The organism is Mesorhizobium sp. M0968 (assembly GCF_040319065.1).
Classification (GTDB): Bacteria; Pseudomonadota; Alphaproteobacteria; order Rhizobiales; family Rhizobiaceae; genus Mesorhizobium.
In genome coordinates this window covers 393,348-450,529 of record NZ_JAMYNL010000004.1, presented here as the reverse complement: position 1 = coordinate 450,529, position 57,182 = coordinate 393,348, and the positions used below count along the sequence as shown (strand labels likewise).

54 protein-coding genes (2 of these 54 cut by a window edge) are annotated in these 57,182 nt (G+C 62.2%); 14 read left to right on the top strand and 40 right to left on the bottom strand.

Annotated elements, in window-relative coordinates; genetic code table 11:
- From NKH67_RS10095 to NKH67_RS10050, 10 genes are all read right to left on the bottom strand, one after another.
- Positions 1-812: the 5' portion of an aromatic ring-hydroxylating dioxygenase subunit alpha gene (locus NKH67_RS10095; RefSeq protein WP_352470585.1), read on the bottom strand. It extends 55 nt beyond the left edge of the window; only the first 812 of its 867 coding nucleotides appear in the window; it begins with the start codon at positions 810-812; the stop codon falls past the left edge of the window.
- A gap of 14 nt (positions 813-826) precedes the next feature.
- Positions 827-2,200, bottom strand: a complete 1,374-nt coding sequence (locus tag NKH67_RS10090) for an amidohydrolase family protein (protein WP_352540083.1) — start codon at positions 2,198-2,200, stop codon at positions 827-829.
- A gap of 39 nt (positions 2,201-2,239) precedes the next feature.
- Positions 2,240-3,808, bottom strand: coding sequence for a GMC family oxidoreductase (locus NKH67_RS10085; protein ID WP_352470587.1), 1,569 nt, complete (start codon positions 3,806-3,808; stop codon positions 2,240-2,242).
- Positions 3,809-3,815: 7 nt separating this feature from the next.
- Positions 3,816-4,424 carry a thiamine pyrophosphate-dependent enzyme gene (locus NKH67_RS10080; protein WP_352470588.1) on the bottom strand — a complete coding sequence of 203 codons (609 nt, stop codon included), beginning with the start codon at positions 4,422-4,424 and terminating at the stop codon, positions 3,816-3,818.
- On the bottom strand, positions 4,421-4,921 hold the full coding sequence (locus NKH67_RS10075; protein ID WP_352470589.1) for a thiamine pyrophosphate-binding protein: 501 nt from the start codon (positions 4,919-4,921) through the stop codon (positions 4,421-4,423). The genes NKH67_RS10080 and NKH67_RS10075 overlap by 4 nt, the downstream gene beginning before the upstream one ends.
- Before the next feature lie 90 nt (positions 4,922-5,011).
- Positions 5,012-5,932 (bottom strand): LysR family transcriptional regulator, encoded by a 921-nt coding sequence (locus NKH67_RS10070; protein WP_353030703.1) that lies wholly within the window; start codon positions 5,930-5,932, stop codon positions 5,012-5,014.
- Positions 5,933-7,735 carry an adenine deaminase gene (locus NKH67_RS10065; protein WP_352470591.1) on the bottom strand — a complete coding sequence of 601 codons (1,803 nt, stop codon included), beginning with the start codon at positions 7,733-7,735 and terminating at the stop codon, positions 5,933-5,935.
- A 36-nt stretch (positions 7,736-7,771) separates the two neighbouring features.
- On the bottom strand, positions 7,772-8,476 hold the full coding sequence (locus NKH67_RS10060) for a glutathione S-transferase family protein (protein WP_353030701.1): 705 nt from the start codon (positions 8,474-8,476) through the stop codon (positions 7,772-7,774).
- Positions 8,404-9,126: a Rieske 2Fe-2S domain-containing protein gene (locus NKH67_RS10055; protein WP_352470593.1), complete on the bottom strand. Its 723-nt coding sequence runs from the start codon at positions 9,124-9,126 to the stop codon at positions 8,404-8,406. Before NKH67_RS10055 ends, NKH67_RS10060 begins: the two co-directional genes overlap by 73 nt.
- Positions 9,123-9,350, bottom strand: coding sequence for a hypothetical protein (locus tag NKH67_RS10050; RefSeq protein ID WP_352502545.1), 228 nt, complete (start codon positions 9,348-9,350; stop codon positions 9,123-9,125). Before NKH67_RS10050 ends, NKH67_RS10055 begins: the two co-directional genes overlap by 4 nt.
- A 299-nt stretch (positions 9,351-9,649) precedes the next feature.
- On the opposite strand from NKH67_RS10050, the gene add reads away from it, so the two are divergent.
- From add to guaD, 8 genes are all read left to right on the top strand, one after another.
- Positions 9,650-10,690 carry an adenosine deaminase gene (gene add / locus NKH67_RS10045; protein WP_352470595.1) on the top strand — a complete coding sequence of 347 codons (1,041 nt, stop codon included), beginning with the start codon at positions 9,650-9,652 and terminating at the stop codon, positions 10,688-10,690.
- 27 nt (positions 10,691-10,717) lie between these two features.
- On the top strand, positions 10,718-11,839 hold the full coding sequence (locus tag NKH67_RS10040; RefSeq protein ID WP_353030699.1) for a BMP family ABC transporter substrate-binding protein: 1,122 nt from the start codon (positions 10,718-10,720) through the stop codon (positions 11,837-11,839).
- 115 nt (positions 11,840-11,954) lie between these two features.
- A complete protein-coding gene (locus NKH67_RS10035) occupies positions 11,955-13,559 on the top strand; it encodes an ABC transporter ATP-binding protein (RefSeq protein ID WP_352470700.1) in 1,605 nt (534 codons plus the stop codon).
- Positions 13,560-13,561: 2 nt separating this feature from the next.
- Positions 13,562-14,614, top strand: a complete 1,053-nt coding sequence (locus NKH67_RS10030) for an ABC transporter permease (RefSeq protein ID WP_502893731.1) — start codon at positions 13,562-13,564, stop codon at positions 14,612-14,614.
- Positions 14,615-14,624: 10 nt separating this feature from the next.
- Positions 14,625-15,560 (top strand): ABC transporter permease, encoded by a 936-nt coding sequence (locus NKH67_RS10025; RefSeq protein ID WP_352470597.1) that lies wholly within the window; start codon positions 14,625-14,627, stop codon positions 15,558-15,560.
- Between the two features lie 7 nt (positions 15,561-15,567).
- The gene (locus tag NKH67_RS10020; protein ID WP_352470598.1) at positions 15,568-16,968 is read left to right on the top strand and encodes an 8-oxoguanine deaminase; all 1,401 of its coding nucleotides are present in this window, start codon (positions 15,568-15,570) and stop codon (positions 16,966-16,968) included.
- Between the two features lie 23 nt (positions 16,969-16,991).
- Positions 16,992-17,855, top strand: coding sequence for an aromatic ring-hydroxylating dioxygenase subunit alpha (locus NKH67_RS10015; RefSeq protein ID WP_352540085.1), 864 nt, complete (start codon positions 16,992-16,994; stop codon positions 17,853-17,855).
- A gap of 100 nt (positions 17,856-17,955) precedes the next feature.
- The gene (gene guaD / locus NKH67_RS10010) at positions 17,956-19,323 is read left to right on the top strand and encodes a guanine deaminase (protein ID WP_352470600.1); all 1,368 of its coding nucleotides are present in this window, start codon (positions 17,956-17,958) and stop codon (positions 19,321-19,323) included.
- 78 nt (positions 19,324-19,401) lie between these two features.
- On the opposite strand, the gene NKH67_RS10005 is transcribed toward guaD, so the two are convergent.
- On the bottom strand, positions 19,402-20,457 hold the full coding sequence (locus NKH67_RS10005) for an alpha/beta fold hydrolase (protein ID WP_352449826.1): 1,056 nt from the start codon (positions 20,455-20,457) through the stop codon (positions 19,402-19,404).
- A gap of 345 nt (positions 20,458-20,802) precedes the next feature.
- Positions 20,803-21,387 (bottom strand): glutathione binding-like protein, encoded by a 585-nt coding sequence (locus NKH67_RS10000; RefSeq protein WP_352470601.1) that lies wholly within the window; start codon positions 21,385-21,387, stop codon positions 20,803-20,805.
- Between the two features lie 360 nt (positions 21,388-21,747).
- Here NKH67_RS10000 and petA point away from each other — a divergent pair, with 360 nt between their 5' ends.
- The 4 genes from petA to NKH67_RS09980 are packed head-to-tail and all read left to right on the top strand — an operon-like array spanning position 21,748 to position 26,120.
- Entirely contained in the window at positions 21,748-22,329 is a 582-nt protein-coding gene (petA, locus tag NKH67_RS09995; RefSeq protein ID WP_502893738.1) for a ubiquinol-cytochrome c reductase iron-sulfur subunit, read from the top strand.
- 16 nt (positions 22,330-22,345) lie between these two features.
- The gene (locus NKH67_RS09990) at positions 22,346-23,641 is read left to right on the top strand and encodes a cytochrome b (protein WP_352470602.1); all 1,296 of its coding nucleotides are present in this window, start codon (positions 22,346-22,348) and stop codon (positions 23,639-23,641) included.
- Between the two features lie 23 nt (positions 23,642-23,664).
- Complete coding sequence (locus NKH67_RS09985; RefSeq protein ID WP_352470603.1) at positions 23,665-25,182, top strand: mechanosensitive ion channel family protein; 1,518 nt, start codon at positions 23,665-23,667, stop codon at positions 25,180-25,182.
- 26 nt (positions 25,183-25,208) lie between these two features.
- Positions 25,209-26,120, top strand: a complete 912-nt coding sequence (locus tag NKH67_RS09980; RefSeq protein ID WP_352470604.1) for a pirin family protein — start codon at positions 25,209-25,211, stop codon at positions 26,118-26,120.
- A 67-nt stretch (positions 26,121-26,187) separates the two neighbouring features.
- On the opposite strand, the gene NKH67_RS09975 is transcribed toward NKH67_RS09980, so the two are convergent.
- From NKH67_RS09975 to NKH67_RS09935, 9 genes are all read right to left on the bottom strand, one after another.
- Positions 26,188-26,619, bottom strand: coding sequence for a DUF1810 domain-containing protein (locus tag NKH67_RS09975; protein ID WP_352470605.1), 432 nt, complete (start codon positions 26,617-26,619; stop codon positions 26,188-26,190).
- Positions 26,620-26,661: 42 nt separating this feature from the next.
- Positions 26,662-26,943: a GNAT family N-acetyltransferase gene (locus tag NKH67_RS09970; RefSeq protein ID WP_353030696.1), complete on the bottom strand. Its 282-nt coding sequence runs from the start codon at positions 26,941-26,943 to the stop codon at positions 26,662-26,664.
- A 52-nt stretch (positions 26,944-26,995) separates the two neighbouring features.
- Complete coding sequence (locus tag NKH67_RS09965; protein ID WP_353030694.1) at positions 26,996-27,730, bottom strand: sensor histidine kinase; 735 nt, start codon at positions 27,728-27,730, stop codon at positions 26,996-26,998.
- Between the two features lie 127 nt (positions 27,731-27,857).
- The gene (locus NKH67_RS09960) at positions 27,858-28,295 is read right to left on the bottom strand and encodes a CBS domain-containing protein (RefSeq protein ID WP_352455793.1); all 438 of its coding nucleotides are present in this window, start codon (positions 28,293-28,295) and stop codon (positions 27,858-27,860) included.
- 137 nt (positions 28,296-28,432) lie between these two features.
- On the bottom strand, positions 28,433-28,954 hold the full coding sequence (locus NKH67_RS09955) for a carboxymuconolactone decarboxylase family protein (protein WP_353030692.1): 522 nt from the start codon (positions 28,952-28,954) through the stop codon (positions 28,433-28,435).
- Between the two features lie 266 nt (positions 28,955-29,220).
- Positions 29,221-29,868: an HD domain-containing protein gene (locus NKH67_RS09950; protein WP_352470609.1), complete on the bottom strand. Its 648-nt coding sequence runs from the start codon at positions 29,866-29,868 to the stop codon at positions 29,221-29,223.
- A gap of 51 nt (positions 29,869-29,919) precedes the next feature.
- Positions 29,920-30,321 (bottom strand): cupin domain-containing protein, encoded by a 402-nt coding sequence (locus tag NKH67_RS09945; RefSeq protein WP_352743658.1) that lies wholly within the window; start codon positions 30,319-30,321, stop codon positions 29,920-29,922.
- 46 nt (positions 30,322-30,367) lie between these two features.
- Positions 30,368-31,126: an SDR family oxidoreductase gene (locus NKH67_RS09940; RefSeq protein WP_353030690.1), complete on the bottom strand. Its 759-nt coding sequence runs from the start codon at positions 31,124-31,126 to the stop codon at positions 30,368-30,370.
- A gap of 66 nt (positions 31,127-31,192) precedes the next feature.
- Entirely contained in the window at positions 31,193-31,984 is a 792-nt protein-coding gene (locus tag NKH67_RS09935) for an alpha/beta fold hydrolase (RefSeq protein WP_352470612.1), read from the bottom strand.
- Positions 31,985-32,354: 370 nt separating this feature from the next.
- Here NKH67_RS09935 and NKH67_RS09930 point away from each other — a divergent pair, with 370 nt between their 5' ends.
- Entirely contained in the window at positions 32,355-32,582 is a 228-nt protein-coding gene (locus NKH67_RS09930) for a DUF680 domain-containing protein (RefSeq protein ID WP_353030688.1), read from the top strand.
- Positions 32,583-32,848: 266 nt separating this feature from the next.
- Here the strand turns inward: NKH67_RS09930 and NKH67_RS09925 are convergent, their stop codons facing one another.
- From NKH67_RS09925 to NKH67_RS09880, 10 genes are all read right to left on the bottom strand, one after another.
- Positions 32,849-33,598, bottom strand: coding sequence for a glucose 1-dehydrogenase (locus NKH67_RS09925; RefSeq protein WP_352993803.1), 750 nt, complete (start codon positions 33,596-33,598; stop codon positions 32,849-32,851).
- Between the two features lie 113 nt (positions 33,599-33,711).
- Positions 33,712-33,957, bottom strand: a complete 246-nt coding sequence (locus NKH67_RS09920; protein ID WP_352470615.1) for a hypothetical protein — start codon at positions 33,955-33,957, stop codon at positions 33,712-33,714.
- A 13-nt stretch (positions 33,958-33,970) separates the two neighbouring features.
- Positions 33,971-34,951, bottom strand: coding sequence for an alpha/beta fold hydrolase (locus NKH67_RS09915; RefSeq protein ID WP_502893737.1), 981 nt, complete (start codon positions 34,949-34,951; stop codon positions 33,971-33,973).
- A 560-nt stretch (positions 34,952-35,511) separates the two neighbouring features.
- A complete protein-coding gene (locus tag NKH67_RS09910; RefSeq protein WP_353030686.1) occupies positions 35,512-36,195 on the bottom strand; it encodes a response regulator transcription factor in 684 nt (227 codons plus the stop codon).
- The gene (locus NKH67_RS09905) at positions 36,185-36,574 is read right to left on the bottom strand and encodes a response regulator (RefSeq protein WP_352470617.1); all 390 of its coding nucleotides are present in this window, start codon (positions 36,572-36,574) and stop codon (positions 36,185-36,187) included. Before NKH67_RS09905 ends, NKH67_RS09910 begins: the two co-directional genes overlap by 11 nt.
- A 2-nt stretch (positions 36,575-36,576) precedes the next feature.
- The gene (locus tag NKH67_RS09900) at positions 36,577-37,218 is read right to left on the bottom strand and encodes a response regulator transcription factor (protein ID WP_352470618.1); all 642 of its coding nucleotides are present in this window, start codon (positions 37,216-37,218) and stop codon (positions 36,577-36,579) included.
- Entirely contained in the window at positions 37,215-40,079 is a 2,865-nt protein-coding gene (locus NKH67_RS09895) for a sensor histidine kinase (RefSeq protein ID WP_502893736.1), read from the bottom strand. Before NKH67_RS09895 ends, NKH67_RS09900 begins: the two co-directional genes overlap by 4 nt.
- 346 nt (positions 40,080-40,425) lie before the next feature.
- Entirely contained in the window at positions 40,426-43,554 is a 3,129-nt protein-coding gene (locus tag NKH67_RS09890) for a PAS domain-containing protein (protein ID WP_352470619.1), read from the bottom strand.
- Positions 43,555-43,957: 403 nt separating this feature from the next.
- Positions 43,958-45,535 carry an MFS transporter gene (locus NKH67_RS09885; protein ID WP_353030722.1) on the bottom strand — a complete coding sequence of 526 codons (1,578 nt, stop codon included), beginning with the start codon at positions 45,533-45,535 and terminating at the stop codon, positions 43,958-43,960.
- Positions 45,535-46,629 (bottom strand): HlyD family secretion protein, encoded by a 1,095-nt coding sequence (locus NKH67_RS09880; RefSeq protein WP_352470621.1) that lies wholly within the window; start codon positions 46,627-46,629, stop codon positions 45,535-45,537. Before NKH67_RS09880 ends, NKH67_RS09885 begins: the two co-directional genes overlap by 1 nt.
- Positions 46,630-46,913: 284 nt before the next feature.
- Between NKH67_RS09880 and NKH67_RS09875 the strand changes: the two genes are divergently transcribed.
- The gene (locus NKH67_RS09875; protein ID WP_352470622.1) at positions 46,914-47,330 is read left to right on the top strand and encodes a hypothetical protein; all 417 of its coding nucleotides are present in this window, start codon (positions 46,914-46,916) and stop codon (positions 47,328-47,330) included.
- A 137-nt stretch (positions 47,331-47,467) separates the two neighbouring features.
- Here the strand turns inward: NKH67_RS09875 and NKH67_RS09870 are convergent, their stop codons facing one another.
- The 9 genes from NKH67_RS09870 to NKH67_RS09830 form a co-directional block, all read right to left on the bottom strand.
- The gene (locus NKH67_RS09870) at positions 47,468-48,526 is read right to left on the bottom strand and encodes an ABC transporter ATP-binding protein (protein WP_352470623.1); all 1,059 of its coding nucleotides are present in this window, start codon (positions 48,524-48,526) and stop codon (positions 47,468-47,470) included.
- 40 nt (positions 48,527-48,566) lie between these two features.
- Positions 48,567-49,388 (bottom strand): carbohydrate ABC transporter permease, encoded by an 822-nt coding sequence (locus NKH67_RS09865; protein ID WP_023674179.1) that lies wholly within the window; start codon positions 49,386-49,388, stop codon positions 48,567-48,569.
- Complete coding sequence (locus tag NKH67_RS09860) at positions 49,389-50,291, bottom strand: carbohydrate ABC transporter permease (protein WP_245274609.1); 903 nt, start codon at positions 50,289-50,291, stop codon at positions 49,389-49,391.
- Positions 50,292-50,326: 35 nt separating this feature from the next.
- Positions 50,327-51,664: an extracellular solute-binding protein gene (locus tag NKH67_RS09855; RefSeq protein WP_352470624.1), complete on the bottom strand. Its 1,338-nt coding sequence runs from the start codon at positions 51,662-51,664 to the stop codon at positions 50,327-50,329.
- Positions 51,665-51,725: 61 nt separating this feature from the next.
- Positions 51,726-52,385 carry a GntR family transcriptional regulator gene (locus tag NKH67_RS09850; protein ID WP_352470625.1) on the bottom strand — a complete coding sequence of 220 codons (660 nt, stop codon included), beginning with the start codon at positions 52,383-52,385 and terminating at the stop codon, positions 51,726-51,728.
- Positions 52,386-52,424: 39 nt separating this feature from the next.
- Positions 52,425-53,309 carry a dihydrodipicolinate synthase family protein gene (locus NKH67_RS09845; RefSeq protein ID WP_352470626.1) on the bottom strand — a complete coding sequence of 295 codons (885 nt, stop codon included), beginning with the start codon at positions 53,307-53,309 and terminating at the stop codon, positions 52,425-52,427.
- Between the two features lie 204 nt (positions 53,310-53,513).
- Positions 53,514-55,310, bottom strand: a complete 1,797-nt coding sequence (locus NKH67_RS09840) for an ABC transporter ATP-binding protein (protein ID WP_352470627.1) — start codon at positions 55,308-55,310, stop codon at positions 53,514-53,516.
- Complete coding sequence (locus NKH67_RS09835) at positions 55,307-56,251, bottom strand: acetamidase/formamidase family protein (protein WP_352470628.1); 945 nt, start codon at positions 56,249-56,251, stop codon at positions 55,307-55,309. The genes NKH67_RS09840 and NKH67_RS09835 overlap by 4 nt, the downstream gene beginning before the upstream one ends.
- On the bottom strand, positions 56,241-57,182 hold the 3' portion of the coding sequence (locus NKH67_RS09830; RefSeq protein WP_352470629.1) for an ABC transporter substrate-binding protein. 702 nt of this gene lie beyond the right edge of the window; 942 of the gene's 1,644 nt are visible here — the last part of the coding sequence; its start codon lies off the right edge, out of view; its stop codon occupies positions 56,241-56,243. Before NKH67_RS09830 ends, NKH67_RS09835 begins: the two co-directional genes overlap by 11 nt.

Below are 57,182 nucleotides of genomic sequence, written 5' to 3'. Positions count from 1 at the left end.
CGGTAGGCGATGGAGGACCCGTCGGCGCGGGTCGGGATTTCCATCCGCGGCTCGAGTGGAAGGCGCAGCGGCCGCTGGTTCTCCACGATGATCCGGTCTTGCAGGAAGATGACCTGTTCGAAGTTGAGCAACGCCGTCTGCGTCGAAGCCGAGTCGACGAGATACATGACCGGCTGGGCGCGGCAGCGGTCTTCCTCGATGGGCTGGATGAACAGCGCGATTGCGTCGAGCCGGTCCGGCGCCACGGGGCACACGCGATAGAGCATCACCACGAATGGGCTCGGCACGCGATAGGTCAGATGCACGAACGCGCCGGAGCTTTCCGTGGCGGCAATGCGCGGCTGGAAAAACGTGCAGTTGGTCGCCCAGACCTCGTCTACTTCGCGACGTATCTCGCTCAGATAGGCCGGTACTTCCGTGTGCGGCTCCGAGCCGAGAATGTCGGTATGCACGAAGGGGAAATGCGCCATGTCGAGGAAGTTCTCTACGACACGCAAACCCGACGCCCGCATCGTCACCCAGCCGCAGGGCACGTAGCGGCGGTCGGGTTCCGATGCCTCGGCGATCTCGAAGATTTCCTTCCCGGGCAGGCCCAGCGTCGTCCAGACGCAGCCGTAGCGCTGCCGGACGGGCAGCGCGGGGCCGCGGTTGCCGTCGTCCAGGACCTCCCGAACCGTGATTTCGCCCGTGATGTCACGGACCAGTTCGATGTCCTGGCCGAGCAGCCGCGTATGGCTCGGCGCGCCATCCAGGTCGGCGACCGTCTCCACCGCGTACCAATCGTCCAGTGCCGCCCTGTCCGTCGTCTTCATGACCGGGGCTCGCCTTATTGAGTCCATTGCAGGCTGCCGCCGGAATTCTGGGCAAGGAAAGCGGCGCGCCGGGCGAACAGGCCAGGCGCGACGCGATGGATTTCGGCGATGATCTCGCGCAGGTCGCCGGTGCGCAGCGCGCCGTCCTCGGCCAGGATCTCGCCATCGACCATCGTCAAAGACACGTCGCTGCCGCGCACGGCGTGGACAAGATTGTGATGGAAGTTGAAATAAGGTCCGTCGCGGAAGACCGGCGTCATGCGCGGCGTATCGGTGCGGACCGCGATGATGTCGGCGCGCTTGCCGACTTCAATCGAGCCGATCTCGTGGTCGAGACCGATCGCCCTGGCGCCGAGAATGGTGGCCATGCGCAGCACCTGCCAGCTATCCATGGCGGCGGCGTCGAAGTCCTTCAGCTTGCCCAGCAGCGAAGTCACCTTCATCTCTTCGAACATATCGAAATTGTTGTTCTCCTTCTCGCCGTCGGTGCCGATCCCGACAGGCACGCCGGCCTTCAGCATCTCGGCCACCAACGCGATGCCGCTTGCCAGCTTCATGTTGGAAACAGGATTGTGGGCCACCGAAACGCGGCGCTTGGAAATAAGCTCGATCTCTTCCCGATCGAGCCAGACGGCGTGGGCGATCATGGCGCGCGGCGTTTCGAAGAAGCCAAGGTCGTCCAGCGCGAACATCGGGCGTTTGCCGTAGCGCCGCTTAAATTCCGCGATCTCGATCTCGGCCTCGCTGCAATGCGTGTGGAAGCCGGTGTCGTGTTTCCTTGCGAGTTCGATCGCCCGGCGTTGGCCGGTTTCGTCGGCATAAAACAGATGCTCCAGCCCGACCCACACATTGATACGGCCGCCCGCCTTGCGATGCCAGCCCTCGATCATCGCCTCGTTCATGTCGAGCGTGTCGAAGTAGTTGTAGTCGGGATGCTCGCCGACGTAAGGCACGGCGACCAGGCGGTTGCCGATCGCCTCGGCCGCCCTGGCGCTGCCTTCCATGAACCGCCACATGTCGACGACGGTGGTCGTGCCGCCGAGCACGGATTCCGCGTAGCAGAGCCACGATGCCGCCTCGGCCTCGTGCGGCTGCAGCACGCGATGCATCGGATTGATATGGAGCGTCAGCCAGTCCCAAACCGGCAGGTGCTCCGCCGTGCCGCGCAAAAAACCGGAATGCGCATGCGCATTGACCAGCCCAGGCAAAAGCACCGCATTGTCGAGTTTCTTCACGGCCACGGCCGGATACGCAGCGCGCAATGCTGCAAGTGCGCTGACCGCGGCGATACGACCATCCTCGACCAGCACGGCGCCATCAGGCAACGCGTGGTTATCTTCATCCATGGTGAGCAGCGTGTCGGCAGCAAGGATGAGGCTTTGGGTCATCGCGGGTACTCCGTGTGCGGTCCGTCGGTCATGACATCCTCAAGCTGCCGCCGCGAGCAGGAAATCGGCGGCGCGCTCGCCGATCATCGTGGCGGGCGCGTGGGTATTGCAGGTCGGGATCGTTGGGATCACCGAGGCATCGGCAACGTGCAGACCGTCCAGCCCGTGCACGGCGAGACGGCTGTCGACGACGGCCATCGCGTCCTCGCCCATCTTGGCTGTTCCGCAGGTGTGGAAGAACGTCGTGCACGCCTCGCGGATGAAGGCGATTGTCTCGGTGCGGGTCAGTCGGCGGTCAGGTGCGGCAAAGTTGCGGAAGACACCGGCGTTCGCCCTTGCAGCCGCCATCTCCATCACCATCTCGATCGCAGTGACCATGGCGTCGAGGTCTTCCGGTTCCGCCAGAAAGTTCGGTTGGATTTCGAGCGGCCCGCCGGGCTTGCCGTCGAGCAACTTCAAGTGCCCGACGCTCTTCGAGCGCATCAGGCCCGCACCGAAGGAAAAGACATCGCCGGATAGATCGTAGCGCGCGCGGATCGCCGGTTCGGCGCTGTTGCCCTGGACGGGGAAGGCATGCAGGTCGGGCTGCGGCAGGTCCGGCCGCGACTTCCAGTTGACCATCGAGCCACCGCCATTGCCCACTATCGGTCCGATCGGTCGTTTCGCGCGGAAGACGCAGGCCTGCGCCAGCGGATGGTCCTGAAGATTCCTGCCGACACCCGGCAGGGCGCGAACGAGCGCAATGCCAAGGCGCTGCAGTTCGATCGGATCGCCGATGCCCGACAGCATCAGCAGGCGTGGCGTGTCGATGGCCCCGGCCGCGAGCACGATGCTCTCTTGCGCGCGCGTTTCGCAGATTTCGCCGCCGACGAGGTGCTTGACCGCGACGCATCGGCTGCCTTCGACCGTCAGGCCGATGGCCGCGGATCCGGTCAGCACCGTCAGCATCGGGTGATCCAGGATCGGCACGAGATAGCCCGTCGCCGAACTCCAGCGCTTGCCGTCGCAGATGTTGAAATTCGCGGCCGCCGCCCCCTCGTTGCTGGGGCCGTTCGGATCGTCGATTACGGGGATGCCGATCTCGGCCGCGCCATCGATCAGCGCATGCGCGACCGGGTGCAGTGCCGCCGGCCGCTCGATGTGGAGCGGACCGCCCGCCCCGCGAAACTCGCTTGCACCGTCGCGCCAGTCCTCGCAGCGCCGGAAATAGGGCAGCACGTCGGCGAAGCTCCAGCCCTTGGCGCCGCCAGCCTCCCAGGCATCGTAATCTTGCGGATGGCCGCGATACCACATCATCGCGTTGATGGCGCTTGAGCCGCCAAGCAGGCGCCCGCGCGGGATGCCGATGGTACGCCCATTCACCCTCAGTGTCGGAGCATAATCATAGCCCCAGTCATAGGTGCTGCGGCCAAGCGGCACCCACTTGCCGGGGTCCTCGATCTCTTCGAACCCAAGACCCGTCGGGCCGGCCTCGATCAGGAGGACGTCGGCGCCGGCATCGACCAGTCGCCGCGTCACCGCACAGCCACCGGAACCCGAGCCGACCACCACGTAATCGTAGCTGCGTTTCAGTGCGCGTCGGGGGACGACAGGTCCGAGGGTGCCCATGATCTCGTCAGTTGTGCTCGCTCGGGCCCATGATGACGATGCCTTCGCTCGCCTCGACATGGCGGACGAAGATATACTTGTCCTCGCGGCCGTCGCTGTGTTTGCGCTTGATGTCCGGCTGGACCGTTCCCGAGACCTTGGCGACCACGATATAGGGCGCATCCACAGCGAGCCCCCTTGCACAATGTGCGTCGAACTCCTCCACCGTGCGCGCCGTATGGGCGTTCTCGAGGCCGGCGCCGCGCGCGATCGCGGCAAGGTCGACGCGGCCCAGCGCCGTATGGGTCGGCGGGCCGCCGATCGACTGGTAGCACTCATTGTCCCAGACCACGACGAAGAGGTTCTTCGGCTGCTCGTTTCCGAGCGTGGCCAGGATGCCCAGGTTGAAGAGCAGGCCGCCATCCGTATCGAGCGAAATGACGCGGCGGTGCGGCAGGCCGGCGGCGAGCCCGAAGGCCTGCGGCGTGACGCAGCCGAGTTGCTGCTGGAACAGGCTCGCCTCGCGCATATGCGGCGCGGCGTTGTACCACTCGTCGACGCTGCCGCCGAGCGAAAGGACCACCAGCTCATCCTTCAGCCGCGCGGCGAGCGCCTTCATGCAGTCGAAGCGTCTCACCGCACCACCTCGCCGCCGAGCGCCACAGCCGAATGGTAATAGGACGCATAGGACCAGGAATAGGCGTCAAGGATGGCGCGCTCGATCTTCGCCTCCTCGGTGACGATCCGGTACGGCACGCGCAGCGCGTTCAGCACCGGCTCCATGGTGATGCCATGCGGGACTGCCCACCAGTTGTTCTCGCCGAGCTCGCCGCGATAGCTCATCAGCATCATGACCGGGATGCCGGCTCCAAGGCCCATGCGGGCCAGCGGCTCGACCGAGGCGCGCAAGCCGGAATTTTCCATGACCAGCGCCGCGCGCTTGCCCGACAGGAAGACCCCGCCACATATCGCCGCGCCCTCACCCTCGTTGGTGACGCGGATCGTGCGGATATCCGGATCGGCATCAAGGGCCGGGTAGAGCTCCTTGAACAACGAATCGGGCAGATAGCAGACGATGCTCACTCCCGCCCGCTTAAGCCCCCGAATGACCGCGTCGACCGCACTCTGCTTCATGACATCCCCTTCGGCCGGGAAGTCTCGCAAAGCTCAGTTGTTCGAGATAGGGACAAATTACTCTCTTTATCGATGCGCAAAATGCAACAACTAATCATGCAACGCCTCGACCATGCGGGCCAGCAGCGCCGCGAATGCGGAGGCCGCATCCGACATTTCGCGTTCAAGCCGGGCGAGCAGCATCAGCCGGTGCGGGTTCATGCGAGAATCGCGCAACGGCACGAAAACGAGCGATCCGTCAGCCACTTCCGGCTCGATGCCGAGCTTGGTGCGAAGCACCACGCCGAGGTTGAGGCGCACCATCTCGGTCATCAGTCCGATCGAGTTGGTCCGTGACCGTCGCGTGATGTCGATCATGGAGCGCCCGATCGCATCGTCGATCGAAATGTCCAAAGCAAGGCTGTTGTCCGAGACGATGACCTGTTCGCCGGCAAGATCGAACAGCTTCACTTCCTTGCGGCCGGCAAGGCGGCTGCCCGGATGAGCGACGACGCCCAGCGGCAGAGGCGTGCTCGCGATCTTGCGCACGTTGCGCGGCACGCGCACGTCGAAAGCAAGCGCCAGATCGCATTCGCCGTCGGCAACCGCATCGCAGGCGCGCTGCGACCCGGCGACATGCACGTCGACCGATATCTGCGGGTGGCGCTTCCAGAATTCCTTCAGCGCGTTCGGCACGAGCCCGCGCGCCGCGCTCTCCACGATCGCCACGGACAACGAGCCGCGGTTGAGGCCACTGAGATCATTGATCTCGGACGAGGCGCGCGCCAACTCGGTGATGCTCTGACGCGCGTGGTAGAGCAGAAGCTCGCCTGCGCTGGTCAGTTTCAGTCGCTGGCGCACACGCTCGAAGAGCGGCGTGCCCAGTTCGTCCTCCAGGCCCTTGATGACGCGGCTGATGGAGGATGGCGCCACGTTGAGCGCCTGCGCGGTCTGGCGAACCGAGCCCAGCCGCGCGACCATTTGGAAATAATGGATGCGCGGTGAGACCAGCCCAAGTCGGAAGGGATCCACTCAGGCGGCCTCAAAGGCGGGGACGATCTCCATTTCCGGCACCAGCACGAGACCTTTGTCGGTGATACGGATTTCGGGGATGACCGAGAGCGGGATGAGGTTGAAGCCCATATAGGGAATGCAGCAGCCGGCCGCCTCCCATTCCCGTTTGAGGATCTTCACCTCCTCCGCGACCTCAGTGACGCGCTTGTCGGACAAAAGGCCGGCGATCGGCAGTTCAACCATGGCAGTCACTTTGCCGTCGACGACGACACAGACGCCGCCTTGCGTTTCCTCGATCGCCCGCAGCGCCACCTGCATGTCGGCCTCGTTGAGGCCGGCGATGATGATGTTGTGGCTGTCGTGACCGACAGACGATGCGACGGCGCCGCGTCGCAGCGTGAAATTGCTGAGCAGCCCGTAGGCGACGTTGCCGTCCGACTTGCCATGGCGCTCGACCACAGTGACGAAGCACAGGCCGTGGCGGTCGAAATGGTTCTGCCAATCGTTGGACGGATCGAGCGTGATCTTCTGGTGGCCGAGCGTGATCCCCGGCAGTTCGGTGCGGATGGTATGCGCCACCACCTTGCCGGTTGGCAGCTCCGGCGTCAGCTTGATCTGCTTCGGCAGCTTCACTGTGTGGTAGGCCGTGTCCGGATAGCGGTAGCGGGTCGAGAGGGCCTGGTCGAGCAGCGGCATGATCTTGCCGTCATCGACGACGAGTTCGCCGCCATACCACGTGCTAACGGGATCGAAGCCGTCGTCGAGCAGCACCAGGTCGGCACGGCGGCCACCACCGAGGCCTCCGATTTCGCCTTCCATTGCAAAGCGCGTCGCGCCATGCAGCGAGCCCATCGACCAGGCCTGCTCCGGCGTCATGCCGGCCTTCATCGCCTCGCGCGTCACCCAGTCCAGGCCGAAGAGCATCAGGTCGTCAGCATCGCGGTCGTCGGTGCAGACCGCGATGCGCTTATGCGAGGCTCCGAGTTCCGTAATCGTCTTGATCGCTGCGGGCAGGCTGTGCCACGGTGTCGTCGGCGGGCCGCCACGCAGGAACAGCCAGATGCCGGCCTCGAGCATGTCGTCGGCGATCTCGCGGTCGATCGCCTCATGGGTATCGGTGACGCCGGAGGCCGCATAGGCCGACACGAATTCGCGTCCATAGACGTGTCCCGACACCGGGCGGCCGCGTCTCAGCGCCGCAGCGAGGATGGCATGGCTGCGTTCATCGCCCATAGCCACTGGCACGAAATCCATCTTCTCGCCTAGCGCCACGGCTTCCGGCCATTTGTCGAACAATGCGCCGATCTTCTCGGCTGTCAGGTCGCCACCGGCCGTTTCCAGCAACGGCGAAGTTGCCGGGACGGTGCTCGGAACCGTCAGGAAAATGGACAACGGCGCCAGGCGCGCGTCCTCCAGCATCGCCTCGATGCCAGCAACGTCCATGACGTTGCCGATCTCGTGGCTGTCGCAGAAGAGGGTCGTGGTGCCGTTGAGCAGCGCCGCCTCGGCATAGGCGCAGGCCGTCACCATCGAGGATTCGATGTGGATGTGCGGATCGACCAGGCCGGGGGCGACGATGCCGCCCCTGGCGTCATATATCCTGGCGCTGCCACCCTTATAAGTGCCGGCCGGCTTCACAGCGGCGATCCGCCCTCCCGACAACCAGATCTCGCGGCCTGGAAGCACGCGCTCCGAATAGGTCGACAACACGCGTGCGCCGGCAATGACCAGATCGGGATCGGCTCGCCCGGAAGCGACGCCGGCCAGCCGCCGGGTCATGGACGAGAGCGGCTGGACGGAAAAGCGCGTGAGAGAGGTCATTCTGTTGCTTGCCTCGTTCTCGTCGAATGTTGGGCGTCAATGGTAATCGGGGATGCCCGGCATGGTCGTGAAGCCCGGAAGCGCGCGGAAGCGACGCACCCAGCGGCGCAGCGCCGGATACTCGTCATGGTCGACGCCGAAATCGCGGCTCAGCGCAAACGCCGGAAAAAGCGCGATGTCGGCGATGGTCGGGCGGTCCGCAGCGAACCATTCTTTCTTCTCGAAACCCCGCGCGGTCATATGGTCGTCCATGGCGCGGAGTGCGTGCGCGGCACCGGCCCGCAGCGCAGCCTCGTCGCCGCCGGCGCCGAACATGGCATGGCGGCGCGCGGCGCTGGCAACGCCGAGATCGCCGGCCGCGAAGAAAAGCCACTGCATCACCTTGGCGAAATCCGAACCATCCGCCGGCAGCCATGCACCCGTTGAATCGTGGCTGCGCGCCAGATGGACGATGATGGACTCGGCGCCGAACATCGTCACCTCGTCGTCGCGGAGAATGGGCAGGCTGCCCGCCGGGTTCATGGCCAGGAATGGCGGCGTCTTCTGCTCCGCCCCCGGAAATGCATCGACTGCAACGGTCTGCCATTCCAGGCCGAGCATGGAAAGCGCCAGCCGCACCTTGTAGCAGTTTTCGTCCAGCTCGTAGTTGTAGAGCGTGATTCTCGCCATCATGCAGCCCGCGTCGTCGAGGTCGCGCCGGTACGCCCGGTCTCGAGATGATGACGCAGCTCGCTCGTCCAAGCGAAGAAATGCTTCTGCCCCTTGCCGGCATACTTGGCTGCCGGTCCGTCAATCACGATGTGTAGGGCCGATCGTTTGTCGGTCAGTTCCTGCAGGCCAAGAAGCAGCGTGTCTTCGCCGACCGTCAGGCTGAACAGCATCCCGCTCAGCGCCTTCAGCTCAGCGAGCCCGGATCCGCGGGAGAAGGGCCTGGGCGGCATGGCCCTCACGACATCGATCACCATTGCGGCGGGACTGTCGAGATGCAGGCTGCGGACCGGCACCACCTCCTCTGCCAAGGCAGGCAATTCGGGCAATGCTGCTGCCGGATCCAGTGCCGTCCAGACTATCCCAGCCGCCTCGGCCGATCTGTGGGCAGACACGGTAATGGACGCCGGCACCCTGAGATCGGGGTGGGCCGGAATGTATCGGCACTGGCCGGCCGCATCGTACTGCCAGCCGTGATAAAGACAGGCAATATGATCGCCGCGGACAAAACCGAAGCTCAGCTTCATACCGCGATGCGGGCAGCGATCCTCCCACACATGCGCTGCGCCACTGTTGTCGCGCCAGACCACCAGCTCGTTTCCGCCAAGGCGGATTCCGGCCGAACTGCCCGGCTCGATCGATCCCGACAGCGCCACTGGGTGCCATCCAGCCTGTATCGTCATTCTGCGTCTTTCCCTCTGGAATATTCCCAAATTTCGGCCCGTTCGCAGTCCATCACCAGACAGTCGATTGGCCCCAAGCTACATGCCATCTCGAAGGCATCGATGAGATCGGGCTGGCCCGAAACCTGGACGACAAAAAAATCGTCCGCGGCTTCGTGCACCAGCAGATCGAGATTGAGCCGAGCGGCACGCCTGTCGGCGAACTCGCCAAAGCTCGACGACACCAGTCGGCCGATGAAGCGCAGGCGCGTTGTTTGAGGCGGAGGCGCAGGGTTCTGCGCTTCCCGTAGGTGCTTCATGCCTATATTTCTCCCGGCCTGCACATTTTTTAAGCAGTTTTAGAATGTGTCTAGTTAGGCATCATTTTTTGGCTTGTGCAAGCCCCGTTTCCCTGACATCTGTTGCGTATCAGGTGATCGGACAGTTGGAAAAAGCCGCGATTATCGAACAACTCGGCAGCCGTCCGTCGCCCAAGAAAACCAGGTACGGCTTTGGGGTTGCCGATCCGGGCGAGTGAGCGTCGATGTCGTTGTCAAGTTTCATTCAGCTCATGCCGAAGGTCGAGTTGCACTTGCACCTCGAGGGCGCCGTATCCGCGGAGACATTCGCCGAGCTGGCGGCGCTGAACGCGGTGCCGCTGCCGGACGGCAGACTGACATCGGAGCTCTACAGCTACGGCAACCTGCTGGATTTCCTGAAGATTTACGATCTGGTTTGCGCCTCGATCAGGACTGCGGACGATTTCTCTCGCATCACCTTCGAGGCACTGGAGCGCTGCGCTAAAGCCGGTGCGCGCTACGTCGAACTGTTCTTCAGCCCGCATGCGCATCTGGCTCATGGCGTGGCCTATTCGACTATGCTCGAAGGCATCCTCGACGGCTTTCACCGCGCAAAGGAGCGCTATGGGCTTATGGCAAAGCTGATACCGGCGCATGCGAAGCCGCTCGGCGCGGCAGGTGGCGAGCGCTTCCTGGACATGGTTCTGGCCGAGCGCCCGGCTGAGGTGATCGGCATCGGCTTCGATTACGACGAACGCCCGAACCCGCCGCCGATGTTTGCGCGCATCGTCGAGCGAGCGCGGGCTGCCGGGCTCAATGTCACCAACCATGCGGGCGAGGATGGCCCGGCGGACTATGTCCGCGATACCGTCGACGTCCTCGGCCTGAGACGGGTCGACCACGGCTACCATGTCGTCGACGATCCGGCGCTGATGGAGCAGTGCAAGGAGATGGGCATCGTCTTCACCTGCTGTCCGAGCACGACGCTGGCCACCACCGTCTGGCGTGACCTCACCGCGCCCGACCACGCGATCCGCCGCATGATCGAGGCCGGGCTTACCGTGACGATCCACTCCGACGATCCGCCCATGTTCGCCACGACGCTCGACCGCGAATACGCGCTGATCGCCGAAAATTTTGCGCTCGGGCCGTCGGCACTGAAGCGGATCGCGCTGGCTGGCCTGTCCGCAGCATGGCTCGATGACGACATCAAGCAGGCATGGTCGGCCGACTGGTCGGCAGAAATCGACCGCCTCATGGAAACCGAACTGTCTCTCCCGAACTGAACACGACACGGAACAAAGGACCGAAGCATGATCGACCTGCGCAATCTCTCCCGCCGAGGCTTCCTCAACATGGGCGCCGCGGCCGGCGCCTCGCTGCTCCTGCCGAAATCCGGCCTTATCACGCCCGCCAATGCACAGACGCCGCTCGCCGCCGTCGCCGAGGAAAACGCGGTCATCGCCTTCGGCCACACTGGTCCGGTGACCGATGAAGGCTGGACCTGGAGCCACGACCAGGGCATGAAGGCCGTGCAGGAAGCGTTCCCGAAGCTGAAGACGCTGTTCGTCGAAAGCATCCCCTATTCGGCCGACGCGACCCGCACCTTCCGCCAGTTCGTCTCGGAAGGTGCCAACATGGTGTTTGCCACCTCCAACTATGGCGACTTCCTCTACGACGTGGCCAAGCGTTCGCCGGACGTCGCCTTCTATGAATGCGATGGCCGCAACCCGCTCGAAAATCTCTCGACCTACTATCTCGCCCACTGGTACCCAACCTACGTCACCGGTGTCGCCGCGGGCCTGATGAGCAAGAGCGGCAAGCTCGGCTACGTCGCCTCCTTCCCTGTTCCGTCGGTCTTTTCCGGCACCAATGCCTTCCTGATGGGCGCCCGTTCGGTCAATCCCAACGCCACGATGCAGACCATCGTCATCAACTCGTGGTTCGATCCGCAGGCTGCCACCCAGGCCGGCACCGCGCTCATCGACAACGGCGCCGACCTTCTGTTCGGCATCATGGACGAAGCAGGCTATCTGCAGGTGGCCGAGCAGCGCGGCGCGAAGGCCGTGATGTGGAATACCGACATCCGCCGCTACGGGCCGAAGGCCTACGTCTCCTCGATCGCCATCGACTTCAAGAAATTCTATGTCGACCAGGTGCGCCTGCGCCTCGAAGGCAAGTGGACGCCATCGCAGACCATCCTGCCGATGGGCGGCGGTATCGACCGCGATGCCTGGGGCGAGACGGTGCCCACCGAGGTCGCAAAGCAGGCCGATGCCGTGCGCGACAAGATTCTCGGCGGCTGGAGCCCGTTCGAGGGCGAGATCAAGGACACCAAGGGCAACGTCAAGGTGGCTGCCGGCCATCGCATGACCGAAGAGGAACTCTACAACTGGGATTGGTCGATCGACGGCGTCAGCGGCCTCCAAGCGTAGTCCTGAAAGATTGCAGAGTTTTCGGATAGACTATGCGGCAGAAGGCAAAGAGCTAAGCGGGATGAATGATTTTGTTCCAGTTCATCATGCTTCGAGCGAGCACCGCTACGGCGGCATGGAGGTGCCGTCCACCTCCCCGGGACGTTACGAGCCTGGCTCCGGCGCACCGCCGCTCGTGCTGCTCAAGAGCATCAGCAAATATTTCCCCGGCGTCGTTGCCAACCAGGACGTCGACCTGGACGTGATGCCGGGGGAGATCCACGCCTTGCTCGGCGAGAATGGCGCCGGCAAATCGACCTTGATGAACATCCTCACCGGCATCTATCAGCCGGATGCCGGTGAGATCGTCGTCGACGGCTATGCCAAGCATTTCGCATCTCCAGTCGATGCGATCTCCGCCGGTATTGGCATGGTCCACCAGCATTTCAAGCTGGTGACCGCCTTCACGGTCGCCGAGAATATTCATCTCGGCTGGTCCGAAACGCCCAAGCGTATTGGCTCGTCGGTGCTCGAGGCGCGGACTGCCGCACTGGCCGAGAAGCTGAACCTCGCGGTACGGCCATCCGCGCGCGTCGCCGATCTTTCGACCGGCGAGCAGCAGCGCGTGGAAATCCTACGCGTGCTCGCGCGCAATGCCCGTGTTCTGATCCTCGACGAGCCGACTGCAGTGCTTACTCCGGCGGAAGCGCGCGAGCTCTTCAAGGCGCTCAAGCAGTTCGTGTCCCGGGGCAATGCGGTGATCTTCATCAGCCACAAGCTCGACGAGGTCCTGGAAATATCAGACCGCATCACCGTGCTGCGCGGCGGCCGCAAGGTGGCCACCGAAAATACCGCGGACTGCGGCGAGAAGATGCTGGCGCGCCTGATGGTTGGCCGTGAGATCGTGCTCAGCAATCTGCGTGCCAGGCAGCCAGGCGCGGCCGGCATCTCCGCCGAGCCGGTGCTCAGCCTCAAATCCGTCGTCGCGCGTGACGACGTGGGCGGCATCCTTCTCGACGAGGTTTCGCTCGACATCCATGCCGGCGAGATTCTCGGCATCGCCGGTGTGGCCGGCAACGGCCAGAAGGAGCTGACCCAGGTCGTCACCGGCTTGCGGCCGATCCACTCGGGCCAGATACTGCTCGGCGGAAAGGGCGTCACGACCGCCGGCGCGGTCGATTACGCGAAGTTCGGCGTCGGCCACATTCCCGAAGACCGGCTGCACAGCGGTCTGGCGCCGGCGCTTTCAATCACCGACAACGCCATAATCCGCGAATATGCGTCGGCGCCTGTTTCAAAGGGCTTCGCGTTCCGACCGCGCCTAGCGGCTGCTCTTGCGCGCACGATCGCCGAAGCGGCATCCGTTGCGGTGCCCAATTTCGGCATGCCCATGCGCAACCTTTCCGGCGGTAATCAGCAGCGCCTCGTCGCACGCCGCGAGATGCGCATCGCAAGCAAGGTTCTGATCGCCGCCTATCCGAGCCGTGGCCTCGATGTCGGCGCGATCAACACGATGATGCACTATCTCGTCGAATTGCGCGATGCCGGCGTCGGTGTGCTCTTCATTTCCGAGGAGCTGGAAGAGCTGTTCAACCTGTCGGATCGCATCGCCGTAATGTTCCATGGCAGGATCATGGGCGCGGTGGAGACTGCCTCCACCGACATCGAGGAAATCGGCCTGATGATGGGCGGGCAGATGCGGTCCAGTGCTGGCGCCCAGGCCGCTGCCGGGAAGCACTGACCTTGGCGATCAAGCTCCAGCGCGTTCCATCCGCGCAGCCCTCCGTTGCCTTTGCGGCACGTGCCCTGGCGATCGTGCTGGCATTGGGGGTCGCCGGCCTGGTTCTGGCCGCTCGCGGCAATGCTCCCGTCGAACTCGCCTGGGAGGTGCTCAACTCGACTTTTGGCTCGAGCTTCGGGCTGGAAGATGTCGGACTTCTGGTCACTCCCCTGATCCTGACCGGCCTGTCGGTCTGGGTAGCGCTGAGAATCGGCGCCTGGAACATCGGCGCGGAGGGCCAATTCTATGCCGGCGCCTTCAGCGCCACGGCAGTCGCGCTGTTCATTCCCGGCCCGACCTGGCTGATCCTGCCTGTTATGTTCATCGCTGGCGCGCTCGGCGGGCTGCTCTGGATACTGGTGCCGACGCTGGCGCGCGCCTACGCCGATGTCAGCGAACTCATCACCACCCTGCTTCTGAATTTCGTGGCGACGCTGATGGTCTACTACGTCGCCACCGGACCATGGCTCGACCCGAGCGGCCATGCGCTCGCGACCACTGCACGTCTGCCGCATGACGTGCCTGAATTCTGGGGTATCGTGCACTACGGTTTCCCGCTGGCGATCCTGCTCACCTTTGTCATCGCAGGACTGCTCAACTACACGCGCTGGGGTTACGAGGTGCGGGTCGCTGGGTCGAACCCGAGCGCGGCGCTTTATGCGGGCATGCCGTTCCGCCGCCGCCTGATCGTCGTCCTGCTGATGTCGGGAGCGATCGCCGGCATCGCCGGTATGCTGGAAGTAGCTGGCACGGTGCATCGCCTGCAGGGCGGCATTTCCAACAATTTCGGCTATCTCGGCATCATGGTCGCGGTGCTGGCGCGCGGTTCCTCACTTGGCGTGCTCGCAGGCGCGGCTTTGATGGGCGTCATCCTGAATTCGGGCATCATCCTGCAGACGCAAGGCATCACCGTCTCGGCCGTGCTCGCCATCACCGGACTGATCCTGTTCTTCACGGCGATCGGCAACGAACTCGCTCACTACCGCATCACGCGGACCGAACCGGTCGCGAGCTGAGGAAACACCCATGGACATGATCGCCGGACTGATCCAGACCTCCATTCTCGCCGGCGGCGTGCTGGCGCTGGCGGCGCTGGGCGAGACGCTCTCCGAGCGCGCCGGCGTCGTCAATCTTGGCGTCGAAGGGCTTATGGCGCTCGGTGCAATCACTGGCATCGCGGTCGTCGTCGCCACGCCGCACCCTATGCTCGGCTTCGTCCTTGCGCTTGCCGTCGGTTTCCTCATTGGCTGCGTCTTCGCTCTTGGCACCGTCGTCATTAAAGCGAACCAGGTGTTGTGCGGCCTGGCGCTGACGCTGATGGGCACCGGCATGGCCGCAACGATCGGTCGCGCCTATTCCGGCATGCCGGCGCCGGCGACCTTCGCGCCGATCGCTATTCCCTATCTTAGCGACATCCCGCTGCTCGGTCGCGCGATCTTCACGCAGAACATCCTTGTCTACCTGATCTACATCGTCCTGCCGGTTGTGCTGCACTACATCATGTTCCGCACGCGCCACGGGCTGAACATGCGCGCGGTGGGCGAAAACCCCGCGGCAGCCGACGCCGCCGGCATTTCGGTGCTAAGCATCCGCTTCTGGTATGTCGCCGCGGGCTCGGCGCTGGCGGCCGGCGCCGGCGCTTACCTCACGCTTGCCTTCGTTCCCTCCTGGTCGGAAGGCGTCGTGGCCGGCCGCGGCTGGATTGCCGTCTCTCTCGTCATCTTCGCAGGCTACCGGCCCCTCAACGCCGTGCTGGCCGCTCTGCTGTTCGGTCTCATCACCTCGCTCGGCTTCGTCGGCCAAGCACGCAACTGGCCGATCGCGGCGCCGATCCTGTCGATGCTGCCCTATCTCGGCACGATCGCCCTGATCATCGTGCCGGTGCTTGCCTGGCAGCGCATGCGCCGGGTAATGGCCGCGCCGGCTGCTCTCGGCGAACCCTATTTCCGCGACATGCGTTGAGACCGTCATGCCCCGCCTGCTTGTCAAGAACATCGATCTGCTCGCCACCTTCGATGATACGCGCCGCGAGATTTCCGACGGCGCCTTGATGATCGACGACAACGTCATCGAAGCGGTCGGCACCACCGCGGAACTCAGTGCCTCCAGTGCCGACGAGGTGCTCGACCTATCGGGCCATGTCGTCATGCCGGGCATGGTGAACACGCATCATCATATGTACCAGAACCTCACCCGTGTGATGGCTCAGAACGACGAACTGCTTGTCTGGCTGAAGACGCTCTATCCGATCTGGGCCGAGCTCGACGACGATGCGATAGGTGTCTCGGCGCGCGTAGCGATGGCCGAGCTTATCCATTCGGGCTGCACGACCAGCTCCGATCACCTCTACATCTTGCCCAACAACTGCACGCTCGACGCGACGATCGGTGCGGCCCGCGATATCGGTCTGCGTTTCCACGCTGCGCGTGGAGCCATGTCGCGCGGCGAAAGCCAGGGCGGCTTGCCGCCGGATCGCTGCGTCGAAAAGGAAGAGGATATCCTGAAGGATGCCGAACGGCTGATCGGCGGCTATCACGACGCGTCGCGGCATTCAATGAGCCGAATCATCCTGGCTCCTTGCTCGCCTTTCTCGGTGACTCCGGAGTTGATGCGCGATGCGGCATCGCTGGCGCGCAGCCACAAGGGCGTGAACCTGCATTCGCACCTTGCCGAAGAGCTTTTCGAGGAGAAGTACTGCCTCGAAATCTATGGCAAACGGCCGGTCGAGTTCGCCGAATCCGTCGGCTGGCTCGGTGACGACGTCTGGTTCGCCCACTCGATTTTCATGACCAGCGACGAGATCGACCGCTTCGCCGAAACCGGCACCGGGGTCGCCCATTGCCCGTCGGCTAACATGCGCTGCGGCCAGGGCATCGCGAAAATCCGCGAGATGCTCGACAAGGGCGTGAAGGTCGGCCTTGGCGTCGACGGCTCGGCCTCGAACGACACGTCGAACCTGTTCATGGAAGCGCGGCTGGCGCTGATGCTTCAGCGTGTCGCGCCGCACCACTACCTCTCCGAAAAGCCCGGCGGCCGCGGCGGTTTCGGCGGCACGCCGACGGCGCTGTCCGCGCGCGAGGCCCTCGAAATGGCGACGCGCGGTGGCGCTGCCCTGCTCGGCCGCAATGACATCGGCCATCTCGCGCCCGGCATGTGCGCCGACTTCATCGCGGTCAAACGCAGCCAACTCGGCCTTTCCGGCACCGAGCGCGACCCGCTCGCCGCGCTGGTGCTTTGCGGACCCTTCAAGGTCGACTATTCCTACATCAACGGCCGGCAGATTATCGCGAGAGGCGACTTCGCCTCTTTCGATGTCGAGGCGGCGATGGCCGACCACCGGGCCGTGATGGACCGCATCTATCGGCAGTGAGATAGCACAGGAAGGACGCAACAATGACGATTAAGCGAGCTGCGGAGCAGGCGGCCCTCGACCAATGGTATTGCATTGACGCGCTGAACGAGATTCCGGTCGGCACGATGCCGAACCGGCTTCTGGGCGTCGATCTGTTGGTAGCCCGCGATACGGCAGGCCCGGTCAATGTGTCGCGTGCCGGCGACGGCAGCCAAGTCCCGGCCAAGGAACGCTACGGCTATCTATGGATCACGCTCGGCATGCCGGCCGGCGATGTGCTGTCGATCCCGGAGGCCTATGAGGACGATCGCCGGCCTGTCGTTTGCGGAGCGATCGCGGTAAAGGCGTCCGGCCTGCGCATCGTCGAGAATTTCCTCGACATGGCGCATTTCCCCTTCGTCCATACCGACATATTGGGCGCCGAGCCGCACACGGAAGTGCGGCATTACACAACCGAAATCCGCCGCGACGTGGATGAGGTGTGGGCGACCAACTGCGAATTCTTCCAGCCGCAGGCAGCACTCTCGGCGACCGGCGGCATCATGACCCAATACATGTACCGGGTCGCCAATCCTTTCGCGGTGATGCTCTACAAGACCTGCCCCAACTCGGCTACCCGGTGGGACGTGATCTGTCTGTTCATGCAGCCCCTCGATCCGGACCGCTGCCGCGCGCACCCCGTCATGTTCCTGATCGACGACGTATCGACCACGACCGAACTTGTGCAGTTCCAGCAGCTCATCTTCCTGCAGGACCGCATCATCCTGGAGAACCAGCGGCCACTTCTTTTGCCGCTCGAGCCGCGCGCGGAAATCCCGACGCGGGCCGACGGCTCGTCGATCGCCTATCGCCGCTGGCTGAAGGAGAAGGGCATCACCTACGGCACGACGGCGCAAGCCGCATGAGCGGCAGCCCTTCCGATATTGTCATCGGCATCGACGGACGGGCAATCACGCTCTGGCGCTTCGCGACGGCAGTGCGTAGCTGTTCTTCGGCGGAGGACAGGTGAGCGACCTGAGCGGCAAGACGCTTCTGGCCAGCGGCTTTCACGCGCCGGAGCGCGGGCTCGTGGAAGAGTTGCTCCATGCCCTGATCGCAATCGATCAATCAGGCATCATCGCCTCGGTGCTGCATCCGCATGATGCCGGCTATGACGAGGCGCTGGAGGCCGCGCGCCGGACCGGTTCGCTGGCGACCTTGCCGGCGCAGAGTTATCTGCTGCCCGGCTTCGTCGATCTTCACGTGCACGCGCCGCAATATCCGCAGCTCGGCAGAGCGCTGGACGTGCCGCTCGAGGCCTGGCTCCACAAACACACGTTTCCCCTGGAGGCGCGCTACGCCGATCTCGCCTTCGCGCGGCGCAGCTACGGCCTGCTGGTCGACGACCTGATCGCTAACGGCACGACCACAGCGCTCTATTTCGCAACCATCCACCAGGACGCGACAAGGCTGCTCGTCGACATTTGCCTCGAACGTGGGCAACGTGCGCTGGTCGGTAAAGTGGCGATGGACAATCCCGACGAGTGCCCGGCCTATTATCGCGATACCTCGGCGGACGCGGCCATCGATGGCACGCGCGCTCTGATCGACTACGTGCATGGGCATCCGGACAATGCCACGGGACGGGTAAAGCCGGTCATTACGCCGCGCTTCATCCCCTCCTGTACCGACGCCGCCCTCAAAGGGCTCGGCACGCTTGCGCAGGAATGCGGCTGCCATGTGCAGACGCATTGCTCGGAGAGCGACTGGGCGCATGGCTACGTGCTGCAGCGCCACGGGATCAGCGACACGTCTAGCCTTGATCGCTTTGGCCTGCTGCGCGCCGGCAGCGTGCTCGCGCACGCCAATTTCATTACGCTTGCCGACATGGAGACGATCCGCGTGCGCAAGGCGGCCGTGGCGCACTGCGCCGTCTCCAACGCCTACTTCGCAGGCGCCGTGTTCCCGTTGAGGGCGGCCCTCGAGAAGGGTGTCAAGGTCGGGCTCGGCACCGACATTTCCGGGGGACCGAGCGCCTCGATGTTCGATGCGATGCGCGCGACGGTCATGTCGTCGCGCATGCTGGAAACCGGCACCGACCCGGCGCTAGCGGCCGAGACGCGCGGCACGGCCGGAACAGCACGCGTCGACTTTCGCGAGTCCTTCCACCTGGCGACGGCAGGCGGTGGCGCGGCACTCGGCTTGCCTGTGGGGCGATTCTCGCCTGGCTACCATTTCGATGCGATCCTGGTCGACACCGCCGCGCCCAGAGGCACAATTCACCTGTGGGACGAACTCGACGACGGCGACGGCATCCTTCAGAAGATCGTCTACTCCGCTTCCAGGGCCAACATCGCGTCGGTCTGGGTCGGCGGGAGAGCTGTTCTCGCCTAAGCGGACCGGAGGCTGTGCCGAGAACCAGGACTCTTCCCGTTTTATTCCTTGCGGTCGGGGGCACGTCATGGATTTTGATCAGTATTCGCCGACGTCGATGACAGCCTGGGCAAAGGCTTGCGGGGCTTCTTGAGGCAAGTTGTGGCCGATACCGCCGGTGATGATCCGGTGCGTGTATCTGCCCGAGAATTTCTTGGCGTAGGAACTGCTGTCGGGATGGGGTGCGCCATTGGCATCGCCCTCAAGGGTAATGGTCGGCACTGTGATCACGGGAGCTTCGGCCAGCCGGTTTTCCAGAACGTCATATTCCGGCTCGCCCTGTGCCAGGCCGAGCCTCCAACGGTAATTGTGAATGACGATGCTGACGTGATCCGGGTTGTCCAGTGCTGCGGCGCTGCGCTGGAAGATGTCATCATCGAAATTCCACTGCGGCGAAGCGAGTTGCCAGATGAGTTTGGCGAAATCGCGCGTGTATTTCTCGTAGCCGGCGCGGCCGCGATCCGTGGCGAAGTAATACTGATACCACCATTGAAGCTCCGCCTCCGGTGCCAGCGGCACCATGCCGACCTGCTGATTTCCGATGAGATAGCCGCTCACCGAGACGATCGCCTTGCAACGCTCAGGCCAGAGCGCGGCAACGACATTGGCCGTTCGAGCGCCCCAGTCGCAGCCGGCGATCGTGGCCTTTTCGATCCCCAGCGCATCCATCAGGGCGATCGTATCCGCGGCGAGCGCCGACTGCTGGCCGTTGCGCATCGTCTCGTCCGACAGGAAGCGCGTAGTGCCGTAGCCGCGCAGGTAGGGCACAATCACGCGGTACCCCTTTGCGGCAAGCAGGGGAGCGACATCGGCGTAGGTGTGAATGTCATAAGGCCAGCCATGAAGCAGGATCACTGGGGCACCTTCGGCGGGCCCCAGCTCCGCATATCCGACGCTCAGATTTCCGGCATTGACCTGCCCGAGCGAGCCGAATGATTTCTGCGTGGCTTGCGTAGCAGATGCCCTCGCCTCGACCGTCCAAGTGGCCGCCGGCTCGCTCAAGCCGAGTTCGGTGGCGGCGAACGTCATTGCTGCAGCACCAACAATGCGCCGGCGGCGATGATCGACCGTGTCGGGAGCCTTACTCGCATTCATGATGAAGCCTCTGTAATGACCAACAAGCAGGAACGACCGGACCGCCCGCCTCATCGGCCGACAGGAAATGTTGCCTATTTCGATGGTGACTGCGGGCGGCGGACCAACCACTGTAACACTCGGCCAGGAGGCAGTGCGGCGAACTCTGATTGAATGCCGGTCAGGTCAAGCGTTTCCTCGATTTCCCTCCTCAGAAATTCGAGACCTAGGCCGTCCCCGCGCTTGGAAGCGGCTGGATGTAGATGTAGCATCCGCAGGAACGGCAGCATGAGAATGACTCCTGATCTTCTGTTTGGGCGAGAGGACATGTTGCATCTGGTCTTATGCTCGAAGTCGCCCTCAGCTTCAGACGAGGCCCTCACGATCCATTGCGATGCGCACGGCCGGTCGGGCAGCCATTCGGACGCGAAGGGCTTGCAAAGGCGCGGGAACAGGGACTTGGAAGCGGGCCGCCCAAAGCAGCATCACGAAAAGATAAAAATCCGCGACGCTCGGCTTGTCGCCGAACAGATAGTCGGTCTCGAGCCCGTCAGCGACGAACTCGAGTTGGCTCGTAATCGTCGCGCTCGCCCTGGCCTTTTCGGCATCGCTGCTTTGGTGCCACATCGGCTTGAAGCTTCGGTGTATTTCAGTTGAGATGTAGGTCAGCGCTTCGAGAAGGCGGGTACGGCCCAACGGCCCCGCCACTGCCAGTGGCGGGTATTGCGACGCAATCCAGTCGAGGACGGCGATATTTTCCGTCAGCGTTTCGCCGCTATCCAGCACGAGGGCTGGAACATAGCCCTTGCGCGTGACGGTAGTGAAATCATCCCCGGAGCCTGTCCGTTTGGTCTTGAGGTTCACACTTTCGCGCTCGAAGGAAACACCGGCCTCTTCCAGAGCGATGTGGTCCGCCAGGCTGCAGGCGAGAGGGCTGTAGTAGAGTTTCACCGCTTTTCCCTTTTCTGAACCCGATTGAATCCCGCAACTGGTCGTCGCCGAGCGGAAAACCTGCCCCGCGCCACGCGAGACAACCGCTCCAGAAACTCGCACTTGGCGGAGACGACGACTACGACACCGACAGCTAGACGTGCCTATGCCGAGGTATGGTCGGACTGAAGTTCGGGATCGCCGTGCGCAATGCCGGGACGTATGCCAGCTCAGCGGCCAACGGTTATCTGGAGGAATCCAGAACCTTCCATAATGGCATCATCGCCGGCCCGGCCAGTCCTTCGCTCAGGAAATCCTAAACGAAAGTATTGGACGCACGTGCCGTTGGCACGATGGCTCACACCCGGCCACGGCCGGCATATTCCGCGCGGCACGAGCAGACTGGAAACGCGAAAGCCGTGGTCTGACTTTTGCTCGATTGCCACCAACGCGATGACGCAGCTTCCGACAATAGGAGTCGCCATCATGGCCGACCTTTCCGAAACCTCCACAGCCGAGCACACATTGCGCGTCGAGGCGCCCGCCGCGATCGAGGTCGACGTCTCCTCGCTGACGCCGGGAACGTCGCTGATCGTCGACTGGCACGGCAAGCCGGTTGTCGTGCGCAACCGCACCGAAAAAGAGAGGAAGGACGGCCAGGCAGTCAGTCTCGCCGAGCTCAAGGATCCAATTGCCCGCAACGCCAACCTGCCGGCCGATGCGCCGGCAACCGACGCCAATCGAACTATGCCGGGCAAGGAAGCCTGGGTGGTGATGATCCAGGTCTGCACCCATCTTGGCTGCATCCCGCATGGTCAGGGAGGCGATTTCGACGGCTGGTTCTGCCCCTGCCATGGTTCGCAATACGACACTGCCGGCCGCGTCCGGAAGGGGCCGGCACCCGAGAACATGGCGGTACCGGTGTTCCAATTCGTTTCCGACACCAAGATCCGTATCGGCTGAGGCAGGGGGCATTTCGATGAGCGGCGGCAAACACTCGACCTATACGCCCAAAACCAGAATCGAACGTTGGTTCGACGCCCGCCTGCCGCTGCCGCGGCTGGTCTATGACAGCTTCATCGTCTATCCCGTCCCGCGCAACCTGAACTATGCCTATACGTTCGGCGGCATTCTCACGATCATGCTGGTTTCACAGATCCTGACCGGCATCGTGCTGGCGATGCATTACGCCCCTGATACGGGGCTGGCCTTCAACTCGGTCGAGCAGATCATGCGCGACGTGAATTCGGGCTGGCTGCTGCGCTATCTCCATTCCAACGGCGCGTCGTTCTTCTTCATTGCCGTCTACCTCCACATCTGCCGCGGGCTCTACTATGGTTCGTACAAGGCGCCGCGTGAGCTGCTGTGGGTGCTCGGTTGCACCAACCTCCTGCTGATGATGGCGACGGCCTTCATGGGCTACGTGCTGCCTTGGGGACAGATGTCGTTCTGGGGCGCTACTGTCATCACCAGCTTTTTCACCGCCATCCCACTGATCGGCGACTGGCTCCAGCAGCTTTTGCTCGGCGGCTTCGCGGTCGATAATCCGACGCTGAACCGCTTCTTTGCGCTGCATTACCTGCTGCCATTTGTGCTTGTGGGCGTGGTGACCTTGCATATCTGGGCGCTTCACGTCGTCGGCCAGAACAATCCGACCGGCATCGAGGTCAAATCGAAAACCGATGTCGTGGACTTCACGCCCTATGCCACCGTCAAAGATGCCTTCGGCATCCTCGTGTTCCTGTTCTTCTTCGCCTATTTCGTCTTCTACCTGCCGAACTACCTCGGCCATCCCGACAACAACAGCATCGCCAATCCGCTGAAGACGCCGGCCCACATCGTGCCGGAATGGTACTTCCTGCCGTTTTATGCGATCCTGCGGGCCATCACCTTCAATATCGGGCCGATCGATTCCAAGCTCGGCGGCGTGCTCGCGATGTTCGGCTCGATCGCCGTGCTGTTCCTGGTGCCGTGGCTCGACACCTCGAAGGTGCGCTCGGCGGTCTATCGGCCCTGGTACAGGGTGCTCTTCTGGCTGTTCGTTGCCAATGCCCTCTTTCTCGGCTGGCTCGGCTCCCGGCCGGCGGAAGGCGCATACGTCGTCATGTCCCAACTGGCGACGCTTTACTATTTTGCGTTCTTCATCATCGCCATGCCGGTGCTCGGGCTGATCGAAAAGCCGCGACGGCTGCCGAATTCGATCACCGAAGCAGTTCTCGAAAAAGACAAGGCCAGCGCCAGAGGCCCGATCGCCGGGCCGGAGACCAAACGTTGAACCGGGCATCGCGGTGATCGTTCATGAACTGGTGGAACTCTCCTCTGGTCTACATCGTGTTGCTCGGCCTCGCCGGGATCGTCGTTTGGTCTCTCATCCCCAGACGCTTCGCCAATGCGAAGCTGGTCGTCCAACTCGCCTTTTTCGTCGCGATGTCGGCCATGGTTCTCCACCTGCGCGTCGTGCCGTACGAGGCCGCAGGGGACAACGAGACAACCGGAGGAGCGATCCTCATCGGCTCGGTCAAGCTGCTCTGGTGGGTTCACCTTGCCTGGGCGCTGATCGGATTTGTCCGTATCTATCTCGTCTTCGAGCGAAAGCCGCGCGAGGCACGTCTCCTGCAGGACGTCGTGGTCGGTGTCGTCTACGCTGGAATGTTCCTGTCGATCCTGGCGTTTGTCTTTGCAGTGCCGGTCGGAACGCTCATTGCCACGTCGGGCGTGTTTGCCGTCATCCTGGGACTGGCGCTCCAGAATACGCTTGGTGACGTATTTTCGGCGATCGCGCTTAACCTCGGCCGCCCTTACGTGCTTGGAAACTGGATCATTCTGGGCGACGGAACCGAAGGCCGCGTTATCGAGACCAATTGGCGGTCGACCCAACTTCTGACCCCGACACACAATGTCGTGGCGCTGCCAAACAGCCTTCTCGCCAAGATCGGGGTAACAAATCTAAGCGGTCCGGACGAGAGCCATGGACTTGCCGTAACCGTCAAGGTGGCGCCAACGAAGACGCCGGCGATCATCGTAGACCTCATGCGCACTGTCTTACTGAGCTGCAATTCGATCCTCCAGGACCCTTCGCCTTCGGTCACCATCAGAAGCCTGGATGCCACAGCTATCGAGATCGAGTTGTTTTTTCGCGTCGCAAGTATCGACCAGCGAAGTGCCGCTCGGAACGAAATCTTCGATCTCATTTATCGCCATTCAAAGTCGACCGGCATGCTGCTGGCGGAGCCATTTTCAGGCTCGATTGCCATGACCAACCGGCCGGGCCACGAGACGGCGGCCTCCCAAGGCTTCACCCCGATCGAACTCATCAATTCCATACCGGTATTCTCGGCGCTAACGGATACCGAGCAGGGTTCGCTCGCCAAAGCGGCCTCGGTTCGCACCTACCATAAGGGCGAAATCATCGCACGACAGGGAGAGATGCTGCCGTCGCTCATGATCGTTCGGACGGGCGTCATCGTCCGGCAAATTGGCGAGGACGATGATCAACTGCAGGAGATCTCCCGGCTTGCACCTGGCGATTTCTTCGGCGAGACCGGCTTGCTCGCCGGTATTGGCGAGATGTCGAGTTTGCGGGCAATGACCCCTGTCACGGTTTACGACATAGACCAGGAAAGCTTTGCGCCGCTGCTGCACGACAGGCCCGAAATGGCCGAAGATCTTGCCGCGATCCTGTCGATGAGGGTGTCGGCTTTTAATGAAAGCGGCATCGCCGGACAGCACCACGCGAGCTCCAAATTCGCGCTCCTCAAAGCCATTCAGACAGTCTTTCGAGCCGCTTCGTTCAAGCGCGTTCGAGCACCTGGCTGACAAGGCATGCAGAAGGACAGAGATCCATGACCATCCGCCAAAGCGGTATCACAGGCATCGATACACTCATCCAGCCAGCTATCCGTGATTTTGCGGACGGACTGAAGATAAGGCGCGTATTGCCGTCCTCGGATCGCCTGATGATCGGGCCCTTCATCCTGTTCGACCATTTCGGCCCCGCTATATTCGACGCAGGTCACGGTTTCGATATGGGACCGCATCCGCATATCGGCGTTGCGGCCGTGACCTACCTGATCGATGGCGAGATCGTCCATCGCGACAATTTGGGAAAAGTGCAGACCATCCGTCCTGGCGAGGTCAACTGGATGACGGCCGGGTCGGGCATCGTCCATTCCGAGCGCACGCCACCGGAAGTCCGGGCGTCGGCAAGCAATCTCTTCGGCGCTCAGGCTTGGATCGCCCTCCCCTCCCGCTATGAAGAAATTGCCGCCGACGTCGCACATTTTGGCGCTCCCGAAATACCGAGGATCTGTGCCGACGGCGTCGAGTTTACGTTGATCGCCGGCGCGTCCGACCGGTTGGTCTCGCCGGTAAGGACGTTCTCCGACATGGTCTATGCCGAAATTGTGCTCACGAGCGGTGCGCGCTACCAGGTGAAACCCGAACACCGTGAGCGTGCGATCTACATCGTCGCCGGTGAGGTTGGAATTGTCGGCCAGTTCGGTACGTTTCATGAGGCCGAATTAGTAGCTCTGGCGCCCGGCGCTGAGATTGTGCTCCAGGCGCCTGCCTTCCATGCGGCGAGACTGATGCTGATAGGAGGTGAGCCCCTGGCCGAGCCACGTCATATCTTTTGGAACTTCGTCTCCTCTTCAGCCGAACGGATCGAGCAGGCAAAGGCGGATTGGCGCGAACGCCGCTTCCCCGGCGTGCCGGGAGAGCACGAGCTCATGCCTCTGCCAGATGGCAGCGTGTGAGGGATAAGGCAGCGGATGGTGACCTCAGCGCCGCGACAGCTTTACGCCGGGTGGCGCAGGCAGACCACTACGATATCAAGTAGAGATCGTTCATCGTTTCCTCATCGAGCAAACCGTCGAACCAGACGTCGAAGATTGTCTCGAGCAGGAACTCGTCGTTGCTTGCTTCGGAAAACAGCGTGAGGGACGCGTGCAACTTCTTCGCATCAACGTCACCGAAGACAGCGCGAGCGCTTAGGCCGGAGAGCCGTTGCAGGGTGCCAACGCATTCCCGATAACGGCCTCCGAGGATCGGAAACGAGAGATAGGCGCTGGCTTCGTCGAGCGATGTGATTGCATATGGCTCAGGCGCTGTACCACTTCGCCTTGTGGCCAACCTTGGGAAGATGAACTCCATGTAGGGAGTGCACATCATCCCTCGAGGTAGAATGGCCAGCGCGTCGTCGTAGACCGGATCCTGTGCGCTGACGAATCTCTGCAAATCATACTCGTCAGGCATTTGGATGGATCCTTGGGAAACCCTCAACATTCGTGCCCATGACTAGCCGCCGACGACATCTGCATAGTCCGGGTGCTTGGCGAAAAAGCGGCTCATGAAGGGACATTTCAAGATCGCTTTACGGCCGGTCTTGCGGAGCAGTTCGAAGGTTCCTTGGGCCAATTGCGACGCGATCCCTTGTCCGGAAAATTCCGACGGGACTTCGGTGTGTATCAGCGCAACCTTCCCGCCCTCGAGCCGATAACAGGCCGCCGCAAACATATCACCGGCGATCGGCAGCTCGAAACGGTGCTGTTGGACGTTTGCAACGACTTGTGCATCCATCTTTATCTCTCGATTGTATGTCACGTGTCACCGGAGGCAGATTGGCGGGCCGCTATCGCATCGCAGGCAACCGCAGAGTGACGGTCGTGCCTTTCCCAAGTGTGCTCTGAATATCGATGCTTCCGCCTGATTGCTCGGCAAAGTGCTTCACCATCGGCAAACCGACGCCGCCGAGGCCTTCGCTTTTGGTGGTGAAGAACGGATCGAAGGCGCAGACCATCGTCTCGCTGGTCATCCCGATACCGTTGTCCGCGACGCGGATGTCTACCTGACCGGCGGCAGAGTTCTCAGAGGCCAAGCCGGCATCGATCGAGATGAAACCGCCGTCAGGCATTGCATCGCGCGCGTTGAACAGAAGATTCAGAACCGCATTTTGCAATCCAAAGCGATCGCATCTCACCAAAGGCAGGTCGGACCCAACCCGAAGCTCAAGACCGAAATTGGCATCCAAGGCGCTCCGTACGAGGGTTTCGATCTCAGCCAGGCAAGCACCTACGTTTGTGTATTCGATTTCCGCGTGGCTCTCTCGGGCCAGGCTGATGGTTTGCCGGACAAGGCCACCAGCCCGCTCCAAAGCCGTTTTGGCGCCGGCTATTACAGGCCCGAGCGCCGGAGCCGCTTGGATGCTCGGATCGCGGGCCAGGTGGTTCAACGCCGACGAGGCGACCTGAATGAGATTGCCCAGGTCATGGACGATGCCGGCCGTCGACATTTGCACGGACATACCACCTCCAGGGCCATCGGGCGGGCCGTCGAAGACATCTTCTTTTATGTCCGGACGAAACATTTCGTTCCCCGCTGGCTAAGTCGGCACCTATTGGCTTCAACACGCTATAATTTATGGCTTTTATTTTCCATTATATCTAAGAAGACGCCGATACATACTTCCGTATATTCAATCGCGAGACGATGCTCTATTGATAGCCGATCCCGCTGATGTAGTTGGCAAGCAGCCGTTCCTGCAGTTCCTCTTGTTTGAAGAGCGCCTTCATCGCATCACGGATATCGAGGACGCCTAGCGGTTTCGAGTCGGCCCCGAGCACCGGCACATTCTGCAGGCCTTGCGCGGCCATGGTCTGCCAGACTGAATGAAGATCATCATCGGGACCACAGGACACGATGGACCGGCTCATCAATGCCGCAATCGGCGCTTCTGTTGGCCCTGAATTCGCCAGATGGCGGACAAGGTCGGACTTGCTCAGCACGCCTGCCGCCTCCCCACTGCCGTGGCACACCACGACCAGGCCTATTGCGGGCCTGGAAAGTGAGAGTGCCGCACTGCGGAGTGGAGCGTCGACATCGACCACCATGAGACGGGCCGATATTACTGGATGCAGACTGTCAATTCGCATGACGCCCTCCTGAGAGCGCCTCGCGGCCGCGGCCGCGGGGCTGGGATCGGTTCCAGTGTTGGTCGCCGAGCTCGGCGCCTTCGTCCGGCCGGTCAGAATGGCGCGCAAACAAGCGCCATTCTGACCCATTCCAAAGATTAGCTCAGTGCTGCTTTGCTCAGGCCAAACTTCGCATCGCCCGAGCCCGGGACGGGTTTGAAGCCGATATTCAGACGGTTCCAAGAGTTGACCGCCATGACAACGAAGGTCAGATCGGAGATTTCCTTCTCGGAAAGCTGCGACCTGACCCGATCGTAGATCTCGTCGGGGACACCCTGCTCGGGCAGCTTGGTCAAGACTTTCGTCCATGCCAAGGCTGCGCGCTCGCGAGGAACGAACAAGGTCGAATCCCGCCAGGCTGCCAGGTGGTAAAGGCGCAGTTCGCGCTCGCCATGGATCTTCGCCTGTTTGACGTGCATATCGAGGCAGAAGGTGCACCCGTTCAGCTGCGCGGCTCGGACTGCAACAAGGTCGCGGATTGGCTCTTCGATCGACCCCTCTCGCGTCGCACCAAGAAATTCAATAAATTTCTTCAGAAGTTCCGGCGACTGCTCCGCATAACTCGCGCGTTGGGCGACGGCTTTTCCTTTCGGAGCGACCGGTGGCGCTGCAATATTCATTACTTATCTCCTTGAGGTGTTTGCAATCCATTGCACCGTAAGGATGACCGGTGAGACGAACTGTTGCTATCGTGCCGATGATATGTATTGCCACTCGATTGGGTTGGGGCGCCTAAACCGAAGTATAGGAGGTGGAAATTGGCACCTGACCGCTGCCCTCGGCAATTCGCTTTGCCGCATGCATCCGACAGACGCACAGCGTTTGGGTCACTTGAAGGGCAAGGCTGAACCGACCGGTGTCGATAGAACCTGGATCGAAACTGCGGTCACTCTTCAAAGGGAGCGTTCATCACAAGATCAACTGCCGAAGTCGCCTTGTAGCCTGAAACAAAGCGCTCGCCGAAGTCCCGGGCAAAGTTGTCGTAGGTGGTTTCGGGCCTGATCTCGGCGATATGGCAAAAGCATCGCGTCATCCGCCGCTTCATCCCGAGGCGCGGAAATTCGCCAACGATCTTTGCAATCTCGGCTGACGAAACGAGGCTGTATTGCAAGCCGACGACATCGAGGCAGATGCCGGCTGTGCACAGCGCCACCTCAGCCTCCTTGTAGAGGCCAATCGACGGCGTCGAGTTGAGGGCGACGCTGTCCCAGATCAATTGGGCGCGCCGCTCGTCGAAGCCGCCCTCCCGAACGAAGGCGCGGGCGAGATCGGCGCCTTCCACTTCGAAACGGCGCGGCCCGGCGAAGTCCTCATTGAGCGTGACGTCATGCAACAGGGTTGCAACCGCAACAACCTCCGCGTCGTGCTGGATATTCTGAATCTGTCCGATCCGGGCCGCGAAAAGCCAGGATCGGACCACGTGGTTGAACAGGTAGGGTTCACATCGAGCGCGGGCATGTTCGATCGCTCGGCCAACAAGCGGAGTATGGGGGACCAAAATCCCCGCAAGTGTGCGGATGGCGATCGAATTCATGTCACTGACCGTCCCTTCGCGTACGCCCCGATGGTCCTGGGGGCTACGATTTCATTTCGCGTTCGTCGTCAGTTCCGTCTCGCTGGTGTCGACGACGAAAATAGCAAGCAGACGAGCGCCTTCCGTCTTGCTGGCGTTTTCGCTGACGGCATGACGGTCGCCAGGGAATTCCGAGAAACTCTCGCCGGCGCGATAAGTCTTCACCGGCCCGTCATTGACCTGGCTTCGGATCGCCCCCTGCAGGACCGTGGCATAGATGAACGCGGATTTGGGATGGGTATGAGCCGGCGACGTACCCCCAGGCGCGTACTCGACGAGCACGGCTTTCATGCTCTTGCCGGGCACGTTTGGCAGAGCCTGGTCGTAGACAAGCTTCACGCTGGCGGCGTCATTGGCCATTGCTGCGGTGACGGAAGCGGCGGCGAGCGCGGCGCAGAGAAGTGTTTTGATCATGTCTGGTCTCCTTGTTGTGCGAATGGCGGGCCTATCCGATGACTACTTACTTCGGTGGTGTGTATCGGCTGAGCCAATCATCGAAACGCACGGCGCCGATGCGCGCGTTCTCGCCGGGCACCAGCGTTCGATCGTCGATTGCCACTTGGCCGTAGTAGAGCGCGCCGGGATCCGGGACGACTTTACGCGGGTCGTTGGTGGCCTTCAGGAAGCGCTCGACAAGTTCGCTCATGCGAACACGCTCCGGGCCGGCAATTTCGATCATGCCGTTCAACGGCGCGGCAAGCGCGACGTCCGCCATCGCATCGGCAACATTATCAGCCGCCATGGGTTGGAAGTAGGCCGGCGACATATGAATGGTATCCCCGACGGCGCCCGTGTTTGCGATGGCGGCGGTGAATTCGAAGAATTGAGTGGCGTGAACGATGGTGTAGGGAATTCCGGACTCCCTGATCAGCTTTTCCTGAAGCAACTTGCCGCGGAAATAGCCCATGCCCTGCAGCCGGTCGGTACCGACGACCGACAGCGCCACGTGATGACGGACGCCGGCGGCCGTTTCGGCGGCAAAAAGATTACGCCCGGATGCCGAGAAGAACTCCAGGGCAGCCTTTTCCTCGAACGACGGCGAGTTCGCGAGGTCGATGACGACCTGCGCACCGGCAAGCGCGGCCGCCAGACCCTCTCCCGTAACGGTGTTGACGCCCGAATTCGGCGACGCCGCAAGTACGTCGTGGCCTTTGTTTCGCAGTCTCTCCACGGTCTTTGAACCGATCAGCCCGGTTCCGCCGATGACGACGATCTTCATGTCTGGTCTCCTGGTGTTGCGTGTCTATTTTCGTTGCTCGATCGGATGCTGGGCGTTTCCGGCCTGCTACTGACTGACCGATGCAGCAGCATCCTCGATGAGTGACGTGACCTCGTCGGGATGCGAAACCATGAGCGCGTGGGACGCACCTTCGATGACGACGGTCTTTACCGCGTGCGCACGCTTGGCCATGAAGCTCATGACGGCTGCCGGGATGTTGCGGTCATCCGAGCCGTAGATCATGTAGGACGGCAGCGTCTTCCATGAGGCGACGCCCGAGGCTTCAGCCAGAGCCGCCTGCGCAACAGGGCGTTGAGTGGCAGCCATCAGCAAAGTCTGCTCTTGCGGAACGTCGGCGGCGAACTGCGCGCGGAACTTGGCCGGCTCGATGAAGAGATCTTGTCCGCCGTCCGGCAACGCGACTGGAGCAAGCGCGCTCCCCAAGGTGCTACCGGGAAACATGCTGGACAACGTAAGGCTCGATTCGCCGGTATCCGGCGCGAAACCCGCCACGTAGACCAACGCCTTCACATTGGGATTGCCATTGGCGGCCTCGGTGATGACGGGCCCGCCATAGGAATGCCCCACCAGCACGACCGGCCCGGAAACCGACCGGACGATGGCTGAGACTGCTTTCGCATCGCTGGCAACGCCGCGGAGCGGATTAGCTGCGGCTTTCGCCACATAACCGTCTTTGCTGAGCTTGGTGATGACTGCATCCCAGCTCGACGATTCCGCGAAGGCGCCGTGCACCAGTACGATCGTCGGCTTGGGCTGAGAATTCGCGGCCTGCGCCATCCCGCCGCCCGACGCGGCAAGCGCTGCGGTGAGGGCCAGGACTCGAGTTATGTTTCGCATTTGCTTTCTCCCGTGTCGCCTGTGGTGACCAATGCTCAGGAGAATGCGCCGACGCGGCCCGCCAACCTATTGTGCGGAAGGGTCTGTCATACAATGCCAAGGTGCAGGGTAGGTCACCGGGGAGATCAGGTGCCCTGCAGCAAATTGAGGTATCTATGCCGGGTGTGCATTGTCGGCGGTCGCCGGAACAGACACTGAGGGCGCGCCGCAAAGCCTCCTCTCGTCAACGACATAGTCCCTGGCCTTCGGCCTGAATCGCCCAATGCCTTCGTATGGATCAAACAGCCGGACCGTCTGATCGTGTCGCTGCGTCACGACATTTATATTTGTATGGGTGAATACCATCCAAGCCATCAATGGAGTTACTGAAATGAAAATGACAGTCCTTGCTGTCGCCGTGCTTGTTATTACAGCAGGAAGCGCCACTGCCGGAAGCGACCACTATGGATCAAACGGATCCCAGCAGCCTGCGACTGCGTCTTACAACATGTATACATCCTCGATCAAAAAAATGAACAATGATATCGGGGTGCCGAAAACCGTACGCAAGCCGACTGTTCCCAACGATGAATATGGCTGGGGCATCTGGGGTCACTGATCCCGACCTACAGAAAATTGAAGGACCGGGGCGAGACCTCGGTCCTTCCGCCGTATCGGCGAGCCGACTTCTCTCTTGCGCGTCGATCCCTGCAATGCGACTTGCTGCTTACGTGGCTCAATTTGCGCCACGTCGACAAAACGTCTCGCCTCCGACCTATTTGGCGCGACTCGTGCGGCAGCTTCCCGGAAAATCGTCTTGAGGATGACCGATTGCTCAGCCATTTATTCGGAGGTCTATTGGCGCGACGACATCGCAGTCGTGGCTCAGAGCACTGCCATCCCGCCGTCGACCCGCAGATTGATGCCCGTTACGAAACTGCTCGCGTCCGAGGCAAGGAACAGGGCGGCTTTTGCCAGCTCTTCCGGCTGCCCCATCCGGCCCAGGGGTATTGCCTCTGCCATCGCCTTTTCAAACAGCCCGCGCTGCTCAAACGGTATGCCTAGCTTATCGAGAATAGCCGTATCCACCGGACCTGGGCTGAGCACGTTGACCCGGATGCCGCGAGACTTCAGTTCGATCGCCCAAGCGCGCGCAAAGGCATTTATGGCCGCCTTCGAGCCCGCGTAAACAGCATGACCGTCCAGAACCTTCTCGCTGGCCAGCGAGCCTGTGAGGATGATTGCGCCGCCATTCCGCATGATCGGAATCAGCTTCTGGACGCCGAAGAAGACGCCTCGCGTATTGACGGCAAATTGCGCATCATATTCCGCCTCGGAGACGTCGGCCGAGTGCGTGATGGTGTTTATGCCGGCGTTCGCCATATAGATGTCGAGCGCCCCGAACCTCTGACGGATCTGTTGCGCTACCTCGTCATGGTGCGACACCTCGGCCACATTTCCCTGAATGCCCAGCGCGCCTGCCCCGATCTGTGCGACCGCTTCCTCGACCGCCTGCCGCCGGCGGCCGGTAATGACGACTTGCGCGCCCTCGGCCGCAAAGATTTTTGCAGCCGATAGTCCGATCCCGCTGTTCCCGCCGGTGACCACCGCGATCTTGCCCGAGAGTACGCCCATTTCGTTCCTGCCTTCGAAAAATAGCGCCGGTGCTGCTGCGATAGTCGCAACTGCTGGCCAAGAAAATTTCACGCCTAATTGAGACCGCCAAAATGAGCGGCAATCGCAAACGGCTAGCGATTGATAAACTCCCGGTGCTTAGCCAGTTTGACGTCTTGGAGAGCGCTTTGGCCATCAAGGCAGAACAAGCGCGCGGCGGCGACCCCCGACAGCGCGACGTAGTGTCGAACGCCGGCGATCGCCTCCGGGCTGCACAGGCGCAGTTGCCCGAGTGGCAGCCGTGGCGCAGCATATGTTTCGCGCCCCTGCCAGCGCTCCAGCTCGATGGCGCAGTGGTTCGGTTCCACAATCCGGGACATGAGCCGACAGAAGCTATCCTTTGATGAAGGCGAGCAGGTCAGCATTGACCTGATCTTGGTGCGTGGCCGTGATCCCGTGGGGCGCGCCGGGGTAATAGATATCCTTTGCGCCTTTGATCAATCGGGCCGACTTGACTGCCGAGTCCTTGACGGGGACGATCTGGTCGTCTTCGCCATGCAGGACGAGGGTTGGTACGTCGAATTTCTTGAGGTCCTCGGTAAAATCGGTCTCGGAGAACGCCTTGACGCTTTCGTACGCGTTCACGAGACCCGCCTGCATGCTCCAGAGCCAGAACTGATCCAGAGTCCCCTGGGAAACCTTGGCGCCTGGCCTGTTCGCGCCATAAAACAACGGTGCGAGGTCCCGGTAGTACTGCGACCGATCCTTGACGAGGCCAGCCCTTATGCCGTCGAATACCTCGATCGGCAGGCCTTCCGGATTGGCCGGCGTCTTCACCATGATCGGCGGAACAGCGGCGATAAGAACAGCCTTGGCCACCCGCTTCGTCCCGTGCCGTCCGATATAGCGAGCAACCTCGCCTCCTCCGGTCGAATGGCCGACCAGCGTGGCGTTCCGGAGATCCAGCGCCTCGATCACGGCTGCAAGATCGTCCGCATAGCCGTTCATGTCGTTGCCGGACGTGGCCTGGCTCGATCGGCCATGGCCGCGCCGGTCATGCGCAACGACGCGAAAGCCGTTATGGGCAAGAAAGAGCATCTGGCCGTCCCAGGCGTCGGAATTCAGCGGCCAGCCGTGCGAAAACGTGACGACAGGACCCTTGCCCCAATCCTTGTAGTAGATTTCGGTGCCATCCTTGGTCGTGATGGTGCTCATCGTCTTGGTTCCTTTGATTGAGGGGGAAGAGGGAAGGTTTTGTTTTCGGCTCGTTGCCGAAGCAGCGCGGGGCAGTCCGGCGGCTGCCGTAGAGATCAGGCCTGCCAACATGACATCGCGGCGAGATCCGCCGACGGAGAAAAGTCCGTCTTTGTTCATCGTGTCCATCCATGTGCTTTGAACGTCCTGCTCACCATCACGACCGTCGAGTCGGCCTGAGCGGTCGCGTTCGGGGAGGAGCGAGCGAGGAGCGGTAGAAACGCGACGGTCGTGATGGCTTGCGAGGAACAGGATGCACCGATCCGGGCCGCGAACCTACTCTACGGAGGCATCTGTCATACGATGCCAAGGTGCAGGGCAGGCACGCCGAAGATAGGGCCGGGCTAAGGCAAGCTCTTATAGACACACGTCAATTAGGCTTGGGTAGCGGCGCGGGGACCGACGCGGCATGGCCGGCGTCAGTTGCTGTTGCATGAAATGTTGCGCGTTTTTCGGTCAGGCTGGCGCTGCCAAAGAGCGCCGCTCAGTAGTAACCGATGTTTGGCGGGGGCCTTGCCGCGAAACACCAAACAGGACCACCGATGTACATCAGGATCACCCGCAGCAGGACGAGCGTATCAACAGGCAGGAAGGCCTGGGCGCGCTGAGAAAGCACCTGAAATGGCCCGGCGCGCCGGGCGATCCTATTGGATGGGGCATGGATCGGCTTGTGCCAAATTCTAGACCTCGCGCATCGGCACGGGCAGCGTTTCCCACGCCCGGATCAGCTCACCGATGGAAGCGGCTTCCATCTTGCGCATGACATTGCCGCGGTGAAGCTTGACCGTCACTTCACTGATGCCGAGGTCGAAGGCGATCTGCTTGTTGAGGCGCCCGCGCGCCACTTCACGCAGGACCTCGCGCTCGCGCGGCGTCAGCGTCTCGACGCGCTCGATGTTGCGCTTGACGATCACGGCATCCGCCCGCCGCTTGGCATCCACCGCAATGCCGGCGATCACAGCGTCAAGCAGCGTCTGATCCCGCACCGGTTTGGTGAGAAAGTCCACGGCGCCGGCCTTCATCGCCTGGACAGTCATCGGGATGTCGCCATGCCCGGTCAGGAAGATGATGGGTTTGGGGTTGCCGTTTTTCGCAAGATGGTGCTGCAGATCGAGACCGCTCGTCCCTGGCATGCGCACGTCGAGGATCAAGCAGCCGGGGCTCTCCAACACGTCGGCGTCAAGCAATTCACGGGTTGAGGTAAAGCACACCGGCAGGAAACCCGCCGACAGGATCAATTCAGACAGCGCCTCCCGAACAGAGGCATCATCATCGACAATAATGACCAGCGGCTGCTCGGCTTCAGCCCTTCGCTGCTGTGATGACGGCGTCGATCTCGGTAAGGGCAATTGGTCAACTCTCATGTTTAGCCTCCGTTTCTGGGTTGCGCAAAGCGTCGCCGATCGCCGCAAGCAGTGCCTGGCCATCGAACGGCTTGCGGAAAAGCCTGCCAATGCCCTTGGCGCGGTGCTGATCCACTATCTCGTGGCGGCCGGTGATCAGGAACACAGGCAGATCCGGACGCGCCTTCTTGACCAAGTCGCGAAGTTCAAAGCCGTCCATGCCGGGCATCCCGATGTCGGTGATAAGCATGTCCAATCCAGACAGGCCGCTGACCAGTAACGACCCTGCCGACGAGAAGCTGCGGGCCACATAGCCGGCGGACTCCAGAAGGTCCTCCAGCGACTCGAGCAGCCTTGGGTCATCGTCGACAATCGCCACGACAGGCCTCCGCTTGCTCACCCTCAGTTCCCCCCTGCCCGGCGCGAGTGCGTGATCGGTATTCCCAATCGCTCGGCGATGCGAACGAGGTCGGCGAGCGACGCCGCGACCATCTTCTGCATGACGTTCCTTCTATGAATTTCCAGCGTAACTTCGCTGATCCCCAGTTCAGCGGCCGCCTGCTTGTTGAGCAGACCGCTGACCACCAGCGGCAGCACCTCACGTTCGCGCGGCGTCAGCTCGAGATAACGTTGCTTCAACACGCCCAGCTCGGCGCGCTCCGATCGCTGTACCCGATCCTGGGCAATCGCCGCATGGATTGCGGCCATGAGGTCTGCATCGCTGAAGGGCTTAGTCAGGAAATCCACGGCGCCGTGCTTGATCGCACGCACCGAGGACGGGATATCGCCATGTCCCGTCAGGAAAACGATCGGTGGATGATCGCCCTCGGCAATCTGCCGCTGCAGATCGAGGCCGTTAATATCCGGCAACTCGATATCGAGGATGAGGCAGGCAGGGACGTCCGGCTTGTCAGCGCGGATATAATCGCCCGCCGATCCGAACGCTACGGCACACATGCCGTGTGCAGCCAGCAGCTCGCTGAGCGCCTCCCGAATGCGTTCATCGTCATCTACGATGAAGACAATTTGGCCGTCCGTCGTCATGACGCCGCTTTCGCTTCAATCGGCAACGTGAAGATAAACGTCGCTCCACGTGGTTCGTTCTTCTCGACCCATAAACGCCCGCTGTGCGACTCGATGATCGAACGGCAGATCGCTAGTCCCATGCCCATCCCTTGCTCTTTCGTGGTAAAGAACGGTTCGAATATCCGGTCGGGAAACTCGATGCCCCGGCCGCGATCTCTGACTTCGGTCTGGACAACATCCCCGATATGGCGCACGCGGATGCTGATGACTCCGTCATCCGCACCAGAGTCCATCGCCTCCATGCCGTTGCGGATGAGATTGACCAGAACCTGCTGGATTTGGACGCGATCGAACGCGACTAGCGGACTGTCGCTTCCGACATCAACGCTGGTGCGAACGCCCCGCCGCATCGCTTCCTCGGCCACGAGGTCGCGTGCCTCTGTGATGACACTGCTGAGCGTCGCATTGGTCCTCGTCTCGGTGGATTGCTTGAACAGCGCGCGGATGCGGCCGACGACGTCCGCCGCCGAATTGGCGTCCCGGATTATGCGCTCGGCCGTAATCTTCGCGCGTTCGACGTTCGGAGGGGCGGCGGACAGCCAACGGTGGCATGCATGGGAATTGGCGACGATCGCGGCCAGCGGCTGATTCACCTCGTGCGCGATCGAAGCGGAAAGCTCGGCGAGACTTGCAGCCTGAGTGGCTTGCGCGAGTTTGTCGGAGGCTTGTCGCAGCGCTTCCTGGGCGCGCACCTCTTCGTCGATGTCGAGGGAAACCCCGTACCATTGCACAACCGCCCCGTCTTCATCACGCCGCGGCTCCACCCTGCACTCCGCCCAGCGATAGCCATCTGTTTCGCGCCAGCGAAACCGCATCGCGGAACCGCCGCCTGTTTCGAAACAGCTCAGCAACGTGCGCAGCACCTCGGGAGCATCTTCGGGATGAACCAGTTCTTGCAGCAATTCCTCGATGCGCGGCTCTCCGAGTGTTTCGAAATTGGCGATGACGGCGCGGAAATGGTCCTGGTATCGCTTGTTGAAGTAGACCGGCCCGCCGGTCGGCACCGCGCTCCAAATGCGGACCGGCACAGCGTCGATCATCTGCTGAAGCTGCAATTCGCTCCGCCGCAGGGCCTCTTCGGCTTGCATCTGATCGTCTATGTCGTGACAGAGGCCGTACCACTGCGCGATCAGGCCAGCGTGATCGCGCATCGGCTCCGCCCGGCTCGACATCCAGTGATAGATGCCATCGGCGCGGCGCAAGCGATACCTCATGGAGAAGCGCTCACCGGTGGCGAGGCAGTGACTGAGCGTATCGCCGAATGCTGCTGCGTCGTCCGGATGGACGATGGCCGCTATCATCGCCGCCAGCCGGCTGATGCCCTGTTTGTCCAAATCCGTTACGTCAAGGCCGAGAAAGTCGACCATTCGCTTGTTGAAAAAGGTCGGCTCGCCGTCCGGCGTCAGGCGCCAAACGTGGCTCGGAACCATGTCGACAAGCTGTGAGAGCTCCCGCTCCCGGTCGCGCAATGCCTCCTGCGCGCGCACCTCATCGTCGATGTCGATGCTGGCCGTGTACCATTGCACGATCGTCCCACTCTGGTTCCGCAGCGGCTCGGCGCGGCCCTCCCTCCAGCGGTACACGCCGTCCGCGCGACGCAGGCGATACCTTATGGGATAGGGTTCGCCGGTGGCGAGCGAGCGGCTGAGCCATTCTCTCATCCTGGGTCCATCGTCGGGATGGACGGCTGCCGCGACCAAGGTCGCCAGGCGGCTCGTGCCCGGCTCGTCCCAGTCCGCGATGTCGTTGAGGCCGATATAGTCTGTCGTGCGCTTGCTGAAGAAGGTTGGTTCGCCGTTGGGCGCCATGCGGGCGATGTGAGCGGGGATCATTTCGACCAGCAACGAGAGTTCTCGCTCCCGCTCCCGCAAGGTCTCCACACTTTGGCGCAAAGTGAGCACCGCCGCCTGATGCTGCCTGGAAATGGCGGCCACGACGAGCGCCGAAAATGCAGAGATGGCCAGAAAAAGCTGCAGCATGATCTGGTTGTGCTTCTGGGACTCGGGATCGCCGGCAAATTGGCTGGCGCCGGATATCGTGAATACCGCCGTGATCAGAGCGAGGACGGTCAATGCTACGGCGGCGCCTCTGAACTCAAAACGCACCGCGGCCCAAAGAAGAGGCGGCATGATGATGTAGGCGAAGGGCAGATAGCCGCTCAAGGAAAGGGCGGCGATACCAAGAAAGATCAGCCCCAGGACGCAAGCTTCCATCCATCGCGCTGCCGAGAGCTGCGCTTTTCCGCGCCAGTTCTGGAACACGACCAGCGCCAGTGGCGCTACGATCAGGACTCCCGTCGCGTCTCCGATCCACCACAGCGGCCAAGCCGTCACAAAGGTTTGCGATTGTATGCCAAACCAAGCAAGCGCCGCACTTCCCACCGTTGCGCTTGCAACTGGCGCAATTCCAGCGGCCAGTACGACGAATGCGAGAACGTCCCGCAACGTTTCCAGCCGAACTGGGCGCTTGCAGGTCTGGTTCACAAGCCATGCGCCGGATACCGCTTCAAGAGCGTTGCCGGCAAAGATCAGGAAGGCTGCGGGCAGCGGAGTGTGGAACCACAAGAAGTTGCTGAACAGTTCTGCCACACAGGCCCCCAGCACCCACCACGGCCAGCTATACCTGGAGGCGAAGACAAGAGTAGCGATGAAAAGCCCGCTCGGAGGCCAAATGGAAATCCCTGTTCCAGGTATGATTGCGAGCGACTGGGCGAAGCCGCAGCCCAGGACATAGGCCGTAATAAAAAGCCCCAGATGCGGGAATTGGGGACGGTGCGACCAGACGCGCGACAACCTGCCTCTTTCAAGATCGCTGACCATGTTGCCGCGAATCAGGCCCGGTTCATTCGTCGCGAAAGGTCGGCCATTTCCCGGCGCGGATCGGTTCAAGTCATGCGCTAACGCGAGCGTTGCGCTGGAATCGGTCTCGCCAAGTGAGTTGGGCGCTATCGTCATCGGGTGCCCCTGACGGACAAACAAACTCTGGAGATTGTCGGCGCTTCGTGTAGCACTTGCTCTTGATAGCTGGACTGGGCTGACGGACTCACGTCGCCACCCTAATCCCGCCACGCCCCAACCGCACCTCATGGAAATCCATGCATTGCATGGGGCGGCGGCGCCCCTTCACCGAGAGCCGAAAAACCAAGCGCTTACTGAGCGCCGCCAGTTATTGCGCAGCTTTCGCTTCAACCGGGAGGGTGAAGATGAATATCGCCCCACGCGGCACGCTATTCTCCGCCCAAAGGCGTCCGCCGTGAGACTCGATGATCGAACGGGAGATCGCGAGCCCCATGCCCATTCCGTTCCCTTTCGTTGTAAAGAACGGCTCGAATATCTTGTTGGGACGTTCGATACCCGGGCCTCGGTCGCTGACCTCGGTCTGGATCGTGTCCTCTATCCGGCGCACGCGCATTCCGAGAACCTTGTCGCCCGCCGTGGTGTCCATCGCCTCCATGCCGTTGCGAATGAGGTTGACCAGGACCTGCTGGATCTGGACGCGATCGAACGCAACCAGCGGAAGGTCGCTTTCGACGTCGATGTCCATGCGAACGCGACGCCGCATGGCTTCCTCGGCCATAAGGTCACGTGCTTCGGCAACGACGCTGGGGATCGGCGTGCTGGTTCTCATTTCAAGCGAAGGTCTGAACAAGGCACGGATGCGGCTGACGACATCCGCCGCCGAGTTGGCATCGCGGATGATACGCTCGGCCGTGATCTTCGCGCGCTCGACGTTCGGGGGCTCGGCGGACAGCCAACGGTGGCATGCGTTGGAGTTGGCGACGATGGCGGCCAGCGGCTGGTTCACCTCATGAGCGATGGATGCGGAGAGTTCGGCAAGGCTCGCCGCCTGGCTCGCACGCGCAAGTCTCTCTTGTGCCAGCCGAAGCTCCTCTTGTGTCCGCACCTCATTTTCGATGTCGAGGCAGATAACGTTCCACTGCACTATGGCGCCTTCAGCGTTGCGCATCGGCGCGGCGCGCGTCTCGACCCAGCGATATTCACCATCGAAGCGCCGCAGACGGTGCCGTCGCGCATACGGCTCGCCTGTGGACAGACAATGGGCATATCTCTCTTTGACACCTGTCAGGTCGTCGGGATGAACACCGGCGTCGAGTGTGCCAGCCAGCCGGGACTTTCCCGCTTCGTCCAATTCCTCAAGATTGTATCCGAGGAATTCGCGGAGCTGCTGGCTGCGATATATCGGTTCGCCATCCGGCGCGGCGCAATCGATCATTGCCGGCAGCGTTTCAACGAGCTGCCAGAGAGCCCGTTCTCTCTCGCGCAGCGCCTCTTCGACGCGCAGCTGATCGTCGATGTCGTGCGTAAGGCCGTACCATTGGACGATGCGTCCACCCTGGTCCCGCAGCGGCTCCGCGCGGCCCTCCATCCAACGATAAACGCCATCGGCACGGCGCAGGCGATACTTCATGAAGAAGCGCTCGCCGGTGGCAAAGCAGCTGTCGAGTGCTTCCTTCAGGCTGGCTGCATCGTCGGGATGGACGACGGTGGCAATGAAGGCCGCCAGCAGGCTCGTGTCCGGCTTTTCCGCGTCCGCTATGTCCAGGCCGAGAAAATCTATCAGGCGCTTGTTGAAAAAGGTCGGCTCACCGTTGGGAGATAGCCGCCAGAGGTAGCTCGGAACCATGTTGACGAGTTGCGAGAGCTCTCGTTCCCGGTCGTGCAACGCGGCTTGCGTGGTCACCAGGTCATGGATGTCGACGCTCACGCCGTACCATTGGAGAATGCTGCCATCTTCGTCGCGCAGCGGCTCGGCGCGAGTCTCGGTCCAGCGATAGCCGCCGTCGGCCCGCCTCTGGCGATATCTCTGAACGTAAGGCACGCCCGTTGCGAATGAATGGCGGATCGCCTGTCGTGCGGTGTCGATATCGTCTGGATGGATCACGCTCAGCGACGGCGAGCCGTCCGGGGCGGTGATGTCGCGGAGCGTGGCCCCGGTTACATCGGTGAACCGTTTGTTGACGTAGGAAGGCGTCCCTTCCCGTGTCGTACTCCAGATCAAAGCGGGCACGGTGTCGATCAGCTGCTGAAGGCGCCGCTCACTTTTGCGCAACGCCGCCTGCGCGCGCACCTCATCGTCGATGTCGAGAGAAACCCCGTACCACTGCACGACCGTTCCATCGTCATCGCGTCGCGGCTCGACCCTGCACTCAGCCCAGCGATAGGTGCCGTCTTTTTCGCGCCAGCGAAACCGCATCGCGGAGCCGCCGCCAGTTTCGAAACACCTCAGCAACGTGCGCTGCACCTCGGGCGCATCTTCGGGATGAATCACCTCGTGCAGCAACGTTTCGATTCCCGGCTCGCCGAGCGCGTCAAAGTTCGCGATAACGGAGCGGAAATGGTCCTGGTATCGCTTGTTGAAGTAGACCGGCCCGCCGGTCGGCATCACACTCCAGATGCGGACCGGCACGGCGTCGATCATGTGCTGAAGTTGCTGCTCGCTCTGCCGCAACGCCGCTTCGGCGTGCATCTGATCGTCTATGTCGTGACAGAGGCCGTACCACTGGACGATGCGGCCAGCGCCATCGCGCATCGGCTCCGCCCGGCTCGACATCCAGCGATAGACGCCATCGGCACGGCGCAGGCGATAGCGCATGGCGAAGCTCGCACCGGTAGCGAAGCAACCACGAAGTGCATCGCCGAATGCTGCTGCGTCGTCCGGATGAACGGCGGCCTGTATCATCGCCGCCAGCCGGCTCATGCCCGGTCGGTCCAGATCCGCTACATCGAGGCCGAGAAAGTCGACCATGCGCCCATTGAAGAAGATCGGCTCGCCATCGGGATCGAGCCGCCAGATATGACTCGGGACCATATCCACGAGCTGCGAGAGTTCCCGCTCCCGGTCGCGCAATGCTGACTCGGCCCGCTTCTGGTCCTCAATGTCTATTGTCGTGCCGTACCATTGAACGATGCGCCCCTGGCTATCGCGAAATGGTCGTCCTGAGCTTCGAAACCAGCGATAGACGCCATCGGCGCGCCGCAGGCGATGCTCGGTATCATAGGGATCGCCGGTTTCGAGGCAATGCCGCCATCTGGCGGCTACGGGATCATAATCGTCGGGATGGACGGCTCGACGCCAGCCGAAATCATCGTCGTCTTCGGAAGTGTTGAGATCCTCATGCATGTTGCCGAGGAACGCCAGCGTGTTTGGGCTGACATAGGTGAATCTTCCGGCGGCATCGGCTGCCCACGCGTGGCCGGGCATGCTCTCGATGATTTGCAGCGCAAGCGTTGCTTCGGGGTCGATTTCGCCAAGTGAGTTGGACGCTGCTGTCATTGGCTTCTCCTGTCGGACAAAAAAGCCTGGGGACGGTCAGCGCTTGATATAGCACTTGTTTTCAATATCTGGACAGGCGAACTCACCGCCTAAATCTAGTTCCGCCATGCCTCGGCTGCATCTCATGGAAATCCATGCATTGCGCGGAGATATCGCCGCTACGGGGCCCTACGATGGGCCTCGCGCGAGGAGCGGCGCGGATCGATGCATCAACACCTACCACTGGGAATACGAGCCGAACAGGTAAGACACTCGGCTGCCTCTTCGTCGGCTGCAGAGTGAAACCGGAAAAACCTCTGCATTCGTCATCCCTGTCTCGTCCGGTTAACACGGCTCATGAGATAATCTGGAAGCCTCTCCCGACCAACACATCTGCTCCAAAGTATAGGGCGTGGACGCGGTTTTAGTTCTGCGGAGCGGCTTGGCGGCCGAGCAATTGTTTGGCGACAATGAGACAGGGCGCAGCGACCGCGAACAGCAGGACGAGCGCGAAGAAAGCTTCGTCGAACGAGATCGTGGCGACCTGCTTCTCAAGCGCGCGCTGCAGCAGCGGCAGGGCGGTCTTTGTCGCCGCAGTGCTGTCGACACTGTTCGCCAGAGCGTTCGCAGTTGCTCTCAAGCGCTGGTCTACGGCTGGATCGCCATTGACGAGGTGGGACGCCAGTATCGTCCGGTTGTGGACATTCTGGTGATCAATATACGTTTGCAAGAGGGCTGTGCCGGTCAGACCGCCCACCTGCTTGCCGAAGTTGAACAGCCCGATGCCAAACGGCAACGCATTAGCGGCAAGGCCCTGCAGCGTAACCAGCGTCAGTGCCACGAACAGAAGGCCGAGGCCGAATCCTCGCAGCAGCAGAGCAAGGGTCAGGTCCGGTGATCCGCTACCGCTCGTCGAAGCGGACAGCAGCCACATGGCACCTGCGAAGAGCAGAATGCCAAATGGCGCAAGCGCGATCGGGCGCATCCCGGTTCTTTGGATGACGAAGCCGGACAACAGAAGTCCAAGCGCGAGCATGGCTCCGCTGGGCAGCAGAAGCACTCCTGCGCCCGTCGCGGTAAAATCGAGCACGTTGAGGGCAAAAGCCGGAATAAGATAGGCGCTGCCTGAAAGGGCAGAGCCGGCGACGAAGCTGACGAGAAGGCCAAAGCGAAAGTCCGGATTGCCAAGGGGCGAGATGGCCAGCAGTGAGCCTTCTGAACGAAAGCGGGTCTCCCAGACGGCCAGGAGGCCGGCAGCCGTCATACCGGTTGCGGCAAGGAAGGTGATGTCGGTGTCGTCGAACCAGTTGAACCTGCTGCCTTGCAGCAGGACGTAGGTCAAAAGCGCGGCGCTGATGCCGAGCAACAATATCCTGACGGCAGGAAACCTGGTTTTCCGCCAAAAGGTCCGATCGCCGTCCGCCGCCAACAGGACAAGGGAGACGATGCCGAGCGGAATGATGCTCAGGAATATCCACTCCCAGGTCAGATGGTCGACAAGCCAGCCCTGCAGGGCTGGCGTGACGGTCGTCGGAGCCATGACGGCGCCTACGGCAAAAACCGCCTGAACGACCGGCTGATGCCGGTGCGGGAACCGAAAGAACAGCAGTGTCTGGCCGGCGACGAGAACTGTGCCGCCAGCCAGCCCTTGGACAATGCGGCAGATGCAAATCCAGGTGAGGTCCACTGACAACGTCAAGGCCGCGGATGCCAGCAGAAGGGCGACAACCGCCGCGCGCAGGCAGGCGGTCGGCCTGGCTGCCGTCACAAGTAGCGGAGCGACAAGGAACGCCGTCAGCTTGGCCGCGATGAAAACAACGTCGATCATCGCCAGTTCGTCCAACGTTGCGTAGGTGTCGCCGAGCATGTCGATCCGGCCGATGGACAGTGCAGTGGATGCGACCGCGTCCATGAAGGCGGCCAGCACGACGCCGGTTGCTATCAAGCAAGCGCGCAATGTACCGGGATGGCGCTGCACAGCCGCCGTTTCGGCGAGGTGCATCATTGTGCTGAGCGCCCGTCCGCAATCCCGCCTGTCTGCATTTCCTGCGCTACAGCCGGAGCATCCCTGGTGCCGACGGTGATGGCAACACGAGCCGAGAGTCCCGGAACCAGGCGGCCGGGCAACGGATTGCGCGTCATCCTGATCTTGACCGGCACACGTTGGACGACGCGGATGAAGTTTCCGGTGGCGTTGTCCGGCGGCAGCAGGCTGAATGCCGCGCCGCTACCGGGAGCGAAGCTGTCGACAAGGCCGTCGATTTGCAGATCTGGATATTCATCAACCATGACGCGAACCCGTTGGCCGATCTCAACCTGCTTCAGCTGTGTTTCCTTGAAGTTGGCAACGATCCAGACATCGTTAACCGGAACGATGTCCAAGGCTGCTGTCCCTGGGGTGACATAGCGGCCGACACGGATCTGGCGATTACCGACGATGCCGCCGACCGGGGCCCTCACGACGGTGTTGGCCAGGTCGAGCATTGCCAGGTCGAGCGCTGCCTGTGCCTGGGACAGGGCTGCCTGCGCACCGGACAACTGTGCATCCAGGACACCGAGCTTCAATTTTTGAGCCAGCAGATTGGCCTCTGCACCGTCCAGCGATGCCTTTGCCTTGTCATGGCCGGCCTGCGCATCCTGCAGCTTCTGATCGCTTGCGGTCCCGTTCTTCTGCAGCGTGACGTAGCGGTTCAGGTTGGCGCGGGCGAATTGCAGGTCGGCTGCGGCAGATTGCTTCTGCGCCTCAGCCTGCGCGATCAATGCGTCCTGCAGTTCACGGGTCGCCTTGATGTTGGCGATTTCCGCCTGCCGGGCGGCGACGTTGGCTTTCGCCTGCTCGGCCTTGGCCTTGTAGTCGCTGTCGTCGATGCGAAACAGGACAGCACCCTTTGACACACTGGCATTGTCGTCTATGTCGACTTCGACGACGTAACCGGCGAGCTTCGGCGCGATGCTGGTAATGTCTCCGCGGAGATAGGCGTTATCGGTCGTTTCCTCGAACCGGCCCCGCGTGAACCATTGCCAGCTCCAAATAGCTGCCATTGGAATCACCATAAGGGCGACGATAGCGATTGCGATCTTGCGGGCTCGGCTCATGATTGCCTCGACACCCGGTCGATGCGCTCGCTATCGAAGGAGGTATCCGCCTCCCGAAGAGCGAGATGTTCGGCAAGGCTGCAAACCCACGGTGCGCAGTACAGTTTCACGAGAACGTCTCCGTCGAGCTGCGGCTCTGCAGCAAAGCAGAACTGCAGAACGATCGCGGATTTCACGCCTCGCCGCTATCACGCGGACGAACATCCCATCTGCCCTGATCGGTAGTTCGTACTGAACCTCAGCACAGGTCGTATTGTCAGTCAGCCGGATTCAGGCGCGCGAACATGCCGGCGCGGATCTCCGTAGTGCCGAAGACCGCCCACGAGAAAATTCACTTTGAAGCGTTTCCGGATCATCCTGTGGCAGCAATGATCGCAGAGAGCGCCCTCGCGGCGCGCGCGCCATGCTGGAAACTCTGCATGTTTGCCGAGGGCAGCCGCTACCAGGAGCAACTCTGCGCTGTCGGCGGCGACGGAAAGATCGAATGTCTGGTTCCCGGACCAGGCCGTTTCTGGCCGACCCAGCTTGGCCCTGCGCCAGTGCCCCAGTTGATCGTCAGTCCGCGCAATCCGCCTGGACCACGCCTGCTGGAGATTCCCGTCGACCCCCGGCTGCTCGAGGCAGGCGACCATAGCGGTTCGACTATTTCGAGCACGCCCGCTTCACCGCTGCGGTGCGCGAACAAGGCAAAGTGGAAGTGACCTTGCAAGACGGCTGGTGGGCCGTCGTCATGGGTCTCGGCGCCCAGAGATCGGCCAGCGAAGGCCGCGCCATCGAGGTCGCCGATGAATTCGCGTTGCCGACCTAAGGCCGACCACGCATTCACCAGACCATTGGGTCAGATGCGCCGACCGGTTGCTGCGTCGAACAGATGCGCACATGCGCGGTCGATCTCGATCCCCACCCCTTCGCCCTGCCTGAGCGCAAGCCTTTCTCGGAAAAGGCAGGAAATTTCTTCACCGGAGCAGTCGACCCTGGCGAAGATTTCCGAGCCTGTCGCCTCGAGAAGCGTGATCGTACCCGGCACGCCTTGCCCCGTCGCCCGGATATGTTCCGGTCGAATGCCGTAGACGAGTTCGCGTCCTGCGGCATCCGCGGGCTGGGCGCCTTCCGGCAACGGCAGGACCAACCCGCCGGCGCTGCGGAACACGCCCTCCTCGATGCGGCCGGCAATGAAGTTCATGGCGGGCGAGCCGATGAAACCGGCAACGAAGAGGTTGGCCGGATGGTCGTAGAGGTCCAGCGGCGCGCCGATCTGCTCGACCAGGCCGTCATGCAGCACGACGATCTTGTCGGCCATCGTCATGGCCTCGATCTGGTCGTGCGTGACATAGATCGTCGTGGTACCCAGCCGCTGGTGCAGGGCCTTGATCTCGCCGCGCATCTGGACGCGCAACTTGGCGTCGAGGTTGGAGAGCGGCTCGTCGAACAGAAAGACCTGCGGGTCACGTACGATCGCGCGGCCCATGGCGACGCGCTGACGCTGGCCGCCCGAAAGCTGGCGCGGATAGCGGTCAAGCAGCTTTTCCAGGCCGAGGATGCCGGCTGCCTTCCGGACCCGGCCAGCGGTGTCGGCCGGGTCGGCTTTCTTGATCTTGAGGGCAAAGCCCATGTTGTCGGCAACGGTCATATGCGGATAGAGCGCATAATTCTGGAACACCATGGCGATGTTCCGGTCCCGCGCGCGCAGATTGTTGACCATGCGTTCGCCGATGGCGATCTTCCCGCCGGAGATCGTCTCAAGGCCTGCGATCATGCGCAGCAGCGTCGATTTTCCGCATCCCGACGGGCCGACCAGGATGACGAATTCGCCGTCGGCGATGTCGACGCTGACGTCGTGAATGATCTTGGTGGCCCCGAAGGCCTTCTGCACGTTGTTGATCGTTACCGATGCCATTGGATCTTTCCTGGAAAAAGAGTGATGTCCGGGCGCGCGCTCAACCGCCCTTGACGGCGCCGGCGGTCAGCCCCGCCACGATCTGCCTTTGCGCGAACATGGTCAGGATCAGCACTGGCAACGTCACCACCAGCGCCGCCGCGGCGAGCGGCCCCCAGCTGACCTGCTCGTAGGACAACATGTTGTAGACGGCGACCGGCAGTGTGCGCGTCTCACGGCTGGCGAGCACGACGCCGAAGACGAAATTGTTCCACGAGAAGATCACGGACAGGATGAAGGCGACGACGATGCCTGGCTTGGCGATGGGCAGGGCAACCAGCCGGAAAACCTGCCAGGAGCTGGCGCCGTCGATGTTGGCCGCCTCCTCCAGTTCCATCGGCGTGGTCTCGAAATAGCCGATCATCACCCACACCACGATCGGCACCGTCACCACCAGATGGATGATGATCTGCGGCCACAGCGTGCCGAGTATCCCGATCCATTGGAACAGCAGAAACAGCGGGATGAGATAGGATAGCCCAGGTGTCATTCGGGCGATCATGATGACGACCGCCGATCGTTCAGCCTTGAGCCGTGCGATGCCATAGCCGGCCGGTACGCCGATCAGCAGCGCCAGCAAGGTCGCCGTGCCGGTCACCAGCACCGAATTCCAGAGATAGAGCAGGAAATTGTTCTCCTCGAACACCTTTACATAGTTCGACCAGGCGAAGCGTTCGGGGATCAGGATCGGCGGATAGGCACCGTTGTCGATCTCGAATTTCAGCGACAGCGAGATCATCCAGAGGAAGAACAGGATCGCCGGGGAGACGAAAACCAGGGCAGCGAAAAACAGACCGATCTGGTTGAGCAGCCGTGAACTCATCTATTTGCCCTCCGTATCGATCCACTGCGAGCGTTGGCGCAGCATCAGCAGGACAAACGACAGGGCCACGATGACAATGAAGAACACCACGGCCATGGCCGAGCCGTAGCCGATATCGTAGTAGGAGAAGGCGGTGTTGTAGAGATAGATGTTGATGGTCTCCGACGCCGTACCCGGCCCGCCCTGGGTCATCGCGTAGATGATGTCGAAGCTCTTCAGCGCATCGATGGTGCGGATGATGACCGCGATCATCAGGAACGGCGCGATCATCGGCAGAGTGAGATAGCGGAATTGCTGCCAGGCATTGGCGCCGTCGATCTCGGCGCTTTCGAAGGGCTCGCGCGGCACCGAGGCCAGCCCGCCAAGCACGATCAGCATGACGAGCGGCGTCCACTGCCAGGTCTCGACCGCAACCAGCGACGGGATGACCGTGTTGGCGTTGAATATCCATTCCTGGGCCGGGATGCCGACCAGCGACAGCAGGTAGTTGAGCACGCCAAGCTGAGGATGGAACATCATTGTCCAAACCAGTGCGACGGCAACGGGTGTCGCCATCATCGGCATGACGAAGACGCCGCGCAGCAAGCCGCGCAGCGGAAACCTGGCATCGAAGATCAGGGCGGCCAGGGTGCCCAGCAGCATCGGCGCTGCAACCGAGAGGAAGGTGTAGGTCAACGTATGAACAAGGGATTCCCAGAAACGTGGGTCGCTGGCCAGGCGGAGATAGTTTTCCATCCCGGCAAAACTCCGCGACTGGCCGAGCGTCCAGCGATTGACGCTCATCCACAGGGTGAAAGCCCAGGGGAAAACGATGACGGCGCCGACGACGACGAGTGCGGGGACGACGAATGGCCAGTAGTTGGGAGCCAGCCGGATCGTCTGGCTCCCGTCGATAACCGGCATCGTCACCCCGGTCTGTTCTGGGGTGGTGGCCGACATCAGCCCTGCTCGCTCCTGTCGAGAACCGGCTGGAACTGTTCGGTGGCCTTCTTCAGCTCCGCGGCTGGATCGGCGCCGGCAATCATGTTGGTCAACGCCACACCATAAATGTCGCGGAATTCCGTGACGGGGATGATGACCGGCAGTGCCAGCCGACTGATATTGCCCGAGCCGACCACGGCATCAAGCCAGCTTGCCGGCATGGTGACGCCTTCGCGCACCTTGGGATCCTCCAGCACGGATTTGCGGAACGGAACGCCGGCGCCGGCCTGCAACAGCCGTGCACCCATGGTTGGCGATACCGCCCACTGGCAGAACAGATAGGCAGCCTCCTTCTTCTCGCTGGCGGCGGTAACGCCAATCCCGTCGCCGAAGGTGCCCGAGGCATGCGCCTTGGGACCCTTGGGCATCACGCCGTAACCGACCTTGCCGACCACCCTCGATTTTTCCGGATTTTCCATCGGCGGGGCAAAACCCACGCCGTCGAGCCACATGCCGATCTTGCCCTGCAGGAAGGCCGACTGTGCTTCGGCCCAGTTGAACCCGGTAACGCCCGGAGGGGCGGACTTGGTCATCAATCTTTGATAGAGCGCGGCAGCCTCGATCGCCTCGGGAGCCTCGGTGCGCAGCTTGCCCTTGTCATCTAGCGGCGTCATGTCGTAGCCGAGCATCAGCGACGTCCACACCGGCGTGTTTGCGTTCTTGAGCCCGCGGGCGACGAAGCCGTATGTATTGGTCGAGTGGTCGGTCAGCGCTTCGGCGGCTGCCACCAGTTGCTCGAAGGTCTCTGGGTATTTGAGGGCCTTGGCCTCGAACAGCTCCTTGTTCCAATACAGGATCCAGTAGTCCACCGAGAACGGTAGCGAGCGCAGCACGCCCTGGCCGTCCTTGGCAAACAGCATGCCGGCTTCGGCGAAGTCGCTTTCGACCAGCGCCGGGTCGGTGAGCGACGGATCGGCGAGATAGCCGGCGATGTCGGCCAGCCAGCCACCCTTCTCGAACTGGCGCTTCTGCACGTGGTAGCTCAGATGCACGACGTCGAAGCTCGGCTTGCCCGAGCTCAACTCGATCACCGTCTTCTGGCGCTGCTGCTGCTCGGGCGTTGCCTCGGCATTGACCTTGATGCCGGTCAGTTCCTCGAACTCGGCGAGATATTTCAGGATGGTGTCGCTGCGCGGGCTTTTCACCAGATTGACGTCAAGCGTCGTCCCGGCAAAGCGTTTCCAGTCAACGCCTGCGGCAAAGCCGGGGCGAAGCCCCACAAGGCCCGCAGCGGTTAGCGCCGCGGTTCCGGCAAGGAGTTGCCTCCTGGTTGGGTTGAACAGATTGGACGACATTTCTTCCTCCCGGTTGCTGTCGTTGTGGATGCGCCGCAAACCGCGGCGCGGCTATATTTCCTCAGATCTGGAGCGCCAGCCGGCGCGCATTGTCGATATGCAGACTGATCGCTTCAACCGCTCTTTGCGGATTGCGGCTCTCCATGGCTTCGATGACCGCCAAATGTTCGCGCATCACCGGCACCACACGACCGTCGATGCGGAAACGCTCCTGGTGGATCAGCCGGATTTTCACCGAGTTGACCAGATAGGCCTTGGCGATAATCTCGTTGCCGAGCGCATTGATGAAGGTGTCGTGCATCGCCCAGTCGATGTTCTGGGCCTTGGCTTCCATTTCCGGCGTCGGTGCCTGCCCGAGAGCTTGGGCCAGCATCTCTTCATGTTCGCGCCGCATGCGGGCAAGTTCGGCATCAGAAGCGCTGGTCGTGAATAGCGCCACTGCCTCGCGTTCCATGAACAACCGAAACTGAAACGCCTCGCGGATCAGATTGATATCGATATGCGCGATCTGCATGCCGCGCTGCGGGATGGTGGTCAGCAGTCCCTCGGCCTCGAGACGCGGGACGATCTCGCGAATGGCACCCAGCGGCAGCCCGGTGAAAGCGACCAGTTCGCGCTGTGACACGAACTGCCCCGGCCGCAGATCGCGGGCCAGCAAATGCCGCGTGAAGCTGGCATAGGCCTTCTCCCGGAGAGTGATCGGTTCGCTGCCGTCTTCCACTTCAGCTCGCTTCCTTGTCGGTCAGCCCGGCCTTGTCGGTCAGGCTGCCTCTGTCGCAAACAGCCTGTCGAAGGCAGCGGCAAGCTGCCGCTGTCCCTGTGGATCGATCGCCTCTAGGGGCGGGCGGACCGCCAGCCAGCGCTCGTCGCCGGTCTTGCGCGCGACCATGACCTTCACCGCCGGCGTGACCGGGTATTTGAGCAATTCGAGCACGAAGTCTTCGACGCGTGGGTCGTCGCCCCCGTTTTCGACCATTGCCCGGATTTCGCCGGTAACAAAATTAGCCATGCCGGAAATCGCGCCCTGTCCGCCGCGGCGCACGCTTCTCGCGAGATGCCGTTCGTCGCCGATGAGGATCACCAGATCGCCGTGCGCCTCAAGCAGCGCCTCACTGTAGCTCCAGTCCCCGCCGGAATCCTTCACCCCGGCCACCACAGCGGGAAAGGCGGCGCGCAGCCGGCCGATCAGCCCAAGCGGGAGCGGCACCATGGTGACTGAGGGGATGTTATAGAGCAGCACGTCGCGCGCCAGCGGACCGAGTGCGGCGAAGACGGCGGAAAACCATCCGAACAGCCCGTCCTCGCCGACATTCTTGAAGTAGCTCGGCGGAGCGAGCAGAATGTTGCGAACGCCGCGCTGCAAAGCGTGCCGGGCCTGATCGGCGGCATCTTCGGCTGCATCGACCAGCACTGCGGCGACGAGCTGATGTGGCGGAATACCGGCCGCCAGCATGGCCTCGGTGACGATCCGTCGCTCGTCGGTGCCGACCGAGGCTCCTTCGCCGGTGGTGCCGAACAGCGTCGCGCTGCTGCAGCCGGCGCCAAGGCAGGCTCGGGCATGCGCGATCATCGGCGCGAGCGCTATCTGCCCCGACGGGTCGAAGGGTGTGGTCAGGGCAACCGAAAGACCAAAGCGGGAAGCCAATACGATCTCCGTTGAAATCAATGTGGATGTAGCGTTAGCACGCTAACATGTCAGGTGTAAACGGGTGATGTTGCCAACTCGGCATCGCCGAACGGCGCTGCCGCGGCAGCGCCATCGCCGATCATTTTCCTCCGCTCGAACATCACATATGCAGCTGTCCCCGAGCCTCTGCGGGATTGGCTGCACGAGGCAGCCTAAGCTCGATCAAGTGGCGACGAGGTGGCCGTCGCCAACATCTTCGAGCTTGAGTTTCCGGGGCTCGTCACCGATGCGCCGCACAGCGCTTGGAATTTCGCTGTCCAAACGGGCGAACCGGGCGCGGCGCCGGCCTGGATCGGGAACCGGAACGGCTTCGATCAGCCGCTTTGTGTAAGGATGGCGCGGGTTGGAGAAGATCTGGTCGCGGGTGCCCATCTCGACGATCTGCCCCAGATACATTACCGCCACGCGATCGGAGATGTTCTCGACCACCGCCATGTCGTGCGAGATGAAGAGATATGCGACGCCGAATTCGCGCTGCAGCTCCTTCAGCAATCTTAACACGCGCGCCTGCACCGACACGTCGAGAGCAGAGACGCTCTCGTCGGCAATGATCAGCTTTGGTCGCAGCGCCAGCGCCCGCGCAATGCAGATTCGCTGGCGCTGCCCGCCGGAGAATTCGTGGGGATAGCGCTCCATCTGGTCAGCCGAGAGGCCGACGCGTTCGAACAGGGCGGCGATCTGGGCATGCCGTTGCTCTCTGTCGCCGAGGCCGTGGATCAGCAGAGGCTCGGCGACGAGATCGCCGACCCGCATGCGCGGATCGAGGGACGCGAAGGGATCCTGAAAGATCATCTGCACATTGCGGCGGACAGCCTTGCGCTCCTTGCGGCTGAGCGCCGACAAGTCCTGGCCGCCGATTAAAATGCTGCCGGTGTAGGGCACCAGCCCGGCGATCGCCTTGGCCGTCGTCGACTTGCCGCAGCCCGATTCGCCGACCAGCGACAGGGTTTCGTGCGGCGCGATCGAGAAACTGACGCCTTCGACCGCGTGCACCCTGCGGTCAACGCGGCCGAAGAAGCCGCCGTGCAGGTCGAAGCGGACGTGAAGATCGCTGACAGATACAAGCTCGGCCGGCATGTTGGCGGCGTCTTGTCGTTCTTCGACGGTCCGTCCGCCGCCAATGCGCGGCACGGCGGCCAGAAGCTCGCGTGTATAGTCGGCCTGCGGGCGATTGAAGATGTCAGCCGCGCTGCCCTGCTCGACCATCCGTCCGTCACGCATGATGATGACGCGGTCCGCCATCTCGGCGACGACGCCCATGTCGTGCGTGATCAGGATAACACTGGTGCCGTGCTCGCGCTGCAGGTCGCGCAGCAGTTCCAGCACCTCACCCTGAACCGTGACATCGAGGGCGGTCGTCGGCTCATCGGCGATCAGCACGTCCGGGTTCAGGGCCAGAGCCATGGCAATCATCACGCGCTGGCGCATGCCGCCTGAGAGTTCGTGCGGATAGTGCTCGAGCCGCCGTTCGGCATCCGGAATTCGGACTGCCTTCAGCGCCTCGAGCGCCCTCAGCCGCGAGTTGGAGCGCGACATCGAGGTGTGTGCATCGATCGCCTCCGTGAGCTGACGGCCGATGGACAGCACCGGATTGAGCGATGTCATCGGTTCCTGAAAGATCATGGCAATACGGTCGCCGCGGATGCGGCGCATGCCGCTCTCGCTGAGAGCCGCGAGGTCCTGATCGCCGAGCCGGATGGAGCCTGATCCGATGCGTGCCGCCGGCTGCGGCAGCAAGCCCATGATGGCCAGCGCCGTCATCGACTTGCCGGAACCGGACTCGCCGGCGATGCAAAGCGTTTCGCCGCGCGTCAGGCCGAATGTCAGGTCGGAAACGACGTCGCGCTCGCCCTCCTCGCCGCGCACGGCGACGCTCAGGCCTGAGACGCTGAGTACCGGCCTGAGAGAGCCACTCTCCGCGGCGGCCTGCCTGGATCGTTTGATGTCCTCCACCTTCATTCAAAGACGCAGCGGGGGAAGTAGAACGAAACCACCCAGTTGGGCATGTCGACGATCTCGCTGATGCGCAGGTCACCGCAAACCGAGACGAGCATATAGGCATCTACCGGATCCATGCCGTAGCGGCCGGAGAGCAGGTCGATCATCTGGGAAACGGCACTCCTGGCGCCGTCCATCAGATCCGGCCCGATACCGGTTGTCACCTCGTAGCCCTTGGCGTCGAGATGCCGCGACACCGGACCGGGCGTTGTGAAACGCGGCGTCCGCAGCCGGGCATCCTTGACCAGATCGAGCGTCAGCACGGCGTTCATGGGGCTCTCGATCGCCGTGCCGCAGACCTCGCCATCGCCTTGCGCGGCGTGCGTGTCGCCGACCGAGAACAACGCGCCCGCGACCTCTACGGGCAGGTAGAGCACCGTGCCGGCGGCGAGATCGCGGATATCCAGGTTGCCGCCCACGCGCCGCGGCGGAACCACCGAATGCAGACCCGGCTCAGCCGGGGCATTGCCGATGGTGCCGGCGAAGGGCTTGAGCGGCACCCGGCCGCTCTTGCCGAACAGCGCCGGTTCGAGCGAGGCGGCGTCGTACTTCCAGATATTCAGTGCCGGTTGGGAGAAGTCATTCGCCAGCAGACCGAATCCCGGGATGTTCGCCGTCCAACCGAAGCCTGATGGCTTGAACGCCTCGATGGTGATTTTCAGGGCATCGCCCGGTTCTGCCCCGTCGACATAGATTGGCCCAGTGACCGGGTTCACCTTGGCAAAGTCGAGCAAAGCAACGTCGTCGATGGTGCTCTCCATCGTCAGCTGCCCGCCGGACGAGTCCAAGCACTGGAACTCGATCGTCGCCCCTGGCGCCACCCGTTCGGCCGGGACAAAGGAATTGTCCCAGCCGAAATGATGGTGGCGCCCGTGGATGGTGTAGTCGCAGTTATTGCACATCGGTCACATACACATTGTCGTAGTTGATCGGGATGTGGACCGGGTCGACATAGAGGTTGTCGGCGCCACCCATGCGGGTTGATTTCATGGTGAAACGCTGCTCGTTGAAGACCGGTGCCCAGGGCGCGTCTTCCATGATCTTGCCGTAGATCTCGCTCCACATCTTGGCGCGTTCGCCAGCCCTGGCCGGGTCGACGATGGAGTCGGCTTCGGCCGCCTTGGCGTCGAGCGCCTTGTTGCAATACCACGACCAGTTCCAGCCGCCCGGGACGGCACCAGCACAGCCGAGGATCGGGCCGTAGAAGTTCGACGGATCGGGGAAGTCGGCGATCCAGGCCATGCCGCCGGACCAGATCATCGGCGCACCCGCCTTGTCGCCGCCGGCGGCGATGACGTTGGCCTGCGCGAGCGACTGGATGCTGGCCTTGATGCCGACCGCCGCCAGATCCTGCTGAATGGCCTGCGCGATGCGCGGGTTGGGATCGGTGTTCATGGCAAACAGCTGCGTGTCAAATCCGTCGGGATGCCCGGCCTCGGCAAGCAAGGCCTTGGCCTTGGCCACGTCATAGGGATAGCCCTTGAATTCCTTGTCATAGCCAGGCATCGACGGCGGCAACGGCTGATTGGCCGGCACCGCACGGTTGTTGATCAGCTGGACGATGCGGTCCTTGTTGATCGCCATGTTGACCGCCTGCCGCACCTTCACGTTGTCGAAGGGCGCCATGGTGGTATTCATGGTGATATAGCCGGTGTGCAACTGGCCGCCCTCGACGACACGGGCCTTCTGCTCGGGATCGGCCATCACCTCCTGGAATTTCGCCGGCGGAATGCCGTCGCCGGGAACGTCGATCTCGCCTTTCTGGAGCCGCAGCAGCGCCACGATCGGCTCCTGGCCGATCTCAAAGGTGATCTTGTCGAGATGCGGCAGACC

What these genes read in the sequence shown, in the direction of transcription:
- NKH67_RS09955 (WP_353030692.1), bottom strand. Translation starts at nt 28,954, where the DNA reads ATGAATATTGCAGCGCCACCGGTCGCTCCGAAAGGAAAAGCCGTCGCC.
- NKH67_RS09970 (WP_353030696.1), bottom strand. Translation starts at nt 26,943, where the DNA reads ATGGATGCACAAGTCGTTGCAAACGTCCAACAGCACCGTTTCGAGCTG.
- NKH67_RS09965 (WP_353030694.1), bottom strand. Translation starts at nt 27,730, where the DNA reads ATGTTTCGTCCGGACATAAAAGAAGATGTCTTCGACGGCCCGCCCGAT.
- NKH67_RS09945 (WP_352743658.1), bottom strand. Translation starts at nt 30,321, where the DNA reads ATGATCAAAACACTTCTCTGCGCCGCGCTCGCCGCCGCTTCCGTCACC.
- NKH67_RS09840 (WP_352470627.1), bottom strand. Translation starts at nt 55,310, where the DNA reads ATGAAGGTGGAGGACATCAAACGATCCAGGCAGGCCGCCGCGGAGAGT.
- NKH67_RS09890 (WP_352470619.1), bottom strand. Translation starts at nt 43,554, where the DNA reads ATGACAGCAGCGTCCAACTCACTTGGCGAAATCGACCCCGAAGCAACG.
- NKH67_RS09985 (WP_352470603.1), top strand. Translation starts at nt 23,665, where the DNA reads ATGAACTGGTGGAACTCTCCTCTGGTCTACATCGTGTTGCTCGGCCTC.
- NKH67_RS09885 (WP_353030722.1), bottom strand. Translation starts at nt 45,535, where the DNA reads ATGCACCTCGCCGAAACGGCGGCTGTGCAGCGCCATCCCGGTACATTG.
- add (WP_352470595.1), top strand. Translation starts at nt 9,650, where the DNA reads ATGTCGTTGTCAAGTTTCATTCAGCTCATGCCGAAGGTCGAGTTGCAC.
- NKH67_RS09925 (WP_352993803.1), bottom strand. Translation starts at nt 33,598, where the DNA reads ATGGGCGTACTCTCGGGCAAGATCGCGGTGGTCACCGGCGGGAACAGC.
- NKH67_RS09920 (WP_352470615.1), bottom strand. Translation starts at nt 33,957, where the DNA reads ATGTCCCGGATTGTGGAACCGAACCACTGCGCCATCGAGCTGGAGCGC.
- NKH67_RS09900 (WP_352470618.1), bottom strand. Translation starts at nt 37,218, where the DNA reads ATGACGACGGACGGCCAAATTGTCTTCATCGTAGATGACGATGAACGC.
- NKH67_RS10065 (WP_352470591.1), bottom strand. Translation starts at nt 7,735, where the DNA reads ATGACCTCTCTCACGCGCTTTTCCGTCCAGCCGCTCTCGTCCATGACC.
- NKH67_RS10035 (WP_352470700.1), top strand. Translation starts at nt 11,955, where the DNA reads ATGGAGGTGCCGTCCACCTCCCCGGGACGTTACGAGCCTGGCTCCGGC.
- NKH67_RS09855 (WP_352470624.1), bottom strand. Translation starts at nt 51,664, where the DNA reads ATGTCGTCCAATCTGTTCAACCCAACCAGGAGGCAACTCCTTGCCGGA.
- NKH67_RS10025 (WP_352470597.1), top strand. Translation starts at nt 14,625, where the DNA reads ATGGACATGATCGCCGGACTGATCCAGACCTCCATTCTCGCCGGCGGC.
- NKH67_RS09990 (WP_352470602.1), top strand. Translation starts at nt 22,346, where the DNA reads ATGAGCGGCGGCAAACACTCGACCTATACGCCCAAAACCAGAATCGAA.
- NKH67_RS10055 (WP_352470593.1), bottom strand. Translation starts at nt 9,126, where the DNA reads ATGACGATACAGGCTGGATGGCACCCAGTGGCGCTGTCGGGATCGATC.
- NKH67_RS10005 (WP_352449826.1), bottom strand. Translation starts at nt 20,457, where the DNA reads ATGAATGCGAGTAAGGCTCCCGACACGGTCGATCATCGCCGCCGGCGC.
- NKH67_RS09895 (WP_502893736.1), bottom strand. Translation starts at nt 40,079, where the DNA reads ATGGTCAGCGATCTTGAAAGAGGCAGGTTGTCGCGCGTCTGGTCGCAC.
- NKH67_RS10075 (WP_352470589.1), bottom strand. Translation starts at nt 4,921, where the DNA reads ATGAAGCAGAGTGCGGTCGACGCGGTCATTCGGGGGCTTAAGCGGGCG.
- NKH67_RS09870 (WP_352470623.1), bottom strand. Translation starts at nt 48,526, where the DNA reads ATGGCATCGGTAACGATCAACAACGTGCAGAAGGCCTTCGGGGCCACC.
- NKH67_RS09950 (WP_352470609.1), bottom strand. Translation starts at nt 29,868, where the DNA reads ATGAATTCGATCGCCATCCGCACACTTGCGGGGATTTTGGTCCCCCAT.
- NKH67_RS10015 (WP_352540085.1), top strand. Translation starts at nt 16,992, where the DNA reads ATGACGATTAAGCGAGCTGCGGAGCAGGCGGCCCTCGACCAATGGTAT.
- NKH67_RS09940 (WP_353030690.1), bottom strand. Translation starts at nt 31,126, where the DNA reads ATGAAGATCGTCGTCATCGGCGGAACCGGGCTGATCGGTTCAAAGACC.
- NKH67_RS10090 (WP_352540083.1), bottom strand. Translation starts at nt 2,200, where the DNA reads ATGACCCAAAGCCTCATCCTTGCTGCCGACACGCTGCTCACCATGGAT.
- NKH67_RS09960 (WP_352455793.1), bottom strand. Translation starts at nt 28,295, where the DNA reads ATGCGAATTGACAGTCTGCATCCAGTAATATCGGCCCGTCTCATGGTG.
- NKH67_RS09930 (WP_353030688.1), top strand. Translation starts at nt 32,355, where the DNA reads ATGAAAATGACAGTCCTTGCTGTCGCCGTGCTTGTTATTACAGCAGGA.
- NKH67_RS09915 (WP_502893737.1), bottom strand. Translation starts at nt 34,951, where the DNA reads ATGAACAAAGACGGACTTTTCTCCGTCGGCGGATCTCGCCGCGATGTC.
- NKH67_RS09935 (WP_352470612.1), bottom strand. Translation starts at nt 31,984, where the DNA reads ATGCGAAACATAACTCGAGTCCTGGCCCTCACCGCAGCGCTTGCCGCG.
- NKH67_RS09980 (WP_352470604.1), top strand. Translation starts at nt 25,209, where the DNA reads ATGACCATCCGCCAAAGCGGTATCACAGGCATCGATACACTCATCCAG.
- NKH67_RS09910 (WP_353030686.1), bottom strand. Translation starts at nt 36,195, where the DNA reads ATGAGAGTTGACCAATTGCCCTTACCGAGATCGACGCCGTCATCACAG.
- NKH67_RS09865 (WP_023674179.1), bottom strand. Translation starts at nt 49,388, where the DNA reads ATGAGTTCACGGCTGCTCAACCAGATCGGTCTGTTTTTCGCTGCCCTG.
- NKH67_RS09880 (WP_352470621.1), bottom strand. Translation starts at nt 46,629, where the DNA reads ATGAGCCGAGCCCGCAAGATCGCAATCGCTATCGTCGCCCTTATGGTG.
- NKH67_RS10040 (WP_353030699.1), top strand. Translation starts at nt 10,718, where the DNA reads ATGATCGACCTGCGCAATCTCTCCCGCCGAGGCTTCCTCAACATGGGC.
- NKH67_RS09875 (WP_352470622.1), top strand. Translation starts at nt 46,914, where the DNA reads ATGCCGGCGCGGATCTCCGTAGTGCCGAAGACCGCCCACGAGAAAATT.
- NKH67_RS09860 (WP_245274609.1), bottom strand. Translation starts at nt 50,291, where the DNA reads ATGCCGGTTATCGACGGGAGCCAGACGATCCGGCTGGCTCCCAACTAC.
- NKH67_RS09835 (WP_352470628.1), bottom strand. Translation starts at nt 56,251, where the DNA reads ATGTGCAATAACTGCGACTACACCATCCACGGGCGCCACCATCATTTC.
- NKH67_RS10085 (WP_352470587.1), bottom strand. Translation starts at nt 3,808, where the DNA reads ATGGGCACCCTCGGACCTGTCGTCCCCCGACGCGCACTGAAACGCAGC.
- NKH67_RS10020 (WP_352470598.1), top strand. Translation starts at nt 15,568, where the DNA reads ATGCCCCGCCTGCTTGTCAAGAACATCGATCTGCTCGCCACCTTCGAT.
- NKH67_RS09975 (WP_352470605.1), bottom strand. Translation starts at nt 26,619, where the DNA reads ATGCCTGACGAGTATGATTTGCAGAGATTCGTCAGCGCACAGGATCCG.